70 protein-coding genes, 1 tRNA gene and 1 other RNA gene (1 of these 72 only partly in view) are annotated in these 56286 nt (G+C 30.5%); 50 read left to right on the top strand and 22 right to left on the bottom strand.

The window, feature by feature from the left end; all coding sequences use genetic code 11:
* The 18 genes from tscT to KA883_RS05295 all read left to right on the top strand — a co-directional run.
* Positions 1–124, top strand: the end of a protein-coding gene (gene tscT, locus KA883_RS05380; RefSeq protein ID WP_210128581.1) for a type II toxin-antitoxin system toxin TscT. 179 nt of this gene lie to the left of the window's left edge; 124 of the gene's 303 nt are visible here — the last part of the coding sequence; its start codon lies off the left edge, out of view; the stop codon is at positions 122–124.
* A 59-nt stretch (positions 125–183) separates the two neighbouring features.
* Positions 184–1815, top strand: coding sequence for a phage resistance protein (locus KA883_RS05375; RefSeq protein WP_210128580.1), 1632 nt, complete (start codon positions 184–186; stop codon positions 1813–1815).
* Between the two features lie 158 nt (positions 1816–1973).
* Positions 1974–2777 carry a bifunctional DNA primase/polymerase gene (locus KA883_RS05370; protein WP_210128579.1) on the top strand — a complete coding sequence of 268 codons (804 nt, stop codon included), beginning with the start codon at positions 1974–1976 and terminating at the stop codon, positions 2775–2777.
* The gene (locus KA883_RS05365) at positions 2764–3039 is read left to right on the top strand and encodes a pathogenicity island protein (RefSeq protein ID WP_210128578.1); all 276 of its coding nucleotides are present in this window, start codon (positions 2764–2766) and stop codon (positions 3037–3039) included. Before KA883_RS05370 ends, KA883_RS05365 begins: the two co-directional genes overlap by 14 nt.
* 5 nt (positions 3040–3044) lie before the next feature.
* Positions 3045–3497, top strand: a complete 453-nt coding sequence (locus KA883_RS05360; protein WP_210128577.1) for a hypothetical protein — start codon at positions 3045–3047, stop codon at positions 3495–3497.
* 12 nt (positions 3498–3509) lie between these two features.
* The gene (locus KA883_RS05355; RefSeq protein ID WP_210122511.1) at positions 3510–3719 is read left to right on the top strand and encodes a hypothetical protein; all 210 of its coding nucleotides are present in this window, start codon (positions 3510–3512) and stop codon (positions 3717–3719) included.
* Positions 3679–4317 (top strand): hypothetical protein, encoded by a 639-nt coding sequence (locus KA883_RS05350; protein WP_210128576.1) that lies wholly within the window; start codon positions 3679–3681, stop codon positions 4315–4317. Before KA883_RS05355 ends, KA883_RS05350 begins: the two co-directional genes overlap by 41 nt.
* 12 nt (positions 4318–4329) lie before the next feature.
* Positions 4330–4785: a hypothetical protein gene (locus KA883_RS05345; RefSeq protein ID WP_210139895.1), complete on the top strand. Its 456-nt coding sequence runs from the start codon at positions 4330–4332 to the stop codon at positions 4783–4785.
* Between the two features lie 1372 nt (positions 4786–6157).
* A complete protein-coding gene (locus tag KA883_RS05340) occupies positions 6158–6667 on the top strand; it encodes a phage terminase small subunit P27 family (RefSeq protein ID WP_069805117.1) in 510 nt (169 codons plus the stop codon).
* 26 nt (positions 6668–6693) lie between these two features.
* Positions 6694–7230: a pathogenicity island protein gene (locus KA883_RS05335; RefSeq protein WP_210128419.1), complete on the top strand. Its 537-nt coding sequence runs from the start codon at positions 6694–6696 to the stop codon at positions 7228–7230.
* Positions 7227–7541 carry a hypothetical protein gene (locus KA883_RS05330; protein ID WP_210139894.1) on the top strand — a complete coding sequence of 105 codons (315 nt, stop codon included), beginning with the start codon at positions 7227–7229 and terminating at the stop codon, positions 7539–7541. The genes KA883_RS05335 and KA883_RS05330 overlap by 4 nt, the downstream gene beginning before the upstream one ends.
* Complete coding sequence (locus KA883_RS05325) at positions 7538–7873, top strand: sigma-70 family RNA polymerase sigma factor (RefSeq protein WP_210128417.1); 336 nt, start codon at positions 7538–7540, stop codon at positions 7871–7873. The genes KA883_RS05330 and KA883_RS05325 overlap by 4 nt, the downstream gene beginning before the upstream one ends.
* A gap of 74 nt (positions 7874–7947) precedes the next feature.
* Positions 7948–8538: an ImmA/IrrE family metallo-endopeptidase gene (locus tag KA883_RS05320; RefSeq protein WP_210128416.1), complete on the top strand. Its 591-nt coding sequence runs from the start codon at positions 7948–7950 to the stop codon at positions 8536–8538.
* Positions 8535–9701, top strand: a complete 1167-nt coding sequence (locus KA883_RS05315; protein ID WP_210139580.1) for an FRG domain-containing protein — start codon at positions 8535–8537, stop codon at positions 9699–9701. The genes KA883_RS05320 and KA883_RS05315 overlap by 4 nt, the downstream gene beginning before the upstream one ends.
* A 158-nt stretch (positions 9702–9859) precedes the next feature.
* Positions 9860–10156: a hypothetical protein gene (locus KA883_RS05310; protein ID WP_210128413.1), complete on the top strand. Its 297-nt coding sequence runs from the start codon at positions 9860–9862 to the stop codon at positions 10154–10156.
* Between the two features lie 208 nt (positions 10157–10364).
* On the top strand, positions 10365–10598 hold the full coding sequence (locus KA883_RS05305) for a hypothetical protein (RefSeq protein WP_210128412.1): 234 nt from the start codon (positions 10365–10367) through the stop codon (positions 10596–10598).
* 84 nt (positions 10599–10682) lie between these two features.
* On the top strand, positions 10683–10874 hold the full coding sequence (locus KA883_RS05300) for a hypothetical protein (RefSeq protein WP_015900763.1): 192 nt from the start codon (positions 10683–10685) through the stop codon (positions 10872–10874).
* A gap of 27 nt (positions 10875–10901) precedes the next feature.
* Positions 10902–11288, top strand: coding sequence for a YbgA family protein (locus tag KA883_RS05295; protein WP_210128421.1), 387 nt, complete (start codon positions 10902–10904; stop codon positions 11286–11288).
* A 49-nt stretch (positions 11289–11337) separates the two neighbouring features.
* On the opposite strand, the gene KA883_RS05290 is transcribed toward KA883_RS05295, so the two are convergent.
* On the bottom strand, positions 11338–11895 hold the full coding sequence (locus KA883_RS05290) for a hypothetical protein (protein WP_210128411.1): 558 nt from the start codon (positions 11893–11895) through the stop codon (positions 11338–11340).
* Positions 11896–12391: 496 nt separating this feature from the next.
* Between KA883_RS05290 and KA883_RS05285 the strand changes: the two genes are divergently transcribed.
* Complete coding sequence (locus KA883_RS05285) at positions 12392–13165, top strand: hypothetical protein (RefSeq protein ID WP_210128410.1); 774 nt, start codon at positions 12392–12394, stop codon at positions 13163–13165.
* A 139-nt stretch (positions 13166–13304) separates the two neighbouring features.
* Here the strand turns inward: KA883_RS05285 and KA883_RS05280 are convergent.
* Positions 13305–13376: transfer RNA gene (locus KA883_RS05280), tRNA-Arg, on the bottom strand.
* Between the two features lie 150 nt (positions 13377–13526).
* Here KA883_RS05280 and clpP point away from each other — a divergent pair.
* Positions 13527–14111: an ATP-dependent Clp endopeptidase proteolytic subunit ClpP gene (gene clpP, locus KA883_RS05275; protein ID WP_046207443.1), complete on the top strand. Its 585-nt coding sequence runs from the start codon at positions 13527–13529 to the stop codon at positions 14109–14111.
* Positions 14112–14252: 141 nt separating this feature from the next.
* Here the strand turns inward: clpP and KA883_RS05270 are convergent, their stop codons facing one another.
* The 3 genes from KA883_RS05270 to KA883_RS05260 form a co-directional block, all read right to left on the bottom strand.
* Complete coding sequence (locus KA883_RS05270) at positions 14253–14450, bottom strand: hypothetical protein (RefSeq protein ID WP_046207444.1); 198 nt, start codon at positions 14448–14450, stop codon at positions 14253–14255.
* Between the two features lie 18 nt (positions 14451–14468).
* Positions 14469–15365 carry a TIGR01777 family oxidoreductase gene (locus KA883_RS05265; protein WP_046207445.1) on the bottom strand — a complete coding sequence of 299 codons (897 nt, stop codon included), beginning with the start codon at positions 15363–15365 and terminating at the stop codon, positions 14469–14471.
* 365 nt (positions 15366–15730) lie between these two features.
* Complete coding sequence (locus KA883_RS05260; RefSeq protein ID WP_046207446.1) at positions 15731–15919, bottom strand: hypothetical protein; 189 nt, start codon at positions 15917–15919, stop codon at positions 15731–15733.
* A 281-nt stretch (positions 15920–16200) separates the two neighbouring features.
* Here KA883_RS05260 and KA883_RS05255 point away from each other — a divergent pair, with 281 nt between their 5' ends.
* Positions 16201–16857, top strand: a complete 657-nt coding sequence (locus KA883_RS05255) for a DUF4887 domain-containing protein (protein ID WP_204180212.1) — start codon at positions 16201–16203, stop codon at positions 16855–16857.
* 142 nt (positions 16858–16999) lie between these two features.
* Here KA883_RS05255 and KA883_RS05250 read toward each other — a convergent pair whose 3' ends face one another.
* On the bottom strand, positions 17000–17227 hold the full coding sequence (locus tag KA883_RS05250) for a hypothetical protein (protein WP_046207448.1): 228 nt from the start codon (positions 17225–17227) through the stop codon (positions 17000–17002).
* 408 nt (positions 17228–17635) lie between these two features.
* Between KA883_RS05250 and KA883_RS05245 the strand changes: the two genes are divergently transcribed.
* From KA883_RS05245 to KA883_RS05185, 13 genes are all read left to right on the top strand, one after another.
* Positions 17636–18610 carry a sugar-binding transcriptional regulator gene (locus tag KA883_RS05245; RefSeq protein ID WP_226857817.1) on the top strand — a complete coding sequence of 325 codons (975 nt, stop codon included), beginning with the start codon at positions 17636–17638 and terminating at the stop codon, positions 18608–18610.
* 39 nt (positions 18611–18649) lie between these two features.
* Positions 18650–19657: a type I glyceraldehyde-3-phosphate dehydrogenase gene (gene gap, locus KA883_RS05240; RefSeq protein WP_019469448.1), complete on the top strand. Its 1008-nt coding sequence runs from the start codon at positions 18650–18652 to the stop codon at positions 19655–19657.
* A gap of 129 nt (positions 19658–19786) precedes the next feature.
* Positions 19787–20977, top strand: a complete 1191-nt coding sequence (locus KA883_RS05235; RefSeq protein WP_046207450.1) for a phosphoglycerate kinase — start codon at positions 19787–19789, stop codon at positions 20975–20977.
* Between the two features lie 64 nt (positions 20978–21041).
* Positions 21042–21803: a triose-phosphate isomerase gene (gene tpiA, locus KA883_RS05230; RefSeq protein ID WP_046207451.1), complete on the top strand. Its 762-nt coding sequence runs from the start codon at positions 21042–21044 to the stop codon at positions 21801–21803.
* A gap of 1 nt (position 21804) precedes the next feature.
* Positions 21805–23322 carry a 2,3-bisphosphoglycerate-independent phosphoglycerate mutase gene (gene gpmI, locus KA883_RS05225; RefSeq protein ID WP_046207452.1) on the top strand — a complete coding sequence of 506 codons (1518 nt, stop codon included), beginning with the start codon at positions 21805–21807 and terminating at the stop codon, positions 23320–23322.
* Positions 23323–23516: 194 nt separating this feature from the next.
* Positions 23517–24821 (top strand): surface-displayed alpha-enolase, encoded by a 1305-nt coding sequence (gene eno / locus KA883_RS05220; protein ID WP_046207453.1) that lies wholly within the window; start codon positions 23517–23519, stop codon positions 24819–24821.
* Positions 24822–25084: 263 nt separating this feature from the next.
* Entirely contained in the window at positions 25085–25546 is a 462-nt protein-coding gene (locus KA883_RS05215; RefSeq protein WP_046207454.1) for a hypothetical protein, read from the top strand.
* Between the two features lie 68 nt (positions 25547–25614).
* Complete coding sequence (gene secG / locus KA883_RS05210) at positions 25615–25848, top strand: preprotein translocase subunit SecG (protein WP_019469442.1); 234 nt, start codon at positions 25615–25617, stop codon at positions 25846–25848.
* A gap of 140 nt (positions 25849–25988) precedes the next feature.
* Positions 25989–26729: an alpha/beta hydrolase gene (locus KA883_RS05205; RefSeq protein ID WP_046207455.1), complete on the top strand. Its 741-nt coding sequence runs from the start codon at positions 25989–25991 to the stop codon at positions 26727–26729.
* A gap of 35 nt (positions 26730–26764) precedes the next feature.
* The gene (gene rnr / locus KA883_RS05200) at positions 26765–29137 is read left to right on the top strand and encodes a ribonuclease R (protein WP_046207456.1); all 2373 of its coding nucleotides are present in this window, start codon (positions 26765–26767) and stop codon (positions 29135–29137) included.
* A gap of 22 nt (positions 29138–29159) precedes the next feature.
* Positions 29160–29624 (top strand): SsrA-binding protein SmpB, encoded by a 465-nt coding sequence (smpB, locus tag KA883_RS05195; protein ID WP_046207457.1) that lies wholly within the window; start codon positions 29160–29162, stop codon positions 29622–29624.
* Positions 29625–29722: 98 nt separating this feature from the next.
* Positions 29723–30082: a transfer-messenger RNA gene (gene ssrA / locus KA883_RS05190) on the top strand.
* 493 nt (positions 30083–30575) lie between these two features.
* Entirely contained in the window at positions 30576–30869 is a 294-nt protein-coding gene (locus KA883_RS05185) for an antibiotic biosynthesis monooxygenase family protein (RefSeq protein ID WP_046207458.1), read from the top strand.
* Positions 30870–31875: 1006 nt separating this feature from the next.
* On the opposite strand, the gene KA883_RS05180 is transcribed toward KA883_RS05185, so the two are convergent.
* The gene (locus KA883_RS05180; protein WP_052722089.1) at positions 31876–32223 is read right to left on the bottom strand and encodes a hypothetical protein; all 348 of its coding nucleotides are present in this window, start codon (positions 32221–32223) and stop codon (positions 31876–31878) included.
* 111 nt (positions 32224–32334) lie between these two features.
* Positions 32335–32487 (bottom strand): hypothetical protein, encoded by a 153-nt coding sequence (locus KA883_RS05175; protein WP_155390650.1) that lies wholly within the window; start codon positions 32485–32487, stop codon positions 32335–32337.
* 409 nt (positions 32488–32896) lie between these two features.
* On the opposite strand from KA883_RS05175, the gene KA883_RS05170 reads away from it, so the two are divergent.
* The 4 genes from KA883_RS05170 to KA883_RS05155 all read left to right on the top strand — a co-directional run bounded on the left by KA883_RS05170 (position 32897) and on the right by KA883_RS05155 (position 36046).
* Positions 32897–33094: a hypothetical protein gene (locus KA883_RS05170; protein ID WP_046207459.1), complete on the top strand. Its 198-nt coding sequence runs from the start codon at positions 32897–32899 to the stop codon at positions 33092–33094.
* Positions 33095–34068: 974 nt separating this feature from the next.
* Positions 34069–34278: a hypothetical protein gene (locus KA883_RS05165; protein ID WP_046207460.1), complete on the top strand. Its 210-nt coding sequence runs from the start codon at positions 34069–34071 to the stop codon at positions 34276–34278.
* Positions 34279–34507: 229 nt separating this feature from the next.
* The gene (locus tag KA883_RS05160) at positions 34508–35263 is read left to right on the top strand and encodes an SGNH/GDSL hydrolase family protein (protein ID WP_155390652.1); all 756 of its coding nucleotides are present in this window, start codon (positions 34508–34510) and stop codon (positions 35261–35263) included.
* 399 nt (positions 35264–35662) lie between these two features.
* Entirely contained in the window at positions 35663–36046 is a 384-nt protein-coding gene (locus KA883_RS05155) for a YxeA family protein (RefSeq protein WP_046207461.1), read from the top strand.
* A gap of 512 nt (positions 36047–36558) precedes the next feature.
* Here the strand turns inward: KA883_RS05155 and qac are convergent.
* Positions 36559–36882, bottom strand: a complete 324-nt coding sequence (qac, locus tag KA883_RS05150) for a QacCGHJ group quaternary ammonium compound efflux SMR transporter (protein ID WP_210139893.1) — start codon at positions 36880–36882, stop codon at positions 36559–36561.
* Positions 36883–37098: 216 nt separating this feature from the next.
* On the opposite strand from qac, the gene isaB reads away from it, so the two are divergent.
* From isaB to KA883_RS05125, 5 genes are all read left to right on the top strand, one after another.
* Positions 37099–37578, top strand: a complete 480-nt coding sequence (gene isaB, locus KA883_RS05145) for an immunodominant staphylococcal antigen IsaB family protein (protein WP_046207464.1) — start codon at positions 37099–37101, stop codon at positions 37576–37578.
* Between the two features lie 918 nt (positions 37579–38496).
* Positions 38497–39294 (top strand): glycerophosphodiester phosphodiesterase family protein, encoded by a 798-nt coding sequence (locus tag KA883_RS05140; RefSeq protein WP_046207466.1) that lies wholly within the window; start codon positions 38497–38499, stop codon positions 39292–39294.
* A 212-nt stretch (positions 39295–39506) separates the two neighbouring features.
* Positions 39507–39878, top strand: a complete 372-nt coding sequence (locus KA883_RS05135) for a VOC family protein (RefSeq protein WP_046207467.1) — start codon at positions 39507–39509, stop codon at positions 39876–39878.
* A gap of 179 nt (positions 39879–40057) precedes the next feature.
* Entirely contained in the window at positions 40058–42124 is a 2067-nt protein-coding gene (locus tag KA883_RS05130) for a heavy metal translocating P-type ATPase (RefSeq protein ID WP_210139892.1), read from the top strand.
* 159 nt (positions 42125–42283) lie between these two features.
* Complete coding sequence (locus KA883_RS05125) at positions 42284–42763, top strand: GNAT family N-acetyltransferase (protein ID WP_046207469.1); 480 nt, start codon at positions 42284–42286, stop codon at positions 42761–42763.
* 343 nt (positions 42764–43106) lie between these two features.
* Here the strand turns inward: KA883_RS05125 and KA883_RS05120 are convergent, their stop codons facing one another.
* Positions 43107–44537 (bottom strand): YfcC family protein, encoded by a 1431-nt coding sequence (locus KA883_RS05120; RefSeq protein WP_046207470.1) that lies wholly within the window; start codon positions 44535–44537, stop codon positions 43107–43109.
* A gap of 649 nt (positions 44538–45186) precedes the next feature.
* Positions 45187–45459 carry a hypothetical protein gene (locus KA883_RS05115; protein WP_046207471.1) on the bottom strand — a complete coding sequence of 91 codons (273 nt, stop codon included), beginning with the start codon at positions 45457–45459 and terminating at the stop codon, positions 45187–45189.
* A gap of 183 nt (positions 45460–45642) precedes the next feature.
* On the opposite strand from KA883_RS05115, the gene KA883_RS05110 reads away from it, so the two are divergent.
* Entirely contained in the window at positions 45643–46458 is an 816-nt protein-coding gene (locus tag KA883_RS05110) for an alpha/beta hydrolase (protein WP_046207472.1), read from the top strand.
* Positions 46459–46585: 127 nt separating this feature from the next.
* Positions 46586–46768 carry a hypothetical protein gene (locus tag KA883_RS05105; protein WP_046207473.1) on the top strand — a complete coding sequence of 61 codons (183 nt, stop codon included), beginning with the start codon at positions 46586–46588 and terminating at the stop codon, positions 46766–46768.
* Between the two features lie 252 nt (positions 46769–47020).
* Here the strand turns inward: KA883_RS05105 and KA883_RS05100 are convergent, their stop codons facing one another.
* Positions 47021–47221, bottom strand: a complete 201-nt coding sequence (locus KA883_RS05100; RefSeq protein ID WP_046207474.1) for a helix-turn-helix domain-containing protein — start codon at positions 47219–47221, stop codon at positions 47021–47023.
* 234 nt (positions 47222–47455) lie between these two features.
* Here KA883_RS05100 and KA883_RS05095 point away from each other — a divergent pair, with 234 nt between their 5' ends.
* Positions 47456–47842: a VOC family protein gene (locus KA883_RS05095; RefSeq protein ID WP_046207475.1), complete on the top strand. Its 387-nt coding sequence runs from the start codon at positions 47456–47458 to the stop codon at positions 47840–47842.
* Between the two features lie 263 nt (positions 47843–48105).
* On the opposite strand, the gene vraX is transcribed toward KA883_RS05095, so the two are convergent.
* Positions 48106–48270: a C1q-binding complement inhibitor VraX gene (vraX, locus tag KA883_RS05090; RefSeq protein WP_164996921.1), complete on the bottom strand. Its 165-nt coding sequence runs from the start codon at positions 48268–48270 to the stop codon at positions 48106–48108.
* A gap of 421 nt (positions 48271–48691) precedes the next feature.
* Between vraX and KA883_RS05085 the strand changes: the two genes are divergently transcribed.
* Positions 48692–48922 (top strand): hypothetical protein, encoded by a 231-nt coding sequence (locus KA883_RS05085; RefSeq protein ID WP_046207476.1) that lies wholly within the window; start codon positions 48692–48694, stop codon positions 48920–48922.
* A gap of 92 nt (positions 48923–49014) precedes the next feature.
* Here KA883_RS05085 and KA883_RS05080 read toward each other — a convergent pair whose 3' ends face one another.
* The 4 genes from KA883_RS05080 to KA883_RS05070 form a co-directional block, all read right to left on the bottom strand.
* The gene (locus KA883_RS05080; protein ID WP_046207477.1) at positions 49015–49203 is read right to left on the bottom strand and encodes a hypothetical protein; all 189 of its coding nucleotides are present in this window, start codon (positions 49201–49203) and stop codon (positions 49015–49017) included.
* A 162-nt stretch (positions 49204–49365) separates the two neighbouring features.
* Positions 49366–50328, bottom strand: a complete 963-nt coding sequence (locus KA883_RS05075) for an arsenic resistance protein (RefSeq protein ID WP_210139891.1) — start codon at positions 50326–50328, stop codon at positions 49366–49368.
* Between the two features lie 149 nt (positions 50329–50477).
* Positions 50478–50612 (bottom strand): hypothetical protein, encoded by a 135-nt coding sequence (locus KA883_RS13680; protein WP_256277551.1) that lies wholly within the window; start codon positions 50610–50612, stop codon positions 50478–50480.
* A gap of 127 nt (positions 50613–50739) precedes the next feature.
* Positions 50740–50988: a hypothetical protein gene (locus KA883_RS05070; RefSeq protein ID WP_046207479.1), complete on the bottom strand. Its 249-nt coding sequence runs from the start codon at positions 50986–50988 to the stop codon at positions 50740–50742.
* Positions 50989–51108: 120 nt separating this feature from the next.
* On the opposite strand from KA883_RS05070, the gene KA883_RS05065 reads away from it, so the two are divergent.
* Complete coding sequence (locus tag KA883_RS05065; RefSeq protein WP_046207480.1) at positions 51109–51318, top strand: hypothetical protein; 210 nt, start codon at positions 51109–51111, stop codon at positions 51316–51318.
* Between the two features lie 238 nt (positions 51319–51556).
* On the opposite strand, the gene tsaT is transcribed toward KA883_RS05065, so the two are convergent.
* Positions 51557–51739, bottom strand: a complete 183-nt coding sequence (gene tsaT, locus KA883_RS05060) for a type II toxin-antitoxin system toxin TsaT (RefSeq protein ID WP_064209474.1) — start codon at positions 51737–51739, stop codon at positions 51557–51559.
* Positions 51740–52015: 276 nt separating this feature from the next.
* On the opposite strand from tsaT, the gene KA883_RS05055 reads away from it, so the two are divergent.
* Both KA883_RS05055 and KA883_RS05050 read left to right on the top strand, forming a co-directional pair.
* A complete protein-coding gene (locus KA883_RS05055; protein WP_019467917.1) occupies positions 52016–52222 on the top strand; it encodes a TM2 domain-containing protein in 207 nt (68 codons plus the stop codon).
* Between the two features lie 311 nt (positions 52223–52533).
* Positions 52534–52749, top strand: coding sequence for a sterile alpha motif-like domain-containing protein (locus tag KA883_RS05050; RefSeq protein WP_046207482.1), 216 nt, complete (start codon positions 52534–52536; stop codon positions 52747–52749).
* A gap of 9 nt (positions 52750–52758) precedes the next feature.
* On the opposite strand, the gene KA883_RS05045 is transcribed toward KA883_RS05050, so the two are convergent.
* The 4 genes from KA883_RS05045 to KA883_RS05030 form a co-directional block, all read right to left on the bottom strand.
* The gene (locus KA883_RS05045) at positions 52759–52995 is read right to left on the bottom strand and encodes a hypothetical protein (protein WP_046207483.1); all 237 of its coding nucleotides are present in this window, start codon (positions 52993–52995) and stop codon (positions 52759–52761) included.
* Positions 52996–53347: 352 nt separating this feature from the next.
* Positions 53348–54643 carry a CitMHS family transporter gene (locus KA883_RS05040; protein WP_210139890.1) on the bottom strand — a complete coding sequence of 432 codons (1296 nt, stop codon included), beginning with the start codon at positions 54641–54643 and terminating at the stop codon, positions 53348–53350.
* Between the two features lie 171 nt (positions 54644–54814).
* Positions 54815–55081, bottom strand: a complete 267-nt coding sequence (locus KA883_RS05035) for a hypothetical protein (RefSeq protein ID WP_046207485.1) — start codon at positions 55079–55081, stop codon at positions 54815–54817.
* 212 nt (positions 55082–55293) lie between these two features.
* Entirely contained in the window at positions 55294–55830 is a 537-nt protein-coding gene (locus tag KA883_RS05030) for a GNAT family N-acetyltransferase (RefSeq protein ID WP_046207486.1), read from the bottom strand.
* Positions 55831–56286 lie beyond the last annotated feature (456 nt).

The raw sequence follows: 56286 nt of genomic DNA, 5'->3' as shown, positions 1-56286 counted from the left end.
CAGTAAACAGATGTTTGACCTATTGAGATTGTATATAAACGAATTTGAAACGATTATTAAAGAGTTTAGAGAATTAGAAAAAGCGTCCCGTGAGAACTTTGGCGAGGAATCACGAAACGCATAGAACGGATATTTAAGAAAAATATCTACTTAAAATACTAACATATATGAAAGGTTGATTGTATGGACGAAACAACACTTTATAAACAACATTTTGAATTTCATTCAAATTTAGATTATATCAATACAACAAGTTTATCAAGAATCAAGGAGATTAGTAAGCGAATAAATTTCGCTTCTATCTCTAGTGATAAACAAGTCTTTAATAATAAAGGTAATTTATATCATCGTGAAAAGCATGATATCGGTGATTACATTAATAACCTTACTTTAGATTATATCATAATTCCTAAAGAAATTGGAGTTATTTATGGAATTGTAAATACTAAAATTACAGAAAATGATAATGGTGAAGAGGAAAAGAAGGCAAGTTTCAAAGCAGATGCGTTCAACAATTATGCGAGATTTATTGCAGATCTCATATCAGATAAAGTGATTTATTCAGATGAATTAGATGCATTTTTAATAGTCAAAAGTAACACATATGAAGTAATAGACGACACAAATTTTGCCTTAAATTATCCAGTCGATAATAAGCATCAGATAAACGATTTTTTAGATGTGATGCTTGAAATGTACCGTGAACACCTAAATGTAGAACATGGTTACAATATCCTCCCTTATACCATCGCAGGTAATGATTGGATATACGATTGTAAAAACTTAGAGTTTAGGAAGAAAACACTTAATTCAGATGAATTATACGCTAAAAAATACGAGGTTAATGCGTCAGAGATTGATACAGACACACCTAAACGCTTCTATAATCTAGTTACCGAAAGTGATAAGAGTAAAAATAATTTAATGTTAGTACATGCTTATGCTATGTATCGCAAAATGAATCTCATACAAGCAGAAAAATGGTTTTTAATGAAAGACTTCGGACGTTCAGGTAAAGGGTTATTCATGACAACATTTGATGAATTGTTACAAGTTAATAAAGTAAACTTTGACAGCTTAATTTCAGGTGGATTTGAAGCATCTAACGAATGGATGAATTTTTACGGTGCAGATATTGCACATGCCAACGAAACAGGTGAAATCACAAAAAATATGATGCGTATATTAAGAAAAATTGCGACTGGTGAAGTGATTTCGGGTCGTGGCATTGGTAGAAACGCATTCACATTCAAAAATAAATCCTTATTAGTTCTAGATACAAATGAAAGTGTTGATACAGGGGAAATTACAGCAAACACGACACGTACAATTAAGATTTCACTTAAAGATAGACCACTTAACGAAACAGATGAAGAACGTTATCAAATATTCAAGCCATATTGGGATTTCGTGCAACCAAACGGTAAAAAGTCAGTAGCAGCTGCAGTTTCATTCTTGATTGCAAGTTTAGAATATCTGAAAGAAATTGGCCAAGAATTTAATTTTAATGATGTGACACTTAAACACTACTTTAGTGAAGATGAATTGACTGAAACACAAGTTTCTTTATTGAAAGCATTATCTAGGCAAAATTTCATATTTGCTGGTGATGAAACATTACAAAAGTTAATTGAACAAGATTATAAAAGTTTACGCTACAAACAAGCTAAAGATGACATGAAAAAAATTGGTATCAGTCTTAATAATCAAAAAAAGATAGATGGTGTAAATACAAGGATTCATGAAGTAGGCAACACAGAACTATTCAATATGGCGTTAAATTTAATCAATAATAAGCGTTACCGTAACTCTTAGGTAACTCTTATAGTAACTCTTAAAACGTTGCAATAACAGTCGGTAACTCTTGTAACGCTAATTTCTATATCGTTTTTTATAAATGAAATTATCTTTTACTACTATAGAGAAAATAAGGGTTACAAGCGTTACCGTAACTCTTAATTAGGAGGTATTCAATGACAGGTTATCATGTAGCAAAATATTTATTAAAAAAGAATATACAAGTTATACCTTTAAATCAATATAAGAAACCTAGTGTTACTTTTGCAGATATTGATGTTACTGATGAGTTCATTGAATATCATTCAAGTTTGTATCATCAAACACATGTATTAGGTGTGCTTACACGTGGTCTATGGTGTATCGATATTGATGTAGATCATCAAGAAGGTAGTAACGGATTAGAAAGTTTAAAAATGATACCTTTTTATGCCGAAGTTGTAGCTAATGCACAAAATACTTTAGTACAAACAACGCCTAGTGGTGGCAAGCATATAATATTCAAAAAAAGGGTTGGTATTGAATATGGTCAGAAAATAGATTATTTACCATCAGTAGATATAAAGGCACATGATAATAATTATTTTGTGTTAGCAAATAGTCAAACAAAAAAAGGGATTTATAAACACAATAAAAAAGATGTAACAGAATATAATGGAGAATTTGAAAATCGCATTTTTTCTAAACGTGGTAATTACACCCAACAAGTGTTAGAGCCGTATTCTATGAAACAAGTGCTATCAGACCACAATTTTGACCATTTAGGTGCTGGTAAAGGTGGATTAGGTAAACAAGCATATCAACGTATTGTAAATGGTGAAAGCGAATATAGGAATAATGATTTATATAAAGCAGCAAGCTATGCGAAGCAATGTAACATCGACATTGAACCGTTGCGTATATTGATTGGGGATAATAAAAATGGTGACGTTTTCGATGAGAGAAGTTGGGAGGCTACTGTAAGAAGTGCAGGCTACTAATATTGAAATAAATTATGATAAGCAAGCTAAAAAAATAGGGTTAATCGTTGGCATACCAGAAGAAATGTATTTCTGTTCAATAAGTAAAATATCGGCAGTTTATGTTGAATACATTGATGAAAAATGGGTGGTATGGCGTGAAAGTTATGTACCTAATACTAAAAGACGTACCAGTTATAAATTGATTGCTCATGGTGGCTTTGAATTAGTAATGGCACGTACTAAAAATTATTTGGGATATATTAAAAAGAATAGAGGATGAAGAAAATGAGCTATAAGCAACCATTCAAATTAAATAATAAGAAACTCAATATTAACGATATTAAGAATTTAGAAATTGCTAACAAACCCATTTGTCACATCTATAAAACGAAGGGCAAGTATCACTATTTAGAAATAGACTTTATAACATGTGATTGGTGTTTGTCGAGTTTAGGACAGGCAACGCTGCAATCAAGGTTAAACACTGAATCAATCTTCTTGTGGTTAAGAGGATACAATTTGAAACTCAATTATAACAGTGTAGGGCATATGACAATATATTTACGCGGTGATCACTTAGCGATTAATTATTTACTAGATGAAATTAATAAACTCACTGCAGATGCTAAATATTGGCAGAAATACAGAGATGGTAAACGTATGTTAGAAATTGATAGAAATAGTCACTATGTTATGCCGACACACCATATTAAAGGTAATACACAGAAAATAAGTTAAGGGAGTGTTTCCATGAATCACAGACGTATAGCACATCAAATTTTAGCACGTTTACCTACCCATGTGAACAATGTATCTGTTAGGTATATTGATTCACTGGTAAGGCAATATGCTAGAAATAAGAAAGACTTTAGTGCAATAAAGCGAATAATAAATCAAAAACGAAAGAAGGCATTTAATTATGGTAAAAACAGTACAAGACAATACAATCAATATCTTTGATAATCAAATTTATGATAAGGGTGTTAAGGCAAAAGAGGTTAAACAGAAGTACCATCAGCTAACAAATCGTATTAAACAGCTCAATAGTAAAATTACACATTATCAAAATAATGATGAATTTGCAGAAGCAACAAAATTAAAAAGTCTACAATCAGATTTAGAACAAGAATTAATCGAAGTCGACGAACAACTTAACTCATCAGATTATAAAGTAACTGAAGAAGAATTTGACCAGTTCTACAAGGCATACAACAAAGAAATGACAGAATTTAAGGATGAACATCAAAAACTAGCGAAAGAGATGCAGGATAAACTGCAAGATGTTGTGAAAGTGTATCGTAAAATGATTGAGAATAAAAATGAGGCTGGTCGTCGTATATCTCGTGAACGTTATGTTAAGCAAGAGAAGAACAATCCTAATGACATTCACAATAGATTTAATGGGCAAATGCTAGACCACGAAATTAATTTAGGTGATGGTGATAAATACAATGAACAAACAACGCCACGTGGTTATGCATGGAGAGTCGAACAAGCATTAGATACCGTTTCTCGTGATGAGTTCCAAAAATATCATTATGGCCAAAAACAATGGTAAGGATGTGAGTATATGCTAACAACAATCAAACAATCAGATAATAACGTTAAATATAATAAGCAAAAGAATCGAATTACAGTACAAGCACTTACGACTGATAAACCTGTAGAAATGGGAACGACCAAAACAGTAGATCCTAACTATCGGACTTTTAAACCGTATGAGTTGGATAACAATGTATTTCAAGTATTAAAGGACAATGACAGACTCTGTGTGATGTTAGATAACAATAAAGATGATAATATTCTTGCTTCTATCCATCGCGGCAATTTGACAGTTGTCGTCAATCAAGGATTATACGGATTGGCTATTGAGATAGATGATAGACCCATTATGCAAGAATTCATAAAGTTAGTGCAGCAGAACAAAGTTAAGAGTGTACAAATCTATACAGATGAAGTGACATCGATGAATAAGCTCATTGAAAAGATTGGTAAAATAAAAGCAATTTCTATTAATACTAGGTAATGTAAAGTGGTATTATGACGGCGTTCATGGTATAATATAGATATTAAAGATATACTAAATCTTTAATGTTGAGCGCTCAGTATTAAAGTCTAAATTAGCCATTGGGCATTTAACTCCTTGTTATTTTCATTAGTTCCCAGTTCTTCTGCACGTTGGTTTAGGCCATCACTATTAATTGGTGGTGGTCTTTTCTTATAAGTAGTGGGTGTGATGAAAGTATGGATATATTGAATGTGGCTGATATATAAGGAGATGCCAATATATTAAAGGTATAGTTATCAAGGGACTTCACAATAAAGGACACAGTGAATAAGCTACCTATGTTAAAGGTCGGGTTATTAAGCATACAGTTTATAAGGTCACTACTTTTAGTATGAGTATTAGATCCAACTAATGAGATAGTTCACATAGAAGTTTCATTGTGATTGTTCATCAACATTCAAAGAGAAGAAATGAATTGTAATTGATATTTGATTTCTAATTAAGAATGATTAATCCAATTAAGATAAATTGTTTAAGTTAATTCATTTGTTGAAATTCAATTGTTGATTGAGTTCAGAAGATAAATGATTTCATTTGTTGAATCAATTCAGTTAAGAAGTTCATTAAGAAAAGAAAGTAAATGTAAAAAGTAATTTCAGATTTGAATTACAAAAAAGTTTTAAAGAATTATTTTCAAAATAATATTTCTAATTTCAAAATAAAAATTAAATTCAAAAATCAAAATGAGATTTAAAAATATAAATAATAATTGTTGTTCGTAAAGTGATAAGCAAGAACAATGTTAGAAGCAATTAGGAGATACAAAACGTTATAACTAAGCATGAATACTTTGCATTATACAATGCCATTTGTAGCCATTTAGAGAGCTATACAGAGCATACATTTATTTAGGTGCTCAATAATCTTACATGTAGCTTAAATGGTCTTAGAATACGTTGTATGAAAAGAGTAAAAAGTAACTAAACTTAGATTGAAAGTAAATTAATTTTGCCCAGTAGATAATTAAAGTAGTGGTGGAAATTTTAACGGATAGATAATTTAATCGGGCAGTGAAAATAATACTGGAGATTATAAAAAAGAAAATGAAATTTGAAAAAAATATTTTCTAAATTTAAAGGGAGGCGTTGAATTTGCGCCCAGCCTTTTTGAAAACGAATTAAACGAGCCCGCCTTATCCGTAACCGAATCTTGAAATGAAAAGCTAAAATTGTGTAAAAATTCACAATATCAATAGATAAAATAGCCTAATTTAAGCCGTTTATGGCCTAATATCCGACTATTAAGCCTTTCAATGCACTATAAGACGTTTGTCAGAGCTTAATATGAATTATTGTTTCAATACATATAATACTAATAGGAGATGATATGGATGTCACAAAGAAAATTATTATCACAACAGAAAGCATACCGTACAAAAGATGTACAAGACCAAAGAAAAGCTACTGAAGAAGCAATGAATAATCTTACTAAATTAGCACCAGAAGCACCTGATTGGCTTGATTCAGAAGCTACAAAGGAATGGTACAGAATTTATCCACTACTTAATGAGTTGCCTGTAGCGAGCTTAGATTTGGCGTTAGTATCAACGTATTGTCAAGCCTATTCTGATTACATCAACGCCAATAAACGATTAGAAAATGAAGATTCGGTAGTTGTGACTGAAAGAGGGTCAAAACTTAATCCTAATCATACAATCAAACGTGATGCATTATCACAGTTAAATAGTATTGCGCCTAAGTTAGGACTTACAGTTGAATCTCGGCTTAAAATCATGGAACCGAAACCTAAGCAACAATATGATCCATTCAGTGAATTTTTTGAAGATGGTAAAAAACCACAATCGGTATATGAAGAGTTTGGTATGGATAATAACGATTAAATAATAAAGTGCTAGGGAGGCCTGCAATGATTTTAAAAAGAAGTAAAAATGTGCTTTGGTATTATGAAGAACCTAAGATTACCGAATACGAGCTTTTAACACAATACTCACCCATGATGATTAATAGCAAAATACGAGTGATACAAGAGCAAATAGATGCAATGTACCACTTGAACACATCGCACATGTGTTGTGACGAAGTTGAAGGCGTTATTACTGTTTCCTATCCATTAGAAAAGTTAGTATTTTGGATAATACAACAAAAAGATGAATTAAATCATTTTAAAAATAACAGTACTAAGAAACTAAATCTAATGAAGAAAATCATTCGTAGATATACACCTAGAGAACAAAAAGAAGTAATGAGATATTTCCAAACAAATGGCAGTGAGAAGCCACACAAGACGATTGACAAGTTGCAAGAAGATTTATATAAAGTGCATCATAACCAACGTATAGAGCGTAATAAGCAACGTCAAAAAGAGAGTGAAGTAATATATCAAAACTTTTTAGTCGAAACGAAGGCATCATTAAATCAGGAACGTGAGGAGTTAGTAATATGACTGATGTAGATTATCCTGTTTTAGAACGATACATGCGCAATTATCACATAATGGTAGACACTTATAAGAATGAATCTCACAATATGGACGAACTTCAATATATGAACCTAGAATCGATTGTGAAGGGTATTACAGAGGTATACAACAATAGCCAAGTAAAAGTGCAACAGATTATTAAATTGTCATGGTGGGACGATAACAACTACACAGACAACGTTATAGCTGATGTGATAGGTATAAGTGAATTGACGTTAAGACATGCGAAAGAAGTTATATTAAAGCGTGTGGCAAAGGCCGTAGATTATGTATGAAATATGATAAAAAGACAGTGAAAGAGTTTATATTAAACTATCATAAGACAATAGATAACAGTAAAGAGTATGATGAAGATACAAATGTTGATGACTTCTTTAGTGTGAATGACCAACAGGAAGCAGTACCTATAGACGAGAATAATGTTGAAGAAAGCATATTTTATAATGAAATAGAAACATTAATGGAGCAAGTGGCCACAGATAAAGAATTTTACATGTTTTGGCTTTTAGCAGAAGGCAAGACTTATCAAGAAGTAGGACGTATATTTGAAGTGTCTGCAGAAAGGGTTAGACAGATGTTCAATAAGTTGTTGGAAAAAGTAATGTAGTTTTATGTTATAATAATTCACTGAGAAAGTTCAGTTAAAATTTATAAACTGAGCTTTAGTGAAGAGGTGGAAAAATGAGAGAATTACAATATGGAGAAATATTAAATAAAGAAATAATAAACCTATTCCCAAACGATAAACAAAATGAAATTGAAAATATGATAGTGTCCGATGAAAAAGGTTTTTTTATAGACTTGAAGGAAATATGTAATATTCTTCAAATAGCAATTGAAGAAAAAATAGATGGATTTGATTTTTCATTAAATGATTCTGGTTATTACGATAGTAAAGAAAATAAAATAATAATAAATCGGATAGAATCTAAAAATAGAAAAAGGTTTACACTTGCTCACGAATTAGGTCATGCGTTATTGGAACATGAAGGAATATCATTCAGAACGAATGACAAAGATAAGTATAAAGATATCATTAATAAAATAAGAGAAACTGAGGCAAACAAATTTGCAGCACAACTATTGATGCCCAGAGGTCTTGTTAGTCATTTATTATCAGAAGCAATAAAAAACAAAGATTATAATCCTAAAAATTTGGATGAATTTCAAGTTGATCAATTAATAAAAGAAGTAGCTAAAAAATTAAAAGTATCTGAGGAATCTTTAGGATATAGTATAAAAAATTACGAACTATTAAGTGATAAAACATGACAAAATCAATTTATAATGAAATACAAGAAAAAATTGAATATTACAATTTATACAATACAATCTATCTTAAAATAAATTTAATCCCCAACGATCAAGAAAATCCTTATAAACCATATACAATTATTGGAATAGATATAGAGTATAATAACAGTGAAAATAAACAACTTAATAAAGAGTATGAAGAAATGGTTGAGACCTTAAATAAAAAGATTGATATTGATCAAAAGCGCCATAAAAAGGAATGGCAATTATTTTATTTAATAAAAGAAATACTGCAAGAATCAGAGAATATAGATACGTGCACTTTTAATTACTTTAGAGGACAAAGATCTGATTGGCCCATGCTACCAGGTATATTAAGAAGCGATATTTCAACAGAATTAAAAACTAATTTTGAACAAATTTATAAAAAAATTGCTTACAATTATCCAGAAGAATTAGATTATATACCATATAGTAAAGATAACAGAATGGATAGAGCTCGACAGTTATCAATATTACAACATTATGGCATGAAGACGAGTCTACTTGATATAACTAAAAATCCATATATAGCTTTACTATTTATATTCAGTGTGTCTAATAAGTATAAACTTAGAAAACCACGTTTAGAATTATATTCCATTGATGAAGAGGAACATTTCGATAAACATTTATTTATGAGAGTTCAAAAAGATTTGAATAATAAGCGAATTGAAGCTCAAAAAGGTGCATTTTTAAATTATGATTTCCTTTACGATCTTAATCATACGGATGTCAAAAAAATGAATAGAGTAGTTATTAAAATGGAATTTGATAAAATTGAATATGCAAAAAGATTACAAGAAGATTTAAAATTAGCTCAAGAAATGATTGAAGAATATAATAACTCTCAAAATAAAAAGGAAAGCCAATTAGAAATAATTAAGAATTTCGTTGAAGATTTAAAGAGAAAAATCGATAGTTTTAATGAGATTCTTCAACTTGATGAAAATGTGAAAATTGATGAAGATAAGCAGTTATTCAAAGAAGGATATGAAGAATTAAGAAGAGAAATGTTAACAAAATTAAGAGAGTATCATTATTTCGAAAATCATCTGTATCCAGATTTAGATAAGCAAATTGGTTTCATGGTATCAAAATATAGTGATGAAACTAAAAAGGAATTTATTGATGATATATAGAAAATTCATCTTTACTTTTAGTTGTAATAATAATCGAATCACATAGTATAGTGGTAATTATTGTGTAGAAAAAATGAAAAGTATAAGCGTATATGCTTATTTAAGGGTAGACACTTATATGTTTGCCCTATTTATATAAATAAGGGGGCGGGGGGTATATGGAAGGAATAAGTTTAATAATATATCTTTTATGTGGATTATATATATTTAAGCATTTATATGTAATTTACTCTGATTTTATAACTCCATTTGTATGGGATATAAGGATTTCGAGAAGTGATGAAGGTAATGCTATTATATCTATGTTTTTAACATTATTTTTAGTATTAATGTCTCTTGCGATTTTCTTAGCTGTGATACATACATTATTTGGTGACTTTGATTTCATTTTTGTAATTTTAGCTAGTTTATATTTTAAATTTGGTACTGATAAAGGAAGAATTTCAGACAATTAAGTTACATAAAAACGAGTTGTTGATAACAAATAGAATTATCTACTCAAACCACCAACATGTGTATCGGGGGCGGTTATTTTTATATTAAATAGACGGTGAAATAAAGATATATACAATAGTTATAAAGGCAGGCACTTATGTGCTTGCCCTATTTTTTTATGTTATATTTAATAATAAAATAAATAATAAGTAGAAAGAGGGAGAAATATTGGGCATAGAAGGCAAAAAGTATAGAATAAAAGTTTTTTTAAAGAATGGTGAGCATTTTTATATTGAAGAAAATATTGGTGGTTTTAACACAGAGAAAGAAAGAAAAAATAAATTCGAAAATTATATTAAAACCTTTGGAGATTTGAAAGCTATCGGCATTGATGGATACACAGGAGAAGATATTGATCACATAGAGTTCGTCCATGATAGAGAGGGTAAAATTGGATTTTAATAATAGTCTCACTTTAATTAGTGGTCTATTTTTTTATTTACATATACGAACAAACATTCTATCATATTCATGAGGTGATTATAAATGGAACCAAATTTAGATTGGAATAAAGATTTCCAAGAATTCCAGGATATTTTGAATTCAGGAATACATCCCGAATGGTTATATAACGCAAAAGCAAATATGATACTCAACCCTTCATACACAGGACAGGGCAAACAATTTTTCTTTACTAAAGATATTATTAAAGCTAGTAAAATAGTTCCTTTTTATTAAATAGAACATTGAAAGAAGGTATATAACATTAACAAACAATTTCAAAAAGAAAAACTGTGGAGTAGATATAAATACGAAGTTTTATGGCATGATCAAAACGCTTATAATGATATTAGATTTTTGATGAATAATGATGTTGAAATTGAATTAGTTCAACAAAAAATTCAATACGCCTTAAATAAGCAGCCTACTAAAGGCTCAATAATAAATGCTTATTGTCATATGTGGGGATATTTTAAAAAAATAAGTACTGAACAAGAAAAGCAGTTATTTATAAAACTAAAGACAGATTTTGAAAATCGTATTATAACAGAAAAAGAATTGATTGATTTTATCAAGAAGTTAGCTGATTTATATGAAGTCACTTATTTAAAACAATCTACTATTATAAATAAAGCCCACCTAAATGAATAGGTGGGTTGGCTTATGAAAATATATAATGACATGAGGTGCATTTGTATTACTATTCTTCATAATCACTTGGATCATATTCATATCCATACTTTTCTGCATCAGCTTTTCTTATTTCTTCTCTTTCAGATTCACTAGCTTTCATCCACTCATCTTGCCCATTAACCCAATCTTCATGTGTTTTTTGTTCACTAGGTGTACGTTGTACTCCGTTATTTTCATAATCATAAGTTTGTTCTGAATCGTCGTCTGGGGATTGATTTTCATCTAACATGCCAACATCGCCATTAGGAATACCTGTAAATCCGTGTTCTTTCGCAACTTTTGCATTAGCTTCCATTTTCTCTTGGTCAGTAGGCTCTTGTTGTGTAGGTGTTTGTTTCTGTGATTGAACAGGTTGTTGCTCTTGAGTATTCACTTGCTCTTGTACTTTTTCATTAGCTTTATCGTCTGACTTCTCTTTTTCTTCATCAGACTTCTTATCATCTTTCTTACTTTTTTTATCCGATGCTTTAGTTTCTTTCTTATTTTCCGACTTGTTTTCTTCTTTATCCCCACATGCTGCTAATACTAAAAAACTTGCTAATAGTAAAAATAAGACCTTTTTCATTTCACATATCACCTTTAAAAATAAATTATTAACTTAATTGTACTATACCTAAAAAACAAAAGTGATAACAAAAAGTTATGATTAATCTAAAAATTTAAGAATTTGTTTATATTTAATGATAATATGGACGTAATTATAGAACATCAAATGAACAACTATACGTTTATTCATTTCTCGATGCAGCACAGAGTGAATGTCAGAATCGTTTATAAAGTTATTTAAGATATTTTGAGCTGTTTTTTTTTTTGAGAATTATGTAACAAAAGCTATTACTCAAAAATGAGTATGTGGTTTGGTAGCTCAAAAAAGAGCAAACAATGTACACGGTCAAAAATGACCACATACTTTTATCCAAAAAAGACGATAGCAAAAGGACGAAAAAGTCCAATTGTATATAAAGGAAAAGTAAATAGTAATATTATTTCTTAATTCATCTTGTATTAGTGTGCTTTTTAGAAGATAATTATAAAAACAACAATTAAGAGGTGAGCAACACTTGAATAGATTTGATGGTAAAACTGTTATAACTATTATTGGTGTAATTAGTTTAATGATATTCACTTTTATTTTTACGATTGGCTATATATTGAGTAATATAGATCCAGAAAATAAATTAGAAGGTTACACAATTGCTATAAGTTTCATTGGTATTTTTGCTACATTTGGTGGTGCTTATTTAGGTGCAAAAATTGCAGGAGATAACGCAAATAAATTATTAGAAAAAGAATATGAGAAGAAATCAATAAAGGATAGAGAAAAAATAAAAATAAGACTTAGTATGTCTATGGATTTTATAGTGAAAATTAACGATAGAATAGTTCAGTCATACTCTATGAAAAGGATTGCAAGTAGTTTACATAAAGAAAAAGAATTTTTATTGGATGAAAAATATAATATTAAAATGTTTAGACCAGAGAATAAGGTTTATTTTAAAAATAATTATTGTGAATATGATGATTGTAATGTAAAAGAAATAAAGTTTACAACAAGAAATTATGAAGAATTGATTAAATATATTAGTATAATTGATGAAATTATTTATAGTAATGAAATGATTGAATTAAGGAAAGAAGAACAGAAGCAGTTATTTGTCTTTAAACAGCTACTTAAAAATATTTATACATTAATAGAGAAAGATTACTTAGGAGAATATGTAATTAATATAAGTAAAAATAGTAGAGAGAATGCGCTAATTGAATATTTAATTCAATTAAATATATTATTAGTAGATATTCAAGAATGGTGTATGGGAATATCACAAAACAATTGATTTTATAATGGGGACTAAATGGGGGCGCGAAATTCAAAACGTATCAAAACGAATGACACTATAAAATATAAAAATACCGACACCACAAGTATTTTGACAACTAGTGATATCGGGTGAAAATGAGAAAATAACTTATTAATCCCCTCGAAGGGAATCGAACCCCTATTCTAAGAACCGGAATCTTATGTGTTATCCATTACACTACGAGGGGTAAATAACAATAATATTAGTGTACAAATCTTATAAGTGTTGGTCAACAATAATTTATAATGTTTAATGAAATTCTAAGTGTTATTTTTTGACCATATTTGACTTTTAGGTTAAAATAAATTTATCAGTTAGAAATAAGGAGGCAATATTAATGAATTTAATACCTACAGTAATTGAAACTACAAACCGTGGGGAACGTGCTTATGATATTTACTCACGTTTATTAAAAGACCGTATTATTATGTTAGGTTCACAAATTGATGACAACGTAGCCAACTCTATCGTATCACAATTATTATTTTTACAAGCACAAGATGCTGAAAAAGATATCTATCTTTACATTAACTCACCAGGTGGTAGTGTAACTGCTGGATTTGCTATTTATGATACAATTCAACACATTAAACCAGATGTGCAAACGATTTGTATTGGTATGGCTGCATCTATGGGTTCATTCTTACTTGCAGCAGGAGCAAAAGGTAAACGTTTTGCTTTACCAAATGCTGAAGTAATGATTCACCAACCACTTGGTGGTGCGCAAGGTCAAGCAACTGAAATTGAAATTGCCGCTAATCATATTCTGAAAACACGTGCTAAATTAAATAAAATTTTAGCTGAGCGCACAGGTCAATCAATTGAACAAATTGAAAAAGATACTGACCGTGATAACTTCTTATCAGCAGAAGAAGCTAAAGAATACGGTTTAATCGATGATGTTATGGTGCCAGAATCATAATATATCGCGTAAGCTAATAATGACATACAAGTAACAAAAAACAAGTCACGACAATGTACGACCATTTCTAAAATGCATGATGCATATATGATGTGGTTGACATGTGTGGCTTGTTTTTTTAATAATATTTTGAAAGTATGATTAGTGTTTATTTAAGAGATTTTGTTTCTTTTTATAAATTAAAATAATCGAAATGACTAACGTCAATAATCCAATGATTACTAAAGACATAGAAATGACGATCATAATAGCAGGTTTTTCAAATGCCAAAATACCATTGGTGATGAGGAGTAAACCTGCAATGAATAATAAGATATGGCTAATACTATCTTGTTTCATTTTTAAATAGTCCCTTTCTTAATGAACTAAATTTTCTAGTGCTAGTTTCAGATTTGGGTATTTGAATTCAAAATCTAGTGCTTGCAACTTATTAGGTAAAACTTTTTGAGTATCAAGTACAACTGTCGACATTTCACCTAAGATAAGTCTGAGTGCAAATGAAGGTACCCATGTATAGTGTGGGCGATGAAATTCTCTTGCAATGGTATAACCAAACATATTTTGATGTTCTGCAATAGGTGATGTGAAATTAAATACGCCGCGTGCTTTTTCATTATTTATGGTATAGAGTATCGCTCTTGTTAAATCTTCAATATGAATCCAAGAATACCATTGTCTACCACTACCTATTTTACCACCGACATTTAAATCATAAGGTAATTTCATCAATGGTAATGCACCACCTTGATTTGATAGTACCATTCCAAATCTGCCAATAATTACTCGTGTGCCTAATGATTCAAATTGACGTGCTAAACGTTCCCACTGATATACCACTTCAGATAAAAAATCAAATGGTAATGTTTGATACAGCTCAGTATATGTACGTGTTAAATCAGGTTTGTAATAACCTACTGCGCTGGCGTTAAAGAATACAGCTGGCTTTTGCTTTCTGTTTTTAAAAAGGTCGTATAGTGCCTGAGTAGATTGTAATCGACTTAACATAATATTTTGTTTATGTGAGGAGGCCCAGCGATTATTTAAGCTAGCACCGGCTAAATTGATCACGATATCAATATCTGGAATTTGGCTTTCCCAATTCGGTTCTGACCAGTTAACATATGTGATTTTAGGATGTGATGTAGCATTGTTTTGTCTTGTTAATATCGTGATTTTGGAATCACTTTGTTGTATTGCCTCGATTAGCTGAGTACCTACTAGACCAGTACCGCCTGTAATTAGATAGTGTTTCATAGTATCACCTCATAGAATTGTAGTATGGAATCGTTCAGGTTTTAAATGCAAGTAAATCTCATAAAGAGTATGACAAAATTTATTCGAATTTTGTTCAAAAATATGTCATTTACTATGTCAAAGATGTATTTAAAATAAAATCATATGTCGTTATAATAAAGGTACCTTCGATATTAATTAATCATCTCTTAATTATTTCGAGTATACCCCATAATATACTAGCGAAGGTAAAATTTTGACTCCCTTTAGTAGAGGCCTATACGATTATCGTGTAGGCCTAATTTTTTATGATTCTTAATATACATCATTGAATCGGCAGAAATTATTTTGATGTCATTATAATAGTGTAATTGAAGTACTACATATTATAAAATAAATAAGCCGATAATGCCAAAAGCGATTAAAAACAAAAATAGCACAAGTATAAAAAGTTTATAGCGCGTTTTAATTGGGATTTTTGATTCATCATTATCATTTACGCTCATCATATGACGCAAATGGGTAGGCTTTTGTTGTGATTGATTTGATTCATTAAATAAGTCGTACTTTTTCAAAATCTAGTCACATCCTGTTATGATATTATTGATAGTAAAAGAATAATTTAAATAAAAGTATTGAAACAATATTCGAAATTAGATTAGTATTAAGTTGAAGCTACAATAAAAGTGTTGTATGTGATTATTTTACTATAGTTTGGAAATCAAAGTAACAACTACATTAAAATGTGGTTAATAAGGTTGTTTAATCAATGAAATAGTGTAAAATATAGTTCTAACATGAAGTTAAATGCCATTTGAAAATGATGATTTGATATAAATTGAAGTGAGGGGAGCATATGCCTAAGCATAATCAAAATAACAATTTTGATGACAAAGATAATAAAAAAATGAGTGGTTTCGCAAAACTGATCAGTGGATTGATTGTCCTATTACTTATAGGTGGGTTAGTTTTTGCAATTTTTGCATTCGTAGATCATTCAAATAAAGCCAATGAACGTTTGGCAGACCAAAAACAAGAAGAAAAAGACAAAAAGAAAGAAAAAACTAAGGAACAAAAAGACAAGAAAAAAGAAAAATCAACTGAAGAAACAAACCAAACACAACAAACCCAACAGACACAGCAAACACAGCAAACACAACAAGTTCCTCAGACACAACAGACGCAACAAACCCAACAGACACAGCAACCTAGAACACAAGAAAGAAGAACTACGGAAGAAAAAGATTCACCTGAAAAAACAAAGGAAGAACGTACTACTGAAGAACGTTCAACAGAGGAAAAAACAAGCGAACCTTCAACAGAAGAAAAAACAACAGAAGAAAAGACGAGTGAACCTTCTACTGAAGAGCGCACATCTGAGCCTTCAACAGAAGAGAAGACGAGTGAACCTTCTACACAACAACGCAGTACGCAACAAAATACTCAACAACGTTCAACTCAAAATAATAATTCAAACACAGAAAAAAGTTCGCAATCATCTGATGAAGATTAAATATAAAAAGAAAATTATATTTCTAGAACACGTGCTGTCACATACAGTGCGTGTTTTTTATAAATATTAATGTGAATTTAGCACTAAAATGAAACGCAGCTTATCATTTGTAGTAAGAATCATATGAAACAAAAAAGAATGATTAAAATAAAAAGCTCACTAAATATGAAATGAGTGACAAAAGCAGTATGATTGATAAGCAGCCACCTAAACAACCAAATGGACCTAAATGACAACCAATGTGTTTGTTGTAATTAAATGATTGATATGGATTTTTTTGAGAATGTTCTTTCTTTTGTTTAAAGTAATCGTCATCTTTGTATCTTTTATCTTCTGGGTCTATAACTTCTGGTTGTTTATTGTTAGACATGTATATTCCTCCTGAAAAATAACTCATTAAGTTTATATTTATTTTAAGCATAATTGGAGATTGTTTCAAAGAAACGCATGTTGATGATGTTATGTTTAACATATAATTAAAAAATGTCATGTGGAAAATGATTAATAAAAAAAGAAAATGGGTAAAATATTTCTATAGAGAATAGAACTATAAAAGTATAAATTTCACTTTATTTAAGAACAAAGTATTTCTCTTGCTTTTTTAAATGTATAGTAGTATTATAGCAAATATAAGAGGTTATATTTTTTTGTCCCAGTAGGGACGTAAAAAGTCAATCTATGGTTAGAACTTGACCCTTGTATATAGAAACGGAGGAGGTTAGTAGTGAAGAACTTGATAAAAATTCAACAAAAGCTTGTCCCAGAAATTGTTGAAAAGATGTATCGTCGTTTTTCAATACTCACTACTATCGCTCAGTATCAACCCGTCGGTAGACGTAGTTTAAGTGAATATATGGATTTAACTGAAAGAGTGTTGCGTTCTGAAACAGATGTTTTAAAGAAACAAGCACTTATCAAAGTTAAACCCACAGGTATGGAAATCACTGAAGCTGGTGAAACGACAGTACGCCAACTCAATAGTTATTTTAACGTTTATTCAGATGATCATCACCTTGCTCAAATTATCAAAGAAAAATATGGCATTAAAGATGTTTATGTCATTCCTGGTGATTCAGACACTGATAAAACGGTTAAAATTGAATTATCTAAACAAGCCGGACAGCTAGTTGAAGATGTTTTATACGATCATGCAACTGTAGCAGTTACTGGTGGCTCAACGATGGCATACGTAAGTGAAGCTATGCATCGGCAACCTTACGACGTATTTTTTGTACCTGCAAGAGGTGGGCTTGGTGAAAACGTTGTATATCAAGCCAATACGATTGCAGCCAGTATGGCACAGCAAACAGATGGAGATTATACAACGCTTTATGTACCAGATAATGTCAGTGAAACAACGTATAATACACTTATGTTAGAGCCTTCAGTGATACACACTTTAGAAAAAATTAAAGAAGCAAATATTACAATCCACGGCATTGGTGATGCGCTGAAGATGGCGCGTAGACGTCAATCACCTAGTGAAGTTATTGAAAAACTTCAACATCACAATGCCTCGGGAGAAGCATTTGGATATTATTTCGATGAACAAGGGCAGATCGTTCACAAAGTAAAAACGATCGGACTTCAATTAGAAGACCTTGTATCGAAAAAGTTTATCTTTGCCGTTGCTGGGGGTAAATCAAAAGGAGAGGCAATTAAAGCTTATCTTTCGATTGCACCCAAAAACACTGTGTTAATCACAGATGAAGGAGCGGCAAGTATTATCGCGAATAATAGTAATAAAAAGTGATTCCACTTTTTAAATATCATTTTAAAGGAGGCCATTATAATGGCAGTTAAAGTAGCAATTAATGGTTTTGGTAGAATTGGTCGTTTAGCATTCAGAAGAATTCAAGATGTAGAAGGAATCGATGTAGTAGCAGTAAACGACTTAACAGATGATGAAATGTTAGCTCATTTATTAAAATATGACACTACACAAGGTCGCTTCACAGGAGAAGTTGAAGTTGAAGAGAATGGTTTCCGCGTTAACGGATTAGAAGTTAAATCATTTTCTGAGCCAGATCCAAGCAAATTACCTTGGGGGGACTTAGATATCGATGTAGTATTAGAATGTACTGGTTTATTTACAGATAAAGAAAAAGCAGAAGCACATATCAATGCAGGAGCTAAAAAAGTATTGATTTCAGCACCAGCTAAAGGTGACTTGAAAACAATCGTTTACAACACTAACCATGATACTTTAGATGGTTCAGAAGACGTTGTTTCAGGTGCTTCATGTACTACTAACTCATTAGCGCCAGTTGCTAAAGTGTTGAATGATGAATTCGGTTTAATCGAAGGTTTCATGACTACAATTCATGCTTACACTGGTGACCAAAGCACACAAGATGCGCCTCATAGAAAAGGTGACAAACGTCGTGCGCGTGCAGCTGCTGAAAACATCATCCCTAACTCAACAGGTGCTGCTAAAGCTATCGGCCTAGTAATTCCTGAAATTGATGGTAAATTAGACGGTGGAGCACAACGTGTACCAGTTGCAACTGGTTCATTAACTGAATTAACAGTAGTTTTAGATAAAAATGTAAGTATCGAAGATGTAAATAACGCAATGAAAAATGCATCTAACGAATCATTCGGTTATACTGAAGATGAAATCGTTTCTTCTGATGTAATCGGAATGACTTACGGTTCACTATTTGATGCAACTCAAACACGTGTTATGACTGTTGGAGATCGTCAATTAGTTAAAGTAGCAGCTTGGTATGATAACGAAATGTCATACACTTCACAATTAGTACGCACATTAGAATATTTAGCAAGTCACGCTAAATAATTTGATGCTCACTTTAGTTTAACAAGTATAGCGTTGTGAAATTGAATCAATAAGCTTAGGAGTAAGCGGGGAGCTCAACGCTTCTCCGCTTATTTTACTTTATTCATCCATCTAAAGGAGGAAGATTACATGACAAAAAAAATTGTATCTGATATCGAGTTAAAAGGTAAAACTGTACTTGTACGTGCAGATTTTAACGTACCTATGAAAGACGGTGAAATTACGGACGACAACCGTATCGTTCAAGCTTTACCAACTATAAAATATATTATTGAACAAGGTGGTAAAGTCGTTTTATTCTCTCACTTAGGAAAAGTTAAAGAAGAAAGTGATAAAGCAGAATTAACTTTAAAACCTGTAGCTAATGCATTAGCTGAAAAATTAAATAAAGACGTGGCATTTGTTCCTGAAACACGTGGAACACAATTAGAGCACTCAATTAAAGATTTAAATGAAGGTGATGTGCTATTAGTTGAAAATACACGTTTTGAAGATTTAGAAGGTAAAAAAGAGTCTAAAAATGACCCTGAATTAGGTGAATACTGGGCATCATTAGGTGATGTATTTGTAAATGATGCATTTGGAACAGCACACCGTAAACATGCGTCAAACGTAGGTATTGCAGCTCACTTAGAAACTGTAGCAGGTTATCTAATGGAAAAAGAAATTAGATATATCGGTGGTGTTGTAGAAAACCCAGATAAACCTGTAGTTGCAATTCTTGGTGGCGCTAAAGTTTCAGATAAAATTGGTGTAATCACTAACTTATTGAAAATAGCAGATAAAGTGCTTATTGGTGGCGGTATGTCATACACATTCTTCAAAGCGCAAGGTAAAGAAATCGGCTTATCTTTATTAGAAGAAGATAAAGTAGACTTTGCAAAAGAATTGTTAGAAAAAGCAGGAGATCAAATTGTATTACCTGTAGACTGTAAAGTTGCAAAAGAATTTTCTAATGATGCGAAGATTACAGAAGTTTCTGTTGATAACATTCCTGCCGACCAAGAAGCGATGGATGTTGGTCCGAAAACTGTAGAATTATTCAAAGAAAAACTACAAGGCGCTCATACAGTAGTTTGGAATGGACCTATGGGTGTATTTGAATTCAGTAATTTCGCAAAAGGTACAATTGGGGTTTGTGAAGCAATTGCTGAAATGAAAGACGCAAACACAATTATCGGTGGTGGCGATTCAGCTGCAGCAGCGATTTCATTAGGATATGCTGATGACTTTAGTCACATTTCAACTGGTGGCGGTGCTTCATTAGAATATCTTGAAGGTAAGGAACTGCCAGGTGTCGTTGCGATTGCTAATAAATAATCGTTAATTTACGAGCAAAACTTGATTAAACATTAATCATAATTTACTAATAGGAGTGTATATAATGAGAAAACCAATTATTGCGGGTAACTGGAAGATGAACAAAACAGTTCAAGAGGCTAAAGATTTTATTAATGAATTACCAGCATTACCAGATATTAAAGAGGTAGAATCTGTCATTTGTGCTCCAACAATTCAATTAGATGCCTTAGTAACAGCAGTTAATGAAGGTAAAGCACAAGGTTTACAAATTGGTGCACAAAATGCTTTTTATGAAGATAATGGTGCATTTACAGGTGAAACATCACCAGTAGCATTAGCTGATTTAGGCGTAAAATACGTTGTTATTGGACACTCTGAGCGTCGTGAAATCTTCCATGAAACAGATGAAGATATTAACAAAAAAGCACATGCCGTATTCAATCATGGTATGACTCCAATTATTTGTGTTGGTGAAACAGACGAAGAACGCGAAAGTGGCAAAGCTAATGAAGTTGTTGGCAACCAAGTGAAAAAAGCTGTTGAAGGATTATCTGAAACACAATTGAAACAAGTTGTCATTGCATATGAACCAATTTGGGCAATCGGTACTGGCAAATCATCAACTGCAAAAGATGCCAATGAAATGTGTGCATTTGTAAGAGAAACGATTGCAGACTTATCAGGACAATCAGTTGCTGATGCAACACGTATTCAATATGGCGGTAGTGTTAAACCTAACAACATAAAAGAATACATGGCAGAATCAGACATCGATGGCGCATTAGTAGGTGGCGCATCACTTAAAGTGGATGATTTTGTACAATTGTTAGAAGGTGCAAAATAATATGGCTAAACAACCAACTGCATTAATTATTTTAGATGGTTTTGCAAATAGAGAAAGTGAGCATGGTAATGCTGTGAAACTAGCTAATAAACCTAATTTTGACCGTTATTATAATCAATATCCAACAACACAAATCGAAGCGAGTGGCTTGGATGTTGGACTTCCTGAAGGTCAAATGGGTAATTCAGAAGTTGGACACATGAATATTGGCGCTGGACGCATTGTTTATCAAAGTTTAACACGTATCAATAAATCTATTGAAGATGGTGATTTCTTTGAAAATGATGTATTGAACCAGGCGATTCAACACGTAAAAGGCAATCAATCAGCACTTCATATTTTTGGTTTATTGTCAGATGGTGGTGTGCATAGTCATTACAAGCATCTATTTGCTTTATTAGAATTAGCCAAAAAGCAAGGCGTTGACAACGTTTATGTACACGCGTTCTTAGATGGACGTGATGTCGACCAAAAATCAGCACTTAAATATATCGAAGAAACAGAAGCTAAATTTAAAGAATTAGGCATTGGCCAATTCGCATCTGTTTCAGGTCGTTATTACGCAATGGATCGTGATAAACGCTGGGATAGAGAAGAAAAAGCTTATAACGCAATTCGTAACTTTGGTGGAGAAACATTTGAATCAGCTAAAGCTGGTGTTGAAGCAAACTATGCTAAAGATTTAACTGATGAATTTGTCGAACCATTTATCATCAAAGATCAAAATAATGGCGTGAATGATGGAGATGCAGTCATCTTCTATAACTTCCGTCCTGATAGAGCTGGTCAACTGTCTGAAATCTTTACAGATAAAGCGTTTGAAGGCTTTAAAGTAGACCAAGTTAATGACTTATTTTACGCTACATTTACAAAATATAATGATAATGTAGATGCAAAAATTGTTTTTGAAAAAGTCGACTTAACAAATACAATTGGTGAAGTTGCACAAGATAATGGCTTGAAACAGTTACGTATAGCGGAAACTGAAAAATTCCCACATGTCACTTATTTTATGAGTGGTGGTCGCAATGATGAATTCGAAGGTGAACGTCGTAGATTGATTGACTCACCTAAAGTTGCAACTTATGATCTTAAACCAGAAATGAGTGCTTATGAAGTCAAAGACGCACTGATTGAAGAGTTAAATAAAGGTGACTTAGACTTAATCTTATTAAACTTTGCCAATCCTGATATGGTGGGGCATAGCGGTATGCTTGAACCTACGATTAAAGCGATTGAAGCAGTTGATGAGTGTTTAGGTGAAGTCGTAGATAAAATTATTGATATGGGTGGTCATGCCATCATTACAGCTGACCATGGTAACTCAGATATGGTACTCACTGATGATGAGCAACCAATGACAACACATACGACTAACCCTGTACCAGTGATTGTTACTAAAGAGGGTGAAACTTTACGTGAAACAGGTCGACTAGGTGATTTAGCGCCTACACTATTAGATTTGTTACAAGTAAAACAACCTGAAGACATGACTGGTGAATCACTTATCAAGCATTAAAATAATATAAACACAATATGGTCTAAAGACCAGAAATATAAGGGCGTGTCATTGTTTAAGATTTGCTTAAATGACTGATGGCACGCATAATCAAAATGAAGTAATTAAATTATTTGTATTTATAGTATTTATAGCTATAATAAAGATGAAATTTAATATTTCTAAACTACTTATTTATAAAGGAGATTACAAACATGCCAATTATTACAGATGTTTATGCTCGCGAAGTCCTTGACTCACGCGGCAACCCAACAGTGGAAGTAGAAGTATTAACTGAAAGCGGTGCATTTGGTCGCACACTTGTACCATCAGGTGCGTCTACTGGTGAGCACGAAGCAGTTGAATTACGTGATGGAGACAAATCACGTTATTTAGGTAAAGGTGTAACGAAAGCTGTTGAAAACGTAAATGAAATTATTGCACCTGAATTAGTTGAAGGTGAATTTTCAGTATTAGAACAAGTTTCAATTGATAAAATGATGATTCAATTAGACGGAACTGAAAATAAAGGTAAATTAGGCGCAAATGCTATTCTTGGTGTTTCTATTGCAGTAGCACGTGCAGCAGCTGATTTATTAGGCCAACCACTTTATAAATATTTAGGTGGCTTCAATGGTAAACAATTACCAGTTCCAATGATGAACATTGTAAATGGTGGTTCTCACTCTGATGCGCCAATCGCATTCCAAGAGTTCATGATCTTACCAGTTGGTGCAGAAACATTTAAAGAATCATTACGTTGGGGAGCAGAAATTTTCCACAACTTAAAATCAATCCTTAAAAACCGTGGTTTAGAAACAGCAGTAGGTGACGAAGGTGGTTTCGCTCCTAAATTTGAAGGTACAGAGGATGCTGTTGAAACAATCTTAGAAGCGATTAAAGCAGTAGGTTTAGAACCTGGTAAAGATGTGTTCTTAGGCTTTGACTGTGCTTCATCAGAATTCTTCGAAGATGGTGTTTATAACTATGCTAAATTCGAAGGCGAAAATGGTTCAAAACTTACAGCAGAACAACAAGTTGACTATTTAGAAGAATTGGTTAATAAATATCCAATTATTTCTATTGAAGATGGTATGGATGAAAATGACTGGGACGGTTGGAAAGTATTAACTGACCGTATCGGTGATCGTGTTCAATTAGTTGGTGACGATTTATTCGTTACAAACACTGTTAAATTATCAGAAGGTATCGAAAAAGGTATCGGTAATTCAATCTTAATTAAAGTTAACCAAATTGGTACATTAACTGAAACATTTGATGCTATTGAAATGGCTCAAAAAGCTGGTTATACAGCAGTAGTATCACACCGTTCTGGTGAAACAGAAGATACAACTATTGCTGATATCGCAGTTGCTACAAATGCAGGTCAAATTAAAACTGGTTCATTATCAAGAACTGACCGTATTGCTAAATACAATCAATTATTACGCATCGAAGATGAATTATTTGAAACAGGCAAATTCGATGGTATTAAATCATTCTACAATTTAGATAAATAATGTTTATCTAAAAATGAGTTCACGCGCTAACACGTAAACCCTATGGGTTTGCGTGTTTTTTATTGGATAAAAAAAACATACGCTATGCGTATGGTACAGTTAGGTTATTGCGATACCTGTCGATTTCAGTTATGATGACCATTTGTGTCAGAGAAACATACATATTAATGAAATACAAGATTTACATTGTTTAATTTGTTCATCTTTGTTTGTGAAACTGATATAATTAATAGTGTAAATTATAGAAGGAGCATTGACTGATTATGAAGGCACAACCTAAAACAAAAGAAATTCGAACAGGTCATTTTCTTGCATACACTTCACTAATTATAGCAATACTTTATGCGATTCATTTATTCGTTATTTTAGACGATAGTGTAATAAAACAAATGTTAATAAATAGTAGACAAAAGCCTTCTGAAAACGCAATTGGTGTGATAAAAAACAGTTTCCAATTTACAGGTATCATGTATGTGATTGCTAATTTAACAGGGATTATTGCGATTTGGAATAGGCATACTTATTTGTGGTGGTTTATGTTTGCAGTATTCACTTCACAAATTTTATATAATTTAGTTAATATCAATGCGGTTTATGAAGCGATATTAGATACAAAATCAATGATTAATATCTTACCGTTAACAATTGTATTGATCATGTCACTTATTTTAGCGATATATATGTTGGTTGTTTCAATTAAACGTAAAAGCACTTTTAATAGATAGAAGTTTGCTAAATAAGATAAACGTGTGATATAATGCGGTTCGTATATAATGAATGGAGGACAATTTTTATGCATACATTTTTCATGATCATTTTAATTTTAGATTGTATTGCATTAGTGACTGTTGTATTACTCCAAGAAGGTAAAAGTAATGGACTATCAGGTGCGATAAGCGGTGGCGCTGAACAGTTATTTGGTAAACAAAAACAACGTGGCGTTGATTTATTCTTGCATAGATTAACAATTGTATTGTCTGTCATTTTCTTCTTGTTAATGTTAGGCATAAGTTATTTTGGTTTATAAGGTCCGACAATGTAAAAGTCGGGCTTTTTTATTTATAATGGAAGTATTCGACTTTTAAATGATTCGAAGTAGGGAATATATTTTGAGTACAACTGATATCATAATTATTTTAATAGCTTGGATGAAGGGATTGAGTCACAATGCAAATTAGATTACCAGAACCATTCTTTTTTGAAGAAGGTAATCGTGCTGTATTACTTTTACATGGTTTTACAGGGAATTCTTCAGATGTAAGACAGTTAGGTAGATTCTTACAAAAAAAGGGTTACACTTCTTATGCACCACAATATGATGGTCATGCAGCACCACCAGAAGAGATACTGCAATCTAGTCCATTTGCATGGTATAAAGATGCAATAGATGGATACGAATTCCTTGTTGATAAAGGATATGATGAAATTGTGGTTGCTGGCTTATCACTGGGTGGTTGTTATGCATTAAAAATAAGCTTAGATAGAGATGTAAAGGGTATTATAACAATGTGTTCACCTATGCATATTAAGACTGAAGGTGCAATGTTTGATGGTGTCTTAACGTATGCGCGTAATTTCAAAAAATACGAAGGCAAAGATGAAGCGACAATAGAAAAAGAAATGGATGCGTTTCATCCAACAGATACGTTAAAAGATCTACAAGGTCAGATTCAAAGTATACGTAATCAAGTAGACGAGGTAATGGATCCGCTACTTGTTATCCAAGGTGAGCAAGATCAAATGATTAATACCGACTCTGCTAATATTATATACAATGACAGCGAGTCTGATGATAAAGAAATTAAATGGTATGCGAATTCAGGACATGTCATTACAATTGATAAAGAAAAAGAAAAAGTTTTTGAAGATATATACCAATTCTTAGAATCATTAGATTGGTCCAAATAAATTTTTAGTATTTAATTATAGAAAGGAGGGGCATAATGAATTTAAAGCAATCCATAGAAGAAATTATTAAGCAACCAGATTATGAACCCATGTCTGTATCAGATTTTCAAGATGCATTAGGTTTAAATAGTGCCGACTCATTTAGAGACTTAATCAAGGTACTTGTTGAATTAGAACAAACAGGATTAATTCAACGTACGAAGACAGACAGATACCAACGTAAGGAATCTAAAAAATCAAAACAATCGAAATTAATACAAGGTACGCTTAGTCAAAATAAAAAAGGCTTTGCATTCTTACGTCCTGAAGACGATGAGATGGATGATGTCTTTATCCCACCTACAAAGATTAATCGTGCAATGGATGGAGATACTGTACTTGTCGAATTACAAAACTCTAAAGGTGAACATAAAGGTAAGCTGGAAGGTGAAGTAAAATCAATCGAAAAACACTCCGTTACCCAAGTAGTGGGCACGTACAGTGAAGCTCGACATTTTGGATTTGTCTTACCAGATGATAAACGCATTATGCAAGATGTGTTTATACCTAAAGGTCATAATTTAGGTGCGATAGATGGGCATAAAGTATTAGTACAAATCACGAAATATGCGGACGGTACCGATAACCCAGAAGGCCAAGTTTCAGCAATTTTAGGTCATAAAAATGATCCAGGTGTCGACATCTTGTCGATTATCTATCAACATGGTATTGAAATAGAATTTCCAGATAAGGTATTAGAAGAAGCTGAAGCTGTACCAGATGAAATCAAACCATCTGAAATTGAAGGACGTCGTGATTTAAGAAATGAGCTAACTATTACAATTGATGGCGCAGACGCTAAAGACTTAGATGACGCAATTAGTGTCAAGAAGTTAGATAATGGTCATACACAATTGACAGTGAGTATCGCTGATGTCAGTTATTATGTAACGGAAGGATCAGCACTAAATGAAGAAGCATACGACCGTGCAACAAGTGTATATTTAGTTGACCGTGTAATTCCAATGATACCTCATCGACTTAGTAACGGTATTTGTTCATTGAATCCACAAGTAGATAGGCTAACTTTAAGTTGCCAGATGGAATTAGATGAACGTGGTCATGTGGTTAATCATGAAATCTTTGATAGTGTGATTCATTCAAATTATCGTATGACATACGATGAAGTGAATGAAATTATTACAGATCAAAATGAAGATACGCGCAAACAATATAACGAAGTTACACCAATGCTTGATTTAGCTAAAGACTTGTCTGAACGTTTAATCAACATGCGTAAACGCCGTGGTGAAATTGACTTCGATATCAGTGAAGCCAAAGTACTTGTCAATGATGAAGGCATTCCAACAGACGTAGAATTAAGAAAACGCGGTGAAGGTGAACGTCTCATCGAATCGTTTATGTTAGCAGCCAACGAAACGATAGCAGAACATTTCGATCGATTAAATGTACCATTTATATATCGTGTACACGAGCAACCGAAATCAGAACGTTTACGCCAATTCTTTGACTTTATTACTAACTTTGGTTTAATGATTAAAGGTACTGGCGAAGAAGTACATCCATCAACTTTACAAAAAATTCAACAAGAAGTAGAAGGTCAACCAGAGCAAATGGTCATTTCTACTATGATGTTACGTTCAATGCAACAAGCACGTTACGATGATGTGAATCTAGGTCACTTCGGCCTGTCAGCAGAACACTATACACACTTCACATCACCGATTCGGAGATATCCAGATTTAATCGTGCATAGACTTATTCGTAAATATCTTATTGATAAAACAATGGATGATAAAACACTTAATAAATGGGAAGAAGCATTACCAGAAATTGCTGATCATACATCTCAAAGAGAACGTAGAGCGATTGAAGCAGAACGTGACACCGATGAATTGAAGAAAGCAGAATATATGGTTCAACATATCGGAGAAGAATATGAAGGTATCATCAGCTCTGTAGCTAATTTTGGTATGTTTATCGAATTGCCAAATACAATCGAAGGTATGGTACATGTATCAGAGATGACCGACGATTATTATCACTTCGATGAACGTCAAATGGCAATGATTGGAGAACGCCAAGCTAAAGTCTTCCGCATTGGTGATCCAGTTAAAATCAAAGTTGTTAACGTAGATGTTGATGAGCGTATGATCGATTTCCAAATTGTCGGTATGCCATTACCGAAAAAAGAGCGTAGTCCAAGACCTTCACGTGGTAAGACGATTCAAGCGAAGCCACGCGGTCAATCATTAGATAACTCAAATAATGATAAAAAAGGCAAGAAGAAACAACGAAAAGGTAAAAACCAACGCAATAAAAACAAACAAGCAAGTGGTAACACCAAACACAAGCCATTTTACAAAGATAAAAAAGTGAAAAATAAAGCTCGTAAGAAGAAAAAATAATTCAACAAAGAGGTGAAACTCAATGCCAAAGAAAAAATCACCAGGAACATTAGCTGAAAATCGTAAGGCCAGACATGATTTTAATATAGAAGATACGATTGAAGCGGGCATTGTGTTGAAAGGGACAGAAATTAAGTCCATTCGTCGTGGCAGTGCAAACCTTAAAGATAGCTATGCGCAAGTAAATCGTGGCGAAATGTTTTTAAATAATATGCACATTGCCCCATATGAAGAAGGAAATCGATTTAACCATGACCCACGGCGTTCACGCAAATTACTATTACACAAACGTGAAATAGCAAAATTAGGAGAACGTACTAGAGAAATTGGTTATTCCATCATTCCTTTAAAACTCTATTTAAAACACGGTCAATGCAAAGTTTTACTTGGTGTTGCAAGAGGTAAGAAAAAACATGATAAACGTCAGGCATTGAAAGAAAAAGCAATGAAACGTGACGTAGATAGAGCGCTTAAAGCGCGTTATTAAGCGAAAATATTGCCAAAGACTTCGATCTTTGGTAATATAATATGTGCTTTCTGAAAAGATAGATGATTAAATCTGCAGAAAGTACATTATATTATTAAGGGGACGTTTTTGGATTCGACAGGGGTCCCCGAGCTAGTTAAGCGTGTCGGAGGGTTGTCTCCGTACCAACACACACAGTTAAAAATTAACTGACAAATCAAACAATAATTTCGCAGTAGCTGCCTAATAGCACTCTGCATCGCCTAACTGCATTTCCTATGTGCAGTTAACGCGATTCAACCTTAATAGGATACGCTAGGCACTGCCGTTCGAAGTCTGCCTAGAAGAGATTAATCGAACTAGCATAATGTCGGCTGTCTATCACCTAACATTATGCGAAATACCTTGATAGACTACACACGTAGAAAGATTAGTATCAGGACCTCTGGACGCGGGTTCGAATCCCGCCGTCTCCATATTAGAGCTCTCAACCACAACGGTTGAGGGCTTTTTTCATGTATGAAAATTTTGAAATTTATTGAAAGTTGTTCTAGAAAGATACGTGTGTAATTATCATAATATGGTAGATACTTATAAGAATCTACCTAGTGATATGGATGAACTTCAATATATGAACCTAGAATCGATTGTAAAGGGCATTACAGAGGTGTACAACGATTGTGATATTAAAGTACAACAGATTATTAAATTGTCATTGTGGGGCGTTTATTTGAAGTATCAGATAAGAAAGTGAAACAAGTATTTGATAGGGTGTTGGATAAAATAGTAGAAGGGTAAGCACTTATGTGTTTGCCCTATTTTTTTATGCTATCATTAAAATAAATTATTGCGAGGCTCAACGTCAATAAAGCAATTGGAATAAAGCAAAATAGATTAATGATATAAAAGTGGTTAAAATAAAAGGAAATCGTATTAATTTCTTTCAAAATATATTTTAAGGGGGATTTTGCATTGGTACTTGAAGGAGCGATGTTACAAGTTAAAAAGAATATGGAAAATGAATTTGAGGAATCTTTTATAGAAGCCTCTAGTATTATTAGTTCAATGAAAGGCTATATAAATCATTCGTTAAATAAATGTTTTGAAGAAGAAGGTAAGTATCTGTTATTGGTTGAGTGGGAAACATTAAAAGATCATACAATAGGTTTTCGTGAGTCTGAAGAATATAATAATTGGAAGTCTTTATTGCATTGTTATTATGAACTTTTTCCTGTAGTTGAACATTTTTATAAAATAGAAATTTAAGTGATTTAATTAGGTCACTTGAACAACAACTGTGATATATAAAGTACAACAGATTATTAAATTATCATGGTGGGACGTATATTTGAAGTATCAGATAAGAGAGTACAACAAGTTTTGATAGGGTAATGGATTGATTATCAAGGATATACACTTATGTGCTAGCCTTATTTTTTGTGTTAAAATAAAATTGTTTCATAGCTCAATGTCAATAAAGCAATTATATTGAAATTTTAAAGAATGGGTGATTTTGTGAAGATAAATCCTGAATTAGACACAAGTTATTTTATATCTATTTGGTTAAATATTTTATTTTTATTTGGTCTTATTTTTATTACACAATTAGAAAATTTGATTATATTAATACCTTACGTTCTTATAATGGGTGTAAATTCAATATACATAGTTATTAAAGCAATGAAAATTAGAAATAATCGTAGTTTATGAATGTTTTGTATAGTTAATTGAATATTTTTGTCTTTCTAATAAGCCACTCACACATGTCAATGGGTGGTTATTTTTTATTTACATATAATAACAAGTGTTCCGTCAATATTTATTGAGGTAATACTATGATTCCAGATAATTATAAAAATGAAACTGATTATCGTAAAACATCACATGAGTATCTTAATCACGAATACTACAAGAACATGGATTAGTTAAATTACATCTTTTCAAGTTTATGCTCAAAAGTATGAAATGTTAGTATAGTATGTTGAAGATCAGAATAAAATAGTTAAGTCTTTATTTAGCGATGACCAACTATATGAATTGAATAAACTTTAATGTTCGAAATGCTCAAAGATTCAGAAGTGATTATTAGTTATTATGAAAGTGGATATATTAAAAATATAGAAGGATATATTCGCAAAGTAGATGACTATGTACAATTGTTTTATTTATATGAATGAAATGGATTAAATAGAATTAGTTTGAAGGATATTGCGGAGTTAAAATAAAAAGGGCATAGTTTAATGCCCATATAAAAATATGTTAAATAGGATTATCAATCATATAATTCAAGATAACTATCCGTAAATTCTTCTGATGAAATTTCTCCATTGTCTCTTTGTTGTTGTAATTCTGCAGCTTTATTCTGAATTTCATCGTACTCTTCACGAGAATATCCTTGATTTTCCATCTCTTCATAATTTGCTTCTTCTTGGTCTTTTTGTTGTTCAGGTGTTAAACAACCACCAACTGTACAATAAGTACCATCTTCTTTATATTCACCAAACATTGCGTCACCAGCAGGTACATTTGATTGCTCTTTATTAGCCACTTGTGAGTTTTGTTGTTGTTCAGATTCAGATTGTTCTGCTTTCTCTTGCGACTGAATAGGTTGTTGTGTCATCTGTTGCTTTTGTGTAATCACTTGTTCTTGTGATTGAACAGGTTGTTCATTAATTTCATTTTGTTTTGTTACTTCATCATTAGAACTATCATTTGATTTGTCTTTGCTATCTTAAGATTGTTTAATATCATTCTTTTCATCATTTGATTTCTTATTACTTGATGATTTTGTTTCCTTACTATCATCTGATTTACTTTCTTCTTTATTGCCACATGCTGCTAATACTAAGAAACTTGCTAATAATAAAAATAAAATCTTTTTCATTTAATGCTCTCCCTTAAAAATAAATTATTAACTTAATTGTACTATACCTAAAAAATAGTGATAACAAAAGGTTATAGTTAAATTTAATATTTGTGAATATGCTTATGGTTATTTAATAAAGCGAAAACTATACGTAAATTCATTGCCCGATGTATTACAGAGTAAATGTCAGAAATATATATTAAGTAACTTAATGTATGATGGGATATGTAACGAAAGTTATTAATCTAAAGAAGAATAGCAGATTTAAAAATTGTAATCATTTTAGATAGTGAAAAACAATATGTAAATAATTAATGATAGGACATTATATTTTTTGAATAACATTATTGTTGAATGAAAGTGAAAGAATGTTACAATATTCTTTGTTAAATTTTAAAACAGTATAAGGAGTAGTAATGAGGATAGAATGGATTTAATTGGAATTTTTACTATGTTATTGATATTACTTATAGGGATCGTTGTTACTGTTGTATTTTGGCTAGTAATCTTTAAAATATTGCATTGGGCTTTGGGTGATACTGGGTGTATTGTGGTTATGGTAATAATTGGTGGACCAACCATTGGATTAATATTATATGTTATATATAAATATTTTGGATATTAATATTTAATTATGTATTTTATGTTAAAAACATCTCTACTAAGTTATATGTACTAGGAATATAGATAAGAGTTTATTGTGAAATTAAAAGTTTGTTTATTTCAGCATTGGTAACTATAATTTTTTTGAGTGGATGTGATTTTATTAGTCTGGATGATGTGAGGAATTCAAATGAATCCAATGAAGACCATAAAAAGTCGAATGAAAATTATAAAAGTAATTCAAAACATAACAAACAAAATGTCGATGATAAGTCACATGATTAAGGTGGAAAATTAACTATCAATCAAGCGAAAACAATTGCTAATGAAAAGTTATAAACGGAAAATCAAGTATTTTTTAATAAGAGTGATTAATACATCACAAAGGCAAAAGTGACGAAAATCACTATTACATAGAAACACCTTTTTATGGTCAAAATGAGGCATCTTAAGCATAAGTAATTGTGGACAAAAATAAAGGAACGACTCTTGAAAATACATAAGAAAAACGTACAATTGGGAAGTCTATAAAAAAAGAGCAACATTCTGAAAATACAACCGAAGAAAAAAGTGCTGAGCCAGCTACTCAAGAACGATTTAAAGAAACAGATTAATAACATTATTAAGTATTTAAGTAATTAACTCTTGCATGCGGGAACGAATACATTAAGAGTACACAAATTTCTTTTGTTTTTGCAATTTTAATATTTTACACTACAGCATCAAGACAATGTAAACGTTGATATAGCAATAGTTATAAAAATGTATAGTTAATCGCTTTAACGAACTCCCAGCGTCTTCATAGCCGAGCCTTCACCCATTGCGGTTGAGGGCTTTTGTTTTATTAAAAATCTATATGCTATGTGCTTGTGCATTATTTTTGAAAGCAATTAAGTTATTGTAAAAATGTATTTCGATTTAGGAATGTATCTAATTTGCAATGCTAAGTAATTAGTTGGATAATTAATTTATAATACTTACACAGGGTGAATATAGATGGACGAAATTTTTGTTTTTAAAATAAAAACGAACGATGGAAATATGTTTCGTGAGTATGTAGAAAATATTTGGGAAATTAGTGAAGCATTGGCTTTAAAAAGGTTTGAAAAAGCAATTAAGAAACATGAATACTTTTACTTAAAAGACAGTGGTAGATATATCAATGTGAGTAATATTATTTCAATAGACGTAGAACTTTTGAACTAAAAAGATTAAATTATATAAAATTGAATACTTAAATAAGATTATCAATGTGAAATATAAAAAATATTGATATCATGAGTTGTTTTTCATTGACTTATGCATACAGTTAGACTGTAAACTTTCTGTCATAATCAAGTTATAATATCATGAAAATTAGTAATTCAATGTACCTAACTAATTAAAATGTATATTTGAGAATTTAATATGATAATGTCCAAAAGGAGCTATAAAATTGAAAAAGGTAATAATGTTAATTAGCGTGTATATTGTTGGGAAATTAGCTTCTGCAGTGACAAATTTTGTTAATGATATACGAAAAGGCAATAAAAGTAGTTTTAAACCGAACTCCCAATTTTTCAAAAGAGAAGATGGTTTAGCTGATAAAAACATTCTTTTTTTAGGTTCTTCAATTACATATGGTGCGGCTTCTCATGGGATTTCATTTGTTGAATTTTTAAATATAGAATCTCATATGAACACAACGAAAGAAGCACTTTCGGGTACAAGTTTGGCAGGAACAGAAAAAAATTCATATGTCCAAAGAATAAAAAAAGAGAAGTTAAGTAAAAACAAATTTGATTTGTTGATTTGTCAGTTATCAACGAATGATGGTAGGTTAAATAAATATGTAGGTGAAATAAAAAAAGAATATGATCATAATGCTTTTGATGTAGAAACAACAATTGGCGCAATGGAATATATTATTAGTTACGCTAAATTAACCTTGGATACGCCTATATTATTTTATACTTGTATTAGAAAAGCAGATCATTATTATGAATTTTTGGTATATAATTTATATAAACTAAAAGAAAAATGGGATATTGAAATTTTAGATGTTTGGGGCAATCAATGGGCAAATGAACAAATAAAATATGATAATACACTTTTTGCTGATGATGCACACCCAACTTTAAAAGGCTATCGCTATATTTATACACCACTTTTTAAAGAAAAGATAAAAAATATATTGAGCAAAGAAATATAAAAATGAACTACTTTTTACGAATCAGAAAAGCTAGCAGGTCATTTTGGATTTAATGCAGAAGGATAGGCAAATGAATGCCTATCCTTTTTAATTATCCAGTATTTACTTTTTAGGAAAAATGAACAAAGTAAAAATACTTAAGACAATAGAAATCATAGCTAGATAAACTGGTGCATTCTTAATTTAAGTATTAAAAATAAAGTGCTTTTATAACAGTTAGTCCTAAAGACAATAAAACTGTATTTGAAAATATATTTCACTATATAAATAATAGTAATTTTATTTATAATATTTTGCTATTAACTAAATTTTAAGTGAAAAAAGATAACAATATTGTAAGTACACTTAATTCATATTGATTGATAAAATAATTTTATATAACGAAAGGAATGATTTTAAATGAAAAAGATATTGATTTTAATGCCAGTTGTAATACTAGGTTTAGCAATAATACTAATAGGCATGTACATAGTATCCAATGGAAAAAAGCAAGAGGGAGAAATTGCCGGCATAATTGATCAAATTAACCCCCTAGTGAAGCAAGAAAATAGTTATGTAAAAACCAAAAAGCCTGATAAATTTCTCGAATATGATAGAGTTAGCTACACACAAAATGCTTATAATAAATATGGTGAAAGTAGAGATATAACTTTCACAGCTGCAAAAACTTTAAAGCTAGACAAATATTTGAAAATCACTCATAAAGGAGCCCATGTGGCTACGTATGAAGAAGTGAATAAAATGGATATACCTAAAAAGGCATTGAAGGAAATTGAAAATTAAAAATTATAACTTGGTAACTCACTTTAAAGGGACTTTCAAACAGTTCCTTTTTTTATTATGAACATGAATTAGGATTCTATAGTAAGTCGTATTTTTACTATAGATAAGGCACATTTCAATTTTTCAGAAACGAATTTACTTTGACCATGTTTATATTAATTCTTCCTTTGTATTCGACAAGTTCATATACAAAATTTAAATCTAATATCGCATCGACTTTACATAATAAATGACTATTAGCGACTAAGTCAGAGATAGAAATTATTTCATATCGATCTCTTTTGTCAATTGGTTTATTCAACATAATAAACACCATCACTGCTTAATTTACATATATTATAATGTTGGCAGTGATTTATGCCGACTCCTGCGGGAATAACACTAGACGAAGACTACAGATAAGGCAGTGCCCGCGGAAAGCGTGTATAAAAAAACTGCCAACAAAGTTGGAGACTTTGTCGACAGTCTGTAGCCACCTATCTAAGGTGGCTAATAATTTAAAAATTAAGTGTCTAATGAGTTGACCCAAAAGTATTAAGTAATACAACACCAACAATAATAATAGTAATTGAAATGACACTCATCAAATTAATTTGTTCTTTGAAAATTACAACTGACACAATCGTTGTAAGTACCAAACCAAGTCCAGCCCAACTAGCATATGTAATATTTAATGGTAAATATTGTAAAGTTTTGCTTAAAAAATAAAAGCATGCAAGAAATGAAATAATTGTTGCCAAAGTTGGAAAAAGCTTAGAAAAACCTTCAGATGATTTAAGAAATGCACTATCTATGACTTCTCCCACTATAGCTAAAATTAATAATAAATAAGGCATGATATTTTCTCCTTTATAATTGATAATTTCATTTTACTTGTTTAATTAATGAATAATAGTCTTGTAATTTTCTAACGTTATGTGAGGTGTCAATTTTTGTGAACTCAAAAATTTTGGGGATTATATTAATCAGTAAACAATTGACTTTTTGTAATATAAGTGTAATATTACAATTGAATCAACTGAGATTCAAAATTTTTACAGGGAGTGTTTAATATGAATAAAGTGTCAAAGATAATGTTATCTTGCGGCCTCGTATTTAGTACAGCAGTAGGTGCAGCAGCAATCGATTCACATCAATCACAAACCCAAGCAGCAGAAACGCCATATTATAACTATACAGGTTATACATCAGCAAATAGTGAATTTATTTTGGATCAAGATTTTATTAATGCAATTAAATACAAAAATTTAACAATTAATGGTTATAAAATTACAAATAGCGATGCAGAAACAGCGGAGATGGTAGATATATATGATCAATCATTTCGTAAAACTGGCGAAAATAAAGCAGATGCTGTTACTTTTGATTTAGATGGTAAAACTGTTTCAAAAAATGATTTATTAACAGTATATGGACCTTCAGATGTAACGGACACACCAGCAGGGAATATGTATGAACGTAATTATAATGGTACATCAATTAAATTTTATGTAAATGATGGCTATGTAACTAAAGTACAAATTAATACTTAAAGTGAAATATAATGTGAGGAATATTAAATAATCAATCAAATTTAATAAATAATGTAGTTAATAAAAGTAGGTTGCACATTATTCCTTAAATTTTTTAGCAGTGTGTACTTTACAAATGCATAGTCATAAAGTGATTAATAGATGATGCTTATGCTTCTTTTTATAAAACTAAATTTCAGTAAACAAACGCTCACCAATTGGTGGGCGTTTTTGTAATAAAAACTATTTTTAGAGTGGATTTAATAGGTTAAGGCTAAATGAATATAATTATATGTATAATTTTAGAAGTAAAGATTTAAGCATGTGCTTTGAGAAGCATTAACTTTTTAATTACAAATTTATTTTTAACAATTTTTTGCGTTGTAATAAGAGATAAGTACTTTTGTCCAAAAAAGCATTCAGCATATTAATCTTGTTGAGATCTTAAAATATAAAAATAAAAAACCAAAAATATGATGATTGATGGTGGTAAACTTATAGATATTGTTTTTATAAATTCGTTACTAATCAAAAGCAATGTATTGAAATTAGAAGCGTTCATAATTTCATTTATTTTTGTTTCTGATGGTCTAGTTAAAATTGTGATAAATGTTATTATCAAGAAAAAAATAGTAGAATATTTTAGACTTTTTTTAAATCTCATAAAGCACCTCATTTTGATTTAGCATATCATGATTTTGAATTAACTATGACAAATGAATTATTTGTTCATATTATATAATAATAATTTATTTATGTCACAGTGTTGCTGAATTTTACTATAAAAAGCGTTGAAAAACCTAATTTACTATAATATTATAAAAATATGATTTATTTTAGAGCTTTATTATTTTTGCAGCCACCTTTAAGGGTGGTTATTTTAATGAGTAAATAATTAATTTTTTGTTATTAATTATATGGTAAAAGGGAGACGTAAAAATGAAAAAAGTAATTGGCGTGTGTATTTTATGTAGTATATTACTCTCTGGCTGTGCTCCAGATGTTTTAAGTAAAAAATATTTAAACATTGCACATCGAGGTGCTAGCGGAACGACGCCTGAACATACTTTTGTCGCATATGATAAAGCAATTGAATTAGATGCAGATTATATAGAAGTAGATTTACAAATGACTAAAGATAATAAATTGATTGCAATGCATGACAGTAAAGTTGATAGAACTACCGATGGTACAGGATTTGTAAAAGACAAAAACATATCGCAAATTAAAAAATTAGATGCAGGATCTTGGTTTAAGAAAAAGTATAAAAATGAAAAAGTACCAGAATTAGCAGACATATTAAAAAAGTATTATAAAAAATCTAATTTCTACATTGAAACCAAAAACCCTGAAATTTACCCGGGTATGGATAAAAAATTAATAGAAGAACTTAATAAAAAAGTTTTACTTAGCAAATATAAACTAAAAAAGGGCAAAGTTATAATACAGTCATTTTCTGAAAGTAGTTTAGTAAACATCCATAAAATAAATAAAAACATTCCATTAATAAAACTGATTGATGATAATGAGATTAATGAATTATCAGATAAAGAACTGCAACGTTTGTCAAAATTTATATATGGCATAGGGATAAGTCAGAAAAACGTAGATGTAGCATTGATTAAACGAGCTCACAAAAACGGTTTAAAAGTTCATGTGTTTACATTGAATAGTCAAGAAGAAGTAAAAGAAATGAAAAAAATGGGTGTTGACGGTGGTTTTAATAATAACCCATAGATAAAATAATAAATTCATCCCACCAATGATATATAGAAACATACTATGTTTAGGTAGGAACTTGAATCCTTTAGAAGATTAAATTATTAATGAGAATACTAAAATTTAAATTTATATACTTATATACAGGAAAAAATTTTTTACATAAATCGTTTATATGTATATCGTTTTGGCTATATTTAAGCATGTCTAAAATTGAAAGGTGTATTGAAATGGAAAAATTAAATCAAGTCATGCTATATGTAGATGATCAGTCAAAAGCTGTTGATTTTTGGAAAAATACCATGGGATTTGCAGTTTTATCAGAAGAAGCATTAGCGGAGGGATATAAAGCAGTAGAAATTGCTCCCAATAATGAAGTTGAAACATCTATCTCTATTATGGAAAAAGAATTTATAAAAAAATATAGCCCAGGCGTTAATCTGGGAACACCATCACTGATGTTTAAAGCTTCTAATTTTGATGAGCTTTATACAAAATTAAAAGACATGGGTTTAACTGGACATGATATTATTGAAATGTCAGGAACGCGTGTATTTAATTTTCAAGATGGACAAGGTAATTATTTTGCAGTAAGTGAATAGCATTTAGTATTTCTTAAAATAAATAGCTGTGATCAAAAGGACTGAAATCAAGGCGATGAAATTCGTTGGTTTCAGTCTTTTTTAGTAATTGTAAGCATATTTATTATACCTTATAGGGGTATATGTTATAATCGTTTATGTTAAGAGAATAACGATACACTTTGTAAGGAGGATATAATATGACAAGTTCCAATAATCATGAAGCACATGATAGTCATGAGAATCAGATGCACGAAGGACATCATACACATCATCATGAAGAACATGAAATGCATGAACACCATGGACATCATCATGGTAATTTTAAGCGTAAATTTTTTATATCATTATTATTTGCCATACCAATCATCATTTTATCACCAATGATGGGAATAAAATTACCGTTTCAGTTCTCATTTAATGGTTCTGATTGGATTGTATTAGTACTTGCCACAGTTTTGTTTTTCTATGGTGGCAAACCTTTTTTAACTGGTGCAAAAGATGAACTTGCGTCTAAAAAGCCTGGTATGATGACGCTTGTTGCGTTAGGTATTTCTGTAGCATATGTTTATAGTTTATATGCATTTTATATGAATCATTTTAGCAATGTATCAGGACATGTAATGGACTTTTTCTGGGAATTAGCAACATTAATATTAATTATGTTATTAGGACATTGGATAGAAATGAATGCAGTTGGTAATGCAGGCAATGCTTTAAAGAAAATGGCAGAACTTCTACCTAACAAAGCAATAAAAGTCATAGATTCAGAACAAAAAGAAGAAGTTTCTATTTCAGAAATCGAAGTGGATGATATCGTAGAAGTGAAAGCTGGAGAAAGCATACCGGCAGATGGTGTGATTATTCAAGGTAGTACTTCTGTAGATGAATCATTAGTCACAGGAGAATCTAAGCAAGTGGTTAAAAATGTACAAGATGAAGTGATTGGTGGTTCAATAAATGGTTCAGGTACGGTAAATGTCAAAGTAACTGCTACAGGTGAAAATGGCTATTTATCCCAAGTGATGGGGTTAGTCAATCAAGCACAAAATGACAAATCAGACGCTGAATTATTATCAGATAAAGTAGCAGGCTATCTATTTTATTTTGCAGTGAGTATTGGTTTAATATCATTTATCGTGTGGATGATTATCCATAATAATTTAGATTTTGCTTTGGAACGATTAGTGACAGTATTGGTTATTGCTTGTCCGCATGCATTGGGATTAGCAATACCACTTGTTACAGCACGTTCTACTTCTATTGGTGCACATCATGGCTTAATCATAAAAAATAGATCTTCTGTTGAATTAGCTCAGCATATTGACTATATTATGATGGACAAAACAGGGACTTTAACTGAAGGTGATTTTTCAGTTAATCATTATGAAAGCTATACACCTCAAAGTGATAATGAAGCAATCTTATCTTTATTTGCCTCATTGGAAAGTAATTCTAACCATCCACTTGCTTTAGGCATCGTGACGTTTGCAAAAAATAAAGGTATCACAATCAAAAATCCTCAAGAAGTAACAAATATACCAGGTGTTGGTTTACAAGGTATAATAGAAAATCAAAAATATAAAATTACCAATGTAAGTTATTTAGAAAAAAATAATTTGAAATATGATATAGAACAGTTTGAAAAACTTGCTAAACAAGGTAATTCAGTTAGCTTTTTAATTCATAATGAAGCAGTCATTGGAGTGATTGCACAAGGTGATAAAATTAAAGAAAGTTCGAGAAAAATGGTTTCAGATTTATTATCAAGAAATATTACACCAGTGATGTTAACAGGTGATAATAATGAAGTGGCAAATACAGTCGCTAAAGAACTAGGTATTAATGATGTTCATGCTCAACTATTACCTGAAGATAAAGAAAAGATTATTCAACACTATCAAGCTGAGGGACATAAAGTAATGATGGTTGGTGATGGAATCAATGATGCACCTAGTTTAATTCGAGCGGATATAGGTATGGCTATTGGTGCAGGTACGGATGTTGCTGTTGAATCAGGAGATGTGATCCTTGTTAAAAGTGCACCATCAGACATTATTCATTTCCTTACACTTTCTAAAAATACTATGAGAAAAATGGTTCAAAACTTATGGTGGGGCGCTGGATATAACATTATTGCTGTACCGCTCGCAGCTGGCGTTTTAGCATTTATTGGCTTAATCTTATCACCTGCTGTAGGAGCAATTTTGATGTCTTTAAGTACGGTTATTGTTGCCATTAATGCGATGACATTGAAATTGAAATAGCACTATAAAAATTTTGAATAAATGTGCGAATATAGTGACTTTGATAAAGTGGAACGACACTATCTTTTTAAAGGTAACGTGTTTGTTCCACTTTTTTTAATTCGTAAACGAAAAATGAATTATGCTAAACTAGTGTTAATTTAAAGAGAGGGGGATGACATGTCGTTAACACTAGAACCAATGACGCAACGAACTTTTGATAAAGTTTATGAAAAGAGCATACATGAATATGCACATGAACATATAAAAAGCGGTGTTTGGGAAACAGAAGGAGCTATTGAAAGGGCACGTTCAGATTTTGAAAAATTACTGCCCCACGGATTAGCTACTGATAATCAATATTTATTTACTGTTGTTTATTTGAACGAAGCGATTGGATATTGCTGGCTGCATTTTGCGGAAAATAAAAAGATAAATAAGTGTTTTATTTATGATGTACATATTTTTGACAATTATAGAGGGAAAGGATTAGGTGAGAAAACTATGCTTTGTATCGAAGATTATTGTGAAAAAAATAATATACATCGTATCGGTTTACATGTGTTCGGTCATAATAGGCGGGCAGTGTCCTTGTATCATAAGTTAGGGTTTCAAACTACTAATTATAGAATGGAAAAAGTGATAGAGAATGATGATTAACATAAAAGATTAATTTAAAAATAAGAGAATAATCTTGCAACTGGAATTTAAAAATTGGTAATCAAAGAAAATGAAAACCGTAGTATTTTAGAATGAATTAATGATTGATTTTTAATAGAATGATGATTGACTGTATCCATAGGGGAAACGTGAACTTGAATTGATTCTCAAAGTTTGCCAAAAAGGTTAATCGTTCAACAGCATATCATTTTTTATAAAACAGAAGAAACGTCAATTTCTATTTCATCTCAATAGAAATTGACGTTTATGTACTCATTAAAAGTTATAAAAGACTAAAATTTTATCAATAGCTCTGATATACGAATGACCAGTATTAGCATATTTAGGACCAGCCAATTAATTGCGCAATTACCAATGTAGCAATAGAAATAAGTCCCCATATAATAAATAGTGGAAAGAAAAACTTGATCCACTTGGTATAAGACACGCCACCAATAGCTAATGCAGCCATGAAATAACCGCTTGTGGGGTAGAATACATGTGTGAAACCATCGCCTAATTGGAAAGCCAAAACGGCTGTTTGGCGAGTAATACCTAGCATATCGGCTAAAGGTGCCATGATAGGCATAGTGACAAGTGCTTGACCACTTCCCGATGAGATGATGAAGTTAATTAATACCTGAACGATATACATACCAATGACTGCGACAGTCGGTGTGGCCCCCTCAATAACAGAACCTAATCCATAGACAATACTATCCATAATTTTACCATCTTCAAGAACTACCACGATAGAACGGGCAAGCCCAACAATGATAGCGCCCATCAAAACATCCTTAAATCCGTCGTTAAATGATTCGCAAATTTCACGTGTAGTCAACCCGGTAACTAATCCAACGACAATGCCCATAATGATAAATAAGCCGGACATTTCAACCATAAACCAACCTTGTGTAGTCACGCCATAAACTAGTATGACGAAAAAGGTTAATACTATAGCAATACCGATTTTTTGACGTTGAGTGGCAACCAATGGTTTGTGCTTCGTAATATCTTTATATGTCTGTCTTTTTTCTGTGTCTTCTTGATAAACTAAACTGATATTTGGATTTTGTTTTACTTTTTGAGCGTATCTCATTATAAATAATATTGTTACAAAGAGCACAATGATAAAGAGTGTGAGTCGTAAGCCAATACCAGAAAAAACAGGTACACCGGACAATTTTTGAGCCAATCCAGTGTTGATTGGATTTAATACACCAACTGTAAAACCGACTACAGTACCACATAACGCAATTGCAGTAGCCGTTATAGAATCATAGCCTAAGGCAATAATTAACGGAATGATAACTGGTATGTATACAAGCGAAAGTTCAGCTGTACCAATTAAAGTAGCAATAATTGCAAATACAGAGGTCAATACTGGAATGATAAAGATACTATGGTTTAAAAATTTACGCGCGAGTTTATCAACACCAATTTCAATAATGCCAGTACGTCTTAATACCATAAACATACCACCAATAATAAGTGTGAAGAATACGATTTCACCTGCTGCTATGAGTCCTTTAGGAATAATGGATATAAAGTCTATTATATTGACTGGTGTAGCTTTTATGTAATGAAATGAATCTGCATCAACCATTTCTCTGCCTTCAGGTCCTTCAATTCGATTAAACTCTCCGGAAGGAATGAGGTAAGTGGAAATGGTAGCGATGGCACCAAATATAAATAATATGACATAAATATGAGGCATTTCGAACTTTTTTCTGTTTTTATTTGTTGTTTTCCCTTTGTTTTTTAAAAATTTCATTGATACACCCCTTTGAGTTAACATAAATTTTGAACTAATATCATTATTTTATATAAAATAAAATCTTAATATTCTGAAAAATTATTTTAAACTTAATTATAACAAAATTTTTATAAAAGAATTAAATAAATATGATTTTAGTTGAAGAATGTAGTATGAATTAATGAGAATAAAAAAATCTAGTAAATGAACTTTGAAGATCATTTGCTAGACTTTGTTAGAAATATTGTATCTATTTAATAGTTAAAGACAGTTAAAAGAGCTGTCCTCTTAATAATTATAGGTATATATTACTTTGTTCGGTCAACATTAATACACAATATATTCAAATAACGATGAACATTTTGTGATGTTGTATCCTTTGGTAGAGCGTGGGAAAACGTATGTCCGTTATCCGTTTTAACAGTATAGATTATATCATAGTTACTAATTTTGAAATCAATAATTTTCATAAATATCCCCTTAACAATGGTCATTGTTTTAAAATTATGAAATTGCAAATGAAACTGTGAAATAGGTTGAAGTACAAAACTGACCATTTATATAATTGTACTATACATAAATCTTTTAAGTAATAAAAATTATAACATATTTATGGAATTAACTTAAATAATACAAATAAAAAACACATTCAAATTTAAGAATATGTTTAATCATTAAGTAAATTTAATATTTCGTCGTACTTTTGTGCACTCAAAGTGCCCAAAGGACTTTGATTAATTTCAAATATTAAAAAATCATCATTTGAATTGAAAGCACTCTTTATATTTTCACAAATGCTATTTTGATCCAAGTCACTTTTTAATAACCACAGTCCTTTATAAATGTACAATGGTTTACCTACAAGATTTAACTTTGATGGTAACTTTTCATATCCATAAGAAATAGAATTTAAATTATAGGATAATATATATTTCGCCATTCATATCGCCCTCCAATATAATCATATCATTAACTAAGATTTAAAGGTTGAAAGAAGGTCGAGGTCAATCACCATTTACGAATTTATGGAATATTATAGGCAGATTAAGTTTGTTTTTAATTTGAAAGGGGGACTTTAATAGTATAAATAAATTTATTTTTAATACTATGAGGTGAAGTGAAAATGAATTATATAAAATATGTATTGTCCAAAGAAAACACGAAACTTTATACAAAAATAAATGAAGTTGAAAAGGCTAAAGCAAATATTATCATTGTCCACGGATTAGCTGAACATCTTGATCGTTATGATGAAATAACTAGTTATTTGAATGAAAATAAATTCAATGTCATTAGATATGATCAACGCGGACACGGCCGTTCGGAAGGAAAACAGACATTTTATAGTAATAAGGATGAAATCGTAGAAGATTTGTCTGCAGTGATTGATAAAGTTAAAGAAAATTATGAAGGTAAAATTTATTTAATTGGTCATAGTATGGGTGGATATACTGTAACTTTATTCGGTACACAACATCCGAATGAAGTAAGTGGCATCATAACATCGGGAGCTTTAACGAGATATAATAAAAAATTATTTGGTGAAGTAGACAAACAGATAGATATGAATAGTTATTTTGATAACGTGCTTAGTGAAGGACTATGTTCTGACCAAGAAGTTGTTGAAAAATATGCATTAGATGATTTAAACGCTAAACAAATTTCAATGGGACTAGTATCAACACTCATTGAGGGAGTAAAGTATTTAAAAGAAAATGCCTCTAAATTTATTGATTCTACATTAATATTACATGGTAAAGAGGATGGTCTGGTGAGTTATAAAGATTCACTACAATTATTTGATGAAATAGGTTCAGAACACAAATCAATTCATATATATGATGGTTTACAACATGAAATATTTAATGAATCTTCTTTTAATAAGAGTATTTTTAAAGAAATTGTTGATTGGTTAAATAATGAAATGCAGTTATCATAAGTTTTTAAAGTATATTTACAAATTTATAGTTTATTAAGTCTTCAAATATTTTAAAATGTTTGTTTCAGTAATTTGGAAGATTTATAATAAGAAAATAATTAAGACAAAATAATAGAAGGAGACAAATATGTTTATTAAAACTTTGCATATGGAATACGAAGAAAGTTTTGAAGAATTTGATGCACGAGTGAACCAATTTTTACATGAAGTGGATGATAAACAACACTGGGAACTCGTATCAGTGACACCTTCTGTTACGAACACTGTGGAAGGCGTAGATTATTTTATTACAATTGTTTATAAAAAGTAATGAATAACACTACAAAAAAAGAGCCTGAAAATGTTTCAGGCTCAAACAACATACAGACTCTAAACAGTTAGAAAATGACTGTTATTGCATGACTTTCATTAACAATAAACATACATTAACTATCTGTGACTTTGCATGTCGACTAGACGATTTAATAAATGATAGTTGTCTAGTTTATATATAAATAGTGATACATGATAACAATCTAATCAATAATTATATAAATTCAATATTCGTACTAAATTCATATAATTATTGATTAAATGTTTTTTGAGATACGTTGAAATAATCAGCCAGTATTTTAGTGTCATTCTCTGATGGTTCTCTATATCCATGTTCCCAATCCCAAATTTGACATATTCTGTAATTTTTCTCATAACTTTTGTTTAAATTAATCGCTAATTTAGACAAACTTAAATGCTTTTTTTCGCGTAATTCAGTTAAAGCTTCCAAAATTTAAACCTCCCATAATTAAATACATAAGACTTACATTAGTTATTTTAGTACAGATAAAAGGTATGTTCAAATTACTAATAATTTAGTATTCATTGGCATTGTCATTACTAACAACTTTAATATTTTTAATTTAACTATGAATCATTGGTTGAATATTTAAAGTGTCAGGGGACAAGAATTGGGTATAAAAAGAAGACATTAAAAATATTTATAAATAAAGGAGGAAATAAATTGAAAATAATTGCTACGAGTATTTTTGTAGATGATCAAGAAAAGGCAAAACAATTTTATACAGAAAAGCTCGGTTTTGAACTTGTACATGATATGGAGATTGGTGGCGGGTTTAAATGGTTAACTGTAAAAGAAAACAATTCTGACAACCCGGTAGAAATTGTTCTTGAACCTAATGAGAATCCTATAGCAAAAACATATCAAAACGATTTATTTAATGCAGGTATTCCAGTCACAATGTTTGGCGTTTCTAATTTAGAACAAACATATCAGTCACTGTCAGATCTAGATGTGAAATTCCATACAGTACCAAAAGAGGTTGAAGGAATTAAATTAGCAATCATTGATGACACTTGTGGTAATTTAATTCAATTGATTGAGCAATAATTATATATTTACGAATAGTTTCCGTAATTTTTTGTTAAGCACTAAATTTAATTTATGTTGATATAAATTAAATTTGGTGCTTGTTATTTATTACATCAAAGTATTTTATAAAATGTGATTTCAGTATCAATCATTGTTAAAAAAGCATTATATAATATATAAAGACTCAGTTATGATGCCTAACCAAGCAGTAAAATAACGATGATACTTACGATGTAACCCCTTTGTCCATCGTAAACATCATCCTTCACAAATTTGATTATTTATTTTTTCATTTTATCAATATCCTCTGCAACTATTGTTAATAATTCTTCAGTTTCTGCATCGGTCAATTCGTCAGAACCTTTAATTCTAATAACAGAACCTTTATCGGTTTTAACATGGTAAATTGGTTCTTCGTCTTTATAAACTTTCCGTAATACTTTCATCTCATCACCCTTTTTTTCTATAAAACAATTCACTACAATATAAAATAATGCATAAATAGAAACATTACTTTTATAAGACGAATAAATTATTATTTTATAATTGAAATGATTAATACTTTAACTATAGGATAACTTTTTATTAAATTCTTTTCCACTGGTATGATTCAATTAATTTAATTAACTTGTTGAATCTTATTCAAAACAATGCATTTTTAACTGTTAATTATAATTCATGATAATTTTTTGGAAAAATTAGTTTTTTGTGTTTTTATTTTATAAAGAAGGGTATAACTAACCAAGCACAAAAAGTCCTCCAAACTTTAGTGTGGAATATATTTTCGAGATTGACGTCGCTTTTCGAAGCGGCGTTTTTGTTTTATACTGCATATAGTATAACTATTTATAAAAAGGGATGTATATTGTGAGATTATTGAGTATATTGTCATTTTTATGTAGCCTAGCGATAACGATTGTTGTTATATATGGCGTTATAATGATGGCTGGTGATTTAATGGGGCTAACAACGTTTAATAATCAATTATTAATTGTAGGTTTAGCATTTGTATTATTGAGTGGTTTGTTTGGAAAAAGTAAGCCAAGGCTATCAATGTTAGTGCTATTTATTGGATTTATCATTGTGCTTGTTAATTAATAAATAATAAAAGGAGTGAAAAGGAATCCATATTTTACTGATGGTTTCCTATTTTCACTCCTTTTTGTATGCATACATTTATTCAAAAATCACTAAGCTTTAAAAGATTCAACATTGCCTTGGAGTTTTTGATCCATGTCGTTAGCTATTTTTATTAGTAAAAGTTTGTTATCTTTTGAAGTTAATTCATTATCAACAGTAACTTTAATAATTAAGCCTAAATCCGTTTTAATGTGGAAAGTTGTACGGTTATTTTCAGATACGCTTCTTAAAATTTGCATCTTAATCACCCCGTTTTCAAATTAAAAAATTAGCGTTTGGCTAAAATGAGACAGAGTTCATGAACTATTTAATGAGAGTGGTGTAAAATGTTAATTATATATTAGTTTAATATATTTAAGAGTAAATGAATAATAATTAGCCTCTGATAAATAGTAATATAATTATTTAATGTATTTAGGTATCATTTTGATGTAGATAAGTTCGCCTAATAATTCACATAATGTTTGCGTAATAATGACAGTAGTTGCAATGGTTACCCAATGGTTTGGTAACCCTAAAGCTAAAGGTAAGACAACAAGTGCATTTCTTGTACTTGAACTAAAAGCTATCGTTCTTTTAGTTTCTTGTGTTACTTTAAATAATTTTCCACATAAAATACCTATAAAAGGGGATACGATTAAAAAGCAAATATAAATAGGTATTACTGAAAAGACAATATTTAAGTTATAAATAATTTTATTTATTTGTGAACCTACAATTGAAAATAAAACCAGTGCCATGAAAATTTCGGGAAGCCAAGATGTTAACTTTAATATTTGATTTATGCTTTCAGATTTTTCACTGGTATATTGTAATAAAAGTGCTGATAATAAAGGGAAAATTATGAACATTAAAAATGACTTTAAGAATGGCAAAATATCTATTTGTGAAAAAATATCAATGTTTAGAAACAACGTAAAATATAAAGGTAATAATAAAATTTGGCCTAAAAACAGCAGTGGTGTAGCAAACGACATGAGTTGTTCATTTCCTTTTCCTAAAGCATTAAAAACGATTACGTAGTCAATACAAGGCGTTAGTAAAACAAGGTACAACCCTATGATGATAGGAACATTTGAAACATCAAACAATTGAATTAAACCAAAAACAGATAATGGTATAGCTATAAAATTTGATGTTAATAATGCCAAAATAGATTTTATATTAAGTAAGTTGTGTTTGATGTTAAAAAATGGAATTTGTGAAAACATACTAAACATAAGGATACACAAGCTAGCAGAAATAATAGTTTCTAATATATTGGCAAAAGCATTGGATATTAAGCCAACGATTATTCCACTAAAAAGTGCAATAAAATAAATATAAATTTGGTGTTTTTCAATTTTGGATTTTATGTATTGCATAATAACCTCTCGTATATTAATTTTTGTTCTTGGATTTGGTACATACACAGTCAGTGATACAGAATAGTTGAAACAAAAAAAGTGGAGAGAAATCATGTATGACATTTGATTTCAAGTCCCACTTCTTATATGAACAGTTAGTTTAGATTTTATTTTTTGTTTTTATCTTGAACGCTCACTTTATTTTCGATTTTATCATCGTTTGTGTTATCAATACTTAAAAGCAATGCACGAATCACTAAAACGCCAGATATAAGTAATAACAGATTTTTTAATAGTTTCATCTTTTCACCTACCTGTATGAATTTATATGTCTATTACAAAGTAATTATATTTATATATATCATACACTAATCATCGACTAATTGAATAAAAATACGGTGAAGTGAGCTTCTTTCATGTTTGGTTTGTTTAAAGGTCGAAGATATAAAGTGTTAAATTTTCTTCATCGACAGTTACTTTCAATTCATCACTATTATTTTCAATCGTAGTATTAACAACATTGCCTTGCTCAATCGTAAAATAAATTTGGCTTAAAATGCCCATCGCGTATTCATTAATTGGACTCACAAGAGAAATAGATGTTGTATCTTCTTGAATCATAAAATTTTTTTGACTTTGATTTATTATTTGCCATTTAGGTAAATAAGTTAACTTCATATTTTTCTCTCCTTATGATTGTGCTTTTTTAAGATTTTTCTACAGTAGAATCTTAAATTTTGAATTAATTGAACTCGAAAGGGAATAAGTTCAATAAATATATTGATATGAGGTGATAGCATGATTGTTTTATTATCTATTATATTAGCATTAATTTTTGCTTTTTTAGCAACGATGCCATTTTTATTTATAAATACGAGGTTGCATGAAAATGTCAATCACTCTAAGGAAGAAATACGCCATGAAAAAATCAGAGCGATTAAACGTTTTATATATTTCTTTATATTAATTATTATTCTCTTAATGGTTTTTCATTTTATTACAAACTGAATCGATACGTTCGATACTTAAACATAGGTATAAGCATACCTGATTCGTTTTTTAAATGAGTTAAGGTTTTAGGAAGAAAAATGAACTTTAAATATTATATGAGCGAAAGCTTATACTAAAGCACCACTTATTTAATTTGTTTTAAGTGGTACCTCAAGAAGTTTATAATATCGTTTGGTTTAAGTTAAGCATGTTTGATCGCTACACTTTGCACGTATATTGAAAGTTTTAAAATGAACTAACCGAAAATGATAGTGAAGAGTATACCTACAACACCAAAAATAATTAAAATAACAGTCAGTCCGAGTAAAGATTCTTTTGTTTGTTGTGTACCTTTTAACTTATAGATTATTAAGGAAATAATTCCACAAACTAAAAATATGAGTGAAAGCCAAAATATAATCATGAAATGTAAACTCAAAGTCTTGTCCCTCCTTTGCATTTCATCTTAATTGTACAATTTGATGATTTTATTCAATAACTTAAAAATTAATTGTTTTTAGATTAGTAAGCTAGTTTGAGTCTTATTTTATCATTTATTCATAAGATGCCATAGTATAAGATATTCTAATGCGTTTAGTTTGAAAAGTGTCTGCGCATTAGAAAAGAATAAGCGTATAGCATTAAAATTTTAGATTTTATTTAGTATAACATTGTATAATAGTAGTGAATCGAATAAGTAAGGAGATAGAAAATAATGAATGAAGTCAATAAAGTGATTTATATTGTTTTAGCAGTGTTTTTAGGAAGTTTTGGAATTCATAAGTTTTATGCTAGAAAAACCGGAATGGGTCTCTTGTTCCTTGTATTTTGTTGGACAGGTATCCCACAAATTTTAGCTATCATTGGTGCAATTATTACGGTATTCAAACCTGCAGATCAAAATGGTAATGTTTTAGTTTAAAATTATTGTATAAAAAACAGCCTAAGCGAAACAATTTCGCCTAGGTTGTTTTTATATTGTAAAAGAATAATGACTACAATAAAATTTAAGTGAAAAGATATAAAATTTTTATTGCTTTAGTAATGAAACCCATAAACTTTACAATATTTACAATTTTAGTTAAATACTATGGTAACAACAATTAAACTCATCATTTTTAATTTTAAAAATGAACAGTGATAGACAAATAAATATTATTTGTTATGATTATGAAAAGGCTTTAAATAGTAAGACATGTAACGATTAAAATTTAAGTAATCGAGGTAATGCTTATGACATTTTATGATTTTATTATTGACTTTGTTAATGACGACACGCCACTTGGTCAACTTGCCTATTTTATAAATAAAGATAACAATTTCCCTAAACATGCAACTGGTTATCAGGAATTATATGCATACTTTAAAACGAATTATAATTACAATGAAGTAATGACATCTGCAAAAAGGGCATTAAGTTTATATCTGAATAATTTAAGTGTCAATTAAAATAAAGATTCAGTGTTCGTAATACCAATTTCTTATTTTTAAAGCATGTTTAATGTCTTCCGTTCTAAAGTTAATTTCATTATTTCTTATTGAAAAAGGTTCAATAATATTTTGAGCCATCCATGTATTAATAAGTTCTGTAGGTAAACCATCCAATTCCATGTCACTTTTACTTAGAACAAAACATTCCCAATCGAGAGAAATTTTTGAAGGATTAATATATTTGCACTCATGAATCTGATCCATAAAAACACTCCTTAACATTGTAAATCCGACGTTAAGTTTTACCCAAGTACCCATAAAATAAAACGACAATTTTATGTTATTTGTCTACTTATTGATGAAAAAATAATAAATGATTGAAATTTGTTATTATGCAGTGTTTTAAAGCTTATATTTATCATCGTTAATATATAAATATAAGCACAGTACGAAAAACGTATCATCGACTAATTAACTTGGTGAGGCAAATTATTCATCTCGTATACAAATAAAGCACTCATCCAAACTAAAAAATTGGATGAGTGCTTTTTATATTCAAAAGCTAACGATTTTGTTTACTTTACATATATTCTAGTTGCAAGTTGTGAATTACATTTTACCACGGTATAATTCCTAAAATACAAGCAATTAAAATCATGAATAGACTAGAGCCAACTGCCCATTTTATTACAATACGCTGATTTTGACCGTATTCTATATCTAGCATACCTACAAGTAAATAACCAGCAGCATACAATGGACTTAATACATGTAAGGGTTGACCAAGAACTGAAGCTCTGGCCATATCAACTTTAGAAATGCCAAATTGTTGTGCAGATTCAGCTAAAATAGGTAATACACCATAATAGAAAGGATCATTTGCCATAAAGTATGTAAATGGTCCGCTCAGAATTGCAGTGATTAGTGCAAAGTGGTTACCCATAGCATCTGGTATAATTTGTACTAAGGTATTAGCCATTTCGTTAACCATTTTTGTCCCATTCATTACGCCTGTAAATATACCTGAAGCGAAAACAAGACTAATTACAGAAAGTACGTCGCTAGCATGTTTTTTCACAACAGAATTTTGGATACTTAAATTAGGATAGTTTAGTAAAATTGCAAAGCCAAACCATAGCATAAACATAACTGGTATTGGCATTAAGCCGATAACCAGACAGATGATTAATGAAATTGTAAGTATCGCATTTGGAATAAGCATTTTAGGTCTTTTTAATAAAGATTCTTCTTTTGTATCAGTAGGTTTTATATCGTTTAAATCAATATTTGTATTTGATGTGAGATATCTTTTTGAACGTTTTCCAAGTATGTAAGCAACTCCAAAAGCAAATAATATACCACCAATCATTGCAGGAATGATAGGTACAAAGACTTCCTCAGTAGTTACTTGCAAAGATGAAATCGCACGTGCAGTGGGTCCGCCCCAAGGTAACATGTTCATAACCCCGATAGATAAAAGTGCTAATGTAGATAAAGTATACAGACTCATACCAATTTTTTTATAAAGCGGCATCATTGCAGTTACAGTTATGATAAAAGTAGTGGTACCATCACCATCAAGTGCTACCATTGATGCTAATATTACGGTCCCTATTGCTATTTTTACTGGATCCCCTTTATCGACTTTTATAATTTGATTAATGACTGGTTCAAATAATCCTGCATCTATCATAACGCCAAAATAAAGTATGGCAAAAGTCAGCATAATTCCAGTTGGTGCAACAGTTTCTATGCCATCTAGCATAAATTTACCTAAACCTGAGTAGAAACCACCGATTAAAGCAAAAATGGTTGGTATAACAATTAATGCAGTCAAAGCTGACATTTTACGAGTCATAATTAATACCATAAAGATGATAATCATAATAAAACCGAGAATTGCTAAGTTCATATATTCAATTTTCCCCCTTTGTTTTAATCATTATATACTTTTCAGAAAATTTTTAAAATAAAATTTTTTCTTTTTTAAAAAATGTATATAGAAAAAACACTTCATAACTAAAATGTATAGTTATGAAGTGTTTTGATAATTAAATATTATAAAAAATATGTATTCATAAAATTAAATGAAAAAGTTTATTACATACGATTTCCAAAATGGATAACTTAATAATGCGAATGAAAATAACGATACCAACATTGCAAATATATTAGCAATACGATCCCCACGTAAACATGCATATAAATTAATGAGTAGTACGCCTAAAATGAATAATAGACCAGCTAATAATTGCATATCTTCTTCTAAAATTTTATTAACAGCTAATAATGGGGTAGTTAATGTAATTAATGACAAGAACAGTGATAATAATGTCGTTGCATATTTCAAATTGTTCAGTCCTCTCTAAGAAATACTTTTATTAATCTAATGTTTTAAATGATAGCTTAATAAAATAATATTTGCTTAACAATTTAATTGCAAGTCATTTTTAAATATGTCATAACATTTATTAAAAAGGTTATTAACAAAAATGCTAAATGATCATAGGTAGTGGAACGTATATTGATTGAATGAGGTGGTTTCAATCAATAGGTCATATGTTATTCGAATAATGTCATATCTTCTCCGTTGAAATAATAAATCAACCAGTGTTCGTCAACATAACCCACTTCATATTTCCGAGCAAATTTTTCTATTGCAAGTAATTCAAAATTTAAATTGCTAAAAAAGACTTTGCCACTAATATTATTTGATATAAGTGAAGTCATTAGAATTTCAATTTGTTTTTTTTGACAGATTTGGAATACATATTCCATTAATTGTTTAGCAAGATATTCTCTAGATTCATGGTTTTCGCCCATAACACACATATTCTCAATAACTGCTTTGTGTGCCAAGCTATAACTCTGATTAAACATAAGTGTTACAGCACCTATCAAAACGCTATCTTGAAAGGCTCCAATGACAATTGATTTATTTGAATTGGTAGAAAGTAAATCTTGTAAATTTAGTTCGGCCAAGCAGCGATCATTTTGCAATTTCCATGCAAATACGTCAAGATTTTCATGAATGCCACGTTTTAATAATGTTCTATAGTTGGATATATCATCGATTGATAAATAACGTATATTTGTCATTGAGTGCCCCCTAAATTTTATAAACCATTTATATAATAGTTTAATTAATTTTAACGCCGTATTAAATTTGATTTTAAGGGAAAAAGTAAAATTGAGCAACACTATATTTAATTTTATTCAAAAACATGGAATCATGTTTATTTCGAAAGCTAAAAAAAATATAAAATTATTAAGTGTTTAATTGTATTTTATTTAATTTTTAAATGACGCGAATGGATAGGATGGTTATGGTATAATATGGTGAGTGATATATTATGAGCGGAGGCACGATAAGTGGAATCTTTAATGACTATTATAGTTTCGCTAATTTTGCTTATCTTGATTTCTTTTGCCATATTAATGATTTACATATGGATTAATTATAAAGATGAAGACAATTAAAAAAAGAGGAAATGATCAAAAGACATCATGACATAAGCATAAGCAGTATTAATTTAACAATAAAAGCCCCCAAAA

This window comes from Staphylococcus sp. GDY8P54P (genome assembly GCF_017892645.1).
GTDB classification, from domain to species: Bacteria; Bacillota; Bacilli; order Staphylococcales; family Staphylococcaceae; genus Staphylococcus; species Staphylococcus ureilyticus.
Note: the sequence above shows the minus strand (reverse complement) of the source record. Positions and strands in the feature narration are given on the sequence as shown.

Excerpts from the sequence above, each read along its gene's own strand:
- gpmI (WP_046207452.1), top strand. The coding sequence starts at position 21,805 with ATGGCTAAACAACCAACTGCATTAATTATTTTAGATGGTTTTGCAAAT.
- KA883_RS05030 (WP_046207486.1), bottom strand. The coding sequence starts at position 55,830 with ATGACAAATATACGTTATTTATCAATCGATGATATATCCAACTATAGA.
- KA883_RS05245 (WP_226857817.1), top strand. The coding sequence starts at position 17,636 with ATGTATCGTCGTTTTTCAATACTCACTACTATCGCTCAGTATCAACCC.
- KA883_RS05180 (WP_052722089.1), bottom strand. The coding sequence starts at position 32,223 with ATGACACAACAACCTATTCAGTCGCAAGAGAAAGCAGAACAATCTGAA.
- eno (WP_046207453.1), top strand. The coding sequence starts at position 23,517 with ATGCCAATTATTACAGATGTTTATGCTCGCGAAGTCCTTGACTCACGC.
- KA883_RS05330 (WP_210139894.1), top strand. The coding sequence starts at position 7,227 with ATGACTGATGTAGATTATCCTGTTTTAGAACGATACATGCGCAATTAT.
- KA883_RS05140 (WP_046207466.1), top strand. The coding sequence starts at position 38,497 with ATGAAAAAAGTAATTGGCGTGTGTATTTTATGTAGTATATTACTCTCT.
- qac (WP_210139893.1), bottom strand. The coding sequence starts at position 36,882 with ATGCCTTATTTATTATTAATTTTAGCTATAGTGGGAGAAGTCATAGAT.
- KA883_RS05110 (WP_046207472.1), top strand. The coding sequence starts at position 45,643 with ATGAATTATATAAAATATGTATTGTCCAAAGAAAACACGAAACTTTAT.
- KA883_RS05170 (WP_046207459.1), top strand. The coding sequence starts at position 32,897 with ATGGATTTAATTGGAATTTTTACTATGTTATTGATATTACTTATAGGG.
- KA883_RS05370 (WP_210128579.1), top strand. The coding sequence starts at position 1,974 with ATGACAGGTTATCATGTAGCAAAATATTTATTAAAAAAGAATATACAA.
- KA883_RS05270 (WP_046207444.1), bottom strand. The coding sequence starts at position 14,450 with ATGAAACAAGATAGTATTAGCCATATCTTATTATTCATTGCAGGTTTA.
- rnr (WP_046207456.1), top strand. The coding sequence starts at position 26,765 with ATGAATTTAAAGCAATCCATAGAAGAAATTATTAAGCAACCAGATTAT.
- KA883_RS05155 (WP_046207461.1), top strand. The coding sequence starts at position 35,663 with ATGAAAAAGATATTGATTTTAATGCCAGTTGTAATACTAGGTTTAGCA.
- tpiA (WP_046207451.1), top strand. The coding sequence starts at position 21,042 with ATGAGAAAACCAATTATTGCGGGTAACTGGAAGATGAACAAAACAGTT.
- KA883_RS05360 (WP_210128577.1), top strand. The coding sequence starts at position 3,045 with ATGAGCTATAAGCAACCATTCAAATTAAATAATAAGAAACTCAATATT.
- KA883_RS05050 (WP_046207482.1), top strand. The coding sequence starts at position 52,534 with ATGACATTTTATGATTTTATTATTGACTTTGTTAATGACGACACGCCA.
- KA883_RS05065 (WP_046207480.1), top strand. The coding sequence starts at position 51,109 with ATGATTGTTTTATTATCTATTATATTAGCATTAATTTTTGCTTTTTTA.
- KA883_RS05040 (WP_210139890.1), bottom strand. The coding sequence starts at position 54,643 with ATGAACTTAGCAATTCTCGGTTTTATTATGATTATCATCTTTATGGTA.
- KA883_RS05335 (WP_210128419.1), top strand. The coding sequence starts at position 6,694 with ATGATTTTAAAAAGAAGTAAAAATGTGCTTTGGTATTATGAAGAACCT.
- KA883_RS05350 (WP_210128576.1), top strand. The coding sequence starts at position 3,679 with ATGGTAAAAACAGTACAAGACAATACAATCAATATCTTTGATAATCAA.
- KA883_RS05300 (WP_015900763.1), top strand. The coding sequence starts at position 10,683 with ATGGAACCAAATTTAGATTGGAATAAAGATTTCCAAGAATTCCAGGAT.
- KA883_RS05105 (WP_046207473.1), top strand. The coding sequence starts at position 46,586 with ATGTTTATTAAAACTTTGCATATGGAATACGAAGAAAGTTTTGAAGAA.
- KA883_RS05135 (WP_046207467.1), top strand. The coding sequence starts at position 39,507 with ATGGAAAAATTAAATCAAGTCATGCTATATGTAGATGATCAGTCAAAA.
- isaB (WP_046207464.1), top strand. The coding sequence starts at position 37,099 with ATGAATAAAGTGTCAAAGATAATGTTATCTTGCGGCCTCGTATTTAGT.
- KA883_RS05320 (WP_210128416.1), top strand. The coding sequence starts at position 7,948 with ATGAGAGAATTACAATATGGAGAAATATTAAATAAAGAAATAATAAAC.
- KA883_RS05235 (WP_046207450.1), top strand. The coding sequence starts at position 19,787 with ATGACAAAAAAAATTGTATCTGATATCGAGTTAAAAGGTAAAACTGTA.
- smpB (WP_046207457.1), top strand. The coding sequence starts at position 29,160 with ATGCCAAAGAAAAAATCACCAGGAACATTAGCTGAAAATCGTAAGGCC.
- KA883_RS05315 (WP_210139580.1), top strand. The coding sequence starts at position 8,535 with ATGACAAAATCAATTTATAATGAAATACAAGAAAAAATTGAATATTAC.
- secG (WP_019469442.1), top strand. The coding sequence starts at position 25,615 with ATGCATACATTTTTCATGATCATTTTAATTTTAGATTGTATTGCATTA.
- gap (WP_019469448.1), top strand. The coding sequence starts at position 18,650 with ATGGCAGTTAAAGTAGCAATTAATGGTTTTGGTAGAATTGGTCGTTTA.
- KA883_RS05310 (WP_210128413.1), top strand. The coding sequence starts at position 9,860 with ATGGAAGGAATAAGTTTAATAATATATCTTTTATGTGGATTATATATA.
- KA883_RS05325 (WP_210128417.1), top strand. The coding sequence starts at position 7,538 with ATGAAATATGATAAAAAGACAGTGAAAGAGTTTATATTAAACTATCAT.
- KA883_RS05340 (WP_069805117.1), top strand. The coding sequence starts at position 6,158 with ATGTCACAAAGAAAATTATTATCACAACAGAAAGCATACCGTACAAAA.
- KA883_RS05070 (WP_046207479.1), bottom strand. The coding sequence starts at position 50,988 with ATGAAGTTAACTTATTTACCTAAATGGCAAATAATAAATCAAAGTCAA.
- KA883_RS05215 (WP_046207454.1), top strand. The coding sequence starts at position 25,085 with ATGAAGGCACAACCTAAAACAAAAGAAATTCGAACAGGTCATTTTCTT.
- KA883_RS05120 (WP_046207470.1), bottom strand. The coding sequence starts at position 44,537 with ATGAAATTTTTAAAAAACAAAGGGAAAACAACAAATAAAAACAGAAAA.
- KA883_RS05205 (WP_046207455.1), top strand. The coding sequence starts at position 25,989 with ATGCAAATTAGATTACCAGAACCATTCTTTTTTGAAGAAGGTAATCGT.
- KA883_RS05055 (WP_019467917.1), top strand. The coding sequence starts at position 52,016 with ATGAATGAAGTCAATAAAGTGATTTATATTGTTTTAGCAGTGTTTTTA.
- KA883_RS05250 (WP_046207448.1), bottom strand. The coding sequence starts at position 17,227 with ATGTCTAACAATAAACAACCAGAAGTTATAGACCCAGAAGATAAAAGA.
- KA883_RS05045 (WP_046207483.1), bottom strand. The coding sequence starts at position 52,995 with ATGGATCAGATTCATGAGTGCAAATATATTAATCCTTCAAAAATTTCT.
- KA883_RS05290 (WP_210128411.1), bottom strand. The coding sequence starts at position 11,895 with ATGAAAAAGGTCTTATTTTTACTATTAGCAAGTTTTTTAGTATTAGCA.
- KA883_RS05345 (WP_210139895.1), top strand. The coding sequence starts at position 4,330 with ATGCTAACAACAATCAAACAATCAGATAATAACGTTAAATATAATAAG.
- KA883_RS05265 (WP_046207445.1), bottom strand. The coding sequence starts at position 15,365 with ATGAAACACTATCTAATTACAGGCGGTACTGGTCTAGTAGGTACTCAG.
- KA883_RS13680 (WP_256277551.1), bottom strand. The coding sequence starts at position 50,612 with ATGAAACTATTAAAAAATCTGTTATTACTTATATCTGGCGTTTTAGTG.
- KA883_RS05130 (WP_210139892.1), top strand. The coding sequence starts at position 40,058 with ATGACAAGTTCCAATAATCATGAAGCACATGATAGTCATGAGAATCAG.
- vraX (WP_164996921.1), bottom strand. The coding sequence starts at position 48,270 with ATGAAAGTATTACGGAAAGTTTATAAAGACGAAGAACCAATTTACCAT.
- KA883_RS05115 (WP_046207471.1), bottom strand. The coding sequence starts at position 45,459 with ATGGCGAAATATATATTATCCTATAATTTAAATTCTATTTCTTATGGA.
- KA883_RS05355 (WP_210122511.1), top strand. The coding sequence starts at position 3,510 with ATGAATCACAGACGTATAGCACATCAAATTTTAGCACGTTTACCTACC.
- KA883_RS05125 (WP_046207469.1), top strand. The coding sequence starts at position 42,284 with ATGTCGTTAACACTAGAACCAATGACGCAACGAACTTTTGATAAAGTT.
- KA883_RS05255 (WP_204180212.1), top strand. The coding sequence starts at position 16,201 with ATGCCTAAGCATAATCAAAATAACAATTTTGATGACAAAGATAATAAA.
- KA883_RS05080 (WP_046207477.1), bottom strand. The coding sequence starts at position 49,203 with ATGCAAATTTTAAGAAGCGTATCTGAAAATAACCGTACAACTTTCCAC.
- clpP (WP_046207443.1), top strand. The coding sequence starts at position 13,527 with ATGAATTTAATACCTACAGTAATTGAAACTACAAACCGTGGGGAACGT.
- KA883_RS05375 (WP_210128580.1), top strand. The coding sequence starts at position 184 with ATGGACGAAACAACACTTTATAAACAACATTTTGAATTTCATTCAAAT.
- KA883_RS05165 (WP_046207460.1), top strand. The coding sequence starts at position 34,069 with ATGGACGAAATTTTTGTTTTTAAAATAAAAACGAACGATGGAAATATG.
- KA883_RS05175 (WP_155390650.1), bottom strand. The coding sequence starts at position 32,487 with ATGAAAAAGATTTTATTTTTATTATTAGCAAGTTTCTTAGTATTAGCA.
- KA883_RS05075 (WP_210139891.1), bottom strand. The coding sequence starts at position 50,328 with ATGCAATACATAAAATCCAAAATTGAAAAACACCAAATTTATATTTAT.